48 protein-coding genes (2 of these 48 cut by a window edge) are annotated in these 57,671 nt (G+C 44.2%); 2 read left to right on the top strand and 46 right to left on the bottom strand.

What is annotated here, in order from left to right; genetic code table 11:
- The 14 genes from KQI39_RS03845 to KQI39_RS03780 all read right to left on the bottom strand — a co-directional run.
- A protein-coding gene (locus KQI39_RS03845; RefSeq protein ID WP_118061791.1) for a V-type ATP synthase subunit B crosses the window boundary here: on the bottom strand, positions 1-785 show its 5' portion. It extends 589 nt beyond the left edge of the window; the window shows 785 of its 1,374 coding nt (coding positions 1-785); the start codon lies at positions 783-785; the stop codon falls past the left edge of the window.
- Between the two features lies 1 nt (position 786).
- The gene (locus tag KQI39_RS03840) at positions 787-2,556 is read right to left on the bottom strand and encodes a V-type ATP synthase subunit A (protein ID WP_021977445.1); all 1,770 of its coding nucleotides are present in this window, start codon (positions 2,554-2,556) and stop codon (positions 787-789) included.
- 24 nt (positions 2,557-2,580) lie between these two features.
- Positions 2,581-2,901, bottom strand: a complete 321-nt coding sequence (locus KQI39_RS03835) for a V-type ATP synthase subunit F (RefSeq protein WP_147602678.1) — start codon at positions 2,899-2,901, stop codon at positions 2,581-2,583.
- The gene (locus KQI39_RS03830) at positions 2,894-3,865 is read right to left on the bottom strand and encodes a V0D/AC39 family V-type ATPase subunit (RefSeq protein ID WP_216416663.1); all 972 of its coding nucleotides are present in this window, start codon (positions 3,863-3,865) and stop codon (positions 2,894-2,896) included. The genes KQI39_RS03835 and KQI39_RS03830 overlap by 8 nt, the downstream gene beginning before the upstream one ends.
- Before the next feature lie 30 nt (positions 3,866-3,895).
- Positions 3,896-4,489, bottom strand: coding sequence for a V-type ATP synthase subunit E (locus tag KQI39_RS03825; protein ID WP_021977448.1), 594 nt, complete (start codon positions 4,487-4,489; stop codon positions 3,896-3,898).
- A gap of 20 nt (positions 4,490-4,509) precedes the next feature.
- A complete protein-coding gene (locus KQI39_RS03820; protein WP_015526259.1) occupies positions 4,510-4,980 on the bottom strand; it encodes a V-type ATP synthase subunit K in 471 nt (156 codons plus the stop codon).
- A 4-nt stretch (positions 4,981-4,984) separates the two neighbouring features.
- Complete coding sequence (locus tag KQI39_RS03815) at positions 4,985-6,991, bottom strand: V-type ATP synthase subunit I (RefSeq protein WP_216416660.1); 2,007 nt, start codon at positions 6,989-6,991, stop codon at positions 4,985-4,987.
- Positions 6,992-7,007: 16 nt separating this feature from the next.
- A complete protein-coding gene (locus KQI39_RS03810; RefSeq protein WP_173761974.1) occupies positions 7,008-7,316 on the bottom strand; it encodes a hypothetical protein in 309 nt (102 codons plus the stop codon).
- A gap of 283 nt (positions 7,317-7,599) precedes the next feature.
- The gene (locus KQI39_RS03805; protein WP_216416657.1) at positions 7,600-8,697 is read right to left on the bottom strand and encodes a substrate-binding domain-containing protein; all 1,098 of its coding nucleotides are present in this window, start codon (positions 8,695-8,697) and stop codon (positions 7,600-7,602) included.
- Between the two features lie 140 nt (positions 8,698-8,837).
- Entirely contained in the window at positions 8,838-9,536 is a 699-nt protein-coding gene (locus tag KQI39_RS03800; protein ID WP_216416654.1) for an RluA family pseudouridine synthase, read from the bottom strand.
- Between the two features lie 1,563 nt (positions 9,537-11,099).
- Positions 11,100-11,309 carry a hypothetical protein gene (locus KQI39_RS03795; RefSeq protein ID WP_216416651.1) on the bottom strand — a complete coding sequence of 70 codons (210 nt, stop codon included), beginning with the start codon at positions 11,307-11,309 and terminating at the stop codon, positions 11,100-11,102.
- 115 nt (positions 11,310-11,424) lie between these two features.
- Positions 11,425-12,156, bottom strand: a complete 732-nt coding sequence (locus tag KQI39_RS03790) for a hypothetical protein (RefSeq protein ID WP_216416649.1) — start codon at positions 12,154-12,156, stop codon at positions 11,425-11,427.
- Between the two features lie 12 nt (positions 12,157-12,168).
- Positions 12,169-12,906 carry a hypothetical protein gene (locus KQI39_RS03785; RefSeq protein ID WP_216416645.1) on the bottom strand — a complete coding sequence of 246 codons (738 nt, stop codon included), beginning with the start codon at positions 12,904-12,906 and terminating at the stop codon, positions 12,169-12,171.
- Between the two features lie 159 nt (positions 12,907-13,065).
- Complete coding sequence (locus tag KQI39_RS03780) at positions 13,066-15,324, bottom strand: hydratase (protein WP_216416643.1); 2,259 nt, start codon at positions 15,322-15,324, stop codon at positions 13,066-13,068.
- Between the two features lie 226 nt (positions 15,325-15,550).
- Here KQI39_RS03780 and KQI39_RS03775 point away from each other — a divergent pair, with 226 nt between their 5' ends.
- A complete protein-coding gene (locus tag KQI39_RS03775; protein WP_173762084.1) occupies positions 15,551-15,817 on the top strand; it encodes a hypothetical protein in 267 nt (88 codons plus the stop codon).
- Between the two features lie 4 nt (positions 15,818-15,821).
- Positions 15,822-16,808, top strand: coding sequence for an acyltransferase family protein (locus KQI39_RS03770; protein WP_216416638.1), 987 nt, complete (start codon positions 15,822-15,824; stop codon positions 16,806-16,808).
- A gap of 70 nt (positions 16,809-16,878) precedes the next feature.
- On the opposite strand, the gene KQI39_RS17270 is transcribed toward KQI39_RS03770, so the two are convergent.
- From KQI39_RS17270 to KQI39_RS03610, 32 genes are all read right to left on the bottom strand, one after another.
- The gene (locus tag KQI39_RS17270) at positions 16,879-18,057 is read right to left on the bottom strand and encodes a radical SAM/SPASM domain-containing protein (RefSeq protein ID WP_432364335.1); all 1,179 of its coding nucleotides are present in this window, start codon (positions 18,055-18,057) and stop codon (positions 16,879-16,881) included.
- A complete protein-coding gene (locus tag KQI39_RS03760) occupies positions 18,039-19,256 on the bottom strand; it encodes a hypothetical protein (RefSeq protein ID WP_216416635.1) in 1,218 nt (405 codons plus the stop codon). The genes KQI39_RS17270 and KQI39_RS03760 overlap by 19 nt, the downstream gene beginning before the upstream one ends.
- A gap of 29 nt (positions 19,257-19,285) precedes the next feature.
- Positions 19,286-24,136 carry an RHS repeat-associated core domain-containing protein gene (locus KQI39_RS03755; RefSeq protein ID WP_216416633.1) on the bottom strand — a complete coding sequence of 1,617 codons (4,851 nt, stop codon included), beginning with the start codon at positions 24,134-24,136 and terminating at the stop codon, positions 19,286-19,288.
- 25 nt (positions 24,137-24,161) lie between these two features.
- Complete coding sequence (locus KQI39_RS03750; RefSeq protein WP_330653935.1) at positions 24,162-25,631, bottom strand: flippase; 1,470 nt, start codon at positions 25,629-25,631, stop codon at positions 24,162-24,164.
- Positions 25,632-25,646: 15 nt separating this feature from the next.
- Positions 25,647-26,777 carry a glycosyltransferase family 4 protein gene (locus KQI39_RS03745; RefSeq protein ID WP_148445342.1) on the bottom strand — a complete coding sequence of 377 codons (1,131 nt, stop codon included), beginning with the start codon at positions 26,775-26,777 and terminating at the stop codon, positions 25,647-25,649.
- Between the two features lie 3 nt (positions 26,778-26,780).
- Positions 26,781-27,983, bottom strand: coding sequence for a hypothetical protein (locus tag KQI39_RS03740; protein ID WP_174095946.1), 1,203 nt, complete (start codon positions 27,981-27,983; stop codon positions 26,781-26,783).
- Between the two features lie 27 nt (positions 27,984-28,010).
- Positions 28,011-31,469: a protein kinase domain-containing protein gene (locus tag KQI39_RS03735; RefSeq protein ID WP_216416631.1), complete on the bottom strand. Its 3,459-nt coding sequence runs from the start codon at positions 31,467-31,469 to the stop codon at positions 28,011-28,013.
- A gap of 29 nt (positions 31,470-31,498) precedes the next feature.
- Positions 31,499-33,010 carry a sulfatase-like hydrolase/transferase gene (locus KQI39_RS03730; protein ID WP_174095950.1) on the bottom strand — a complete coding sequence of 504 codons (1,512 nt, stop codon included), beginning with the start codon at positions 33,008-33,010 and terminating at the stop codon, positions 31,499-31,501.
- Positions 33,007-34,218, bottom strand: a complete 1,212-nt coding sequence (locus tag KQI39_RS03725; protein WP_216416628.1) for a hypothetical protein — start codon at positions 34,216-34,218, stop codon at positions 33,007-33,009. The genes KQI39_RS03730 and KQI39_RS03725 overlap by 4 nt, the downstream gene beginning before the upstream one ends.
- On the bottom strand, positions 34,208-35,248 hold the full coding sequence (locus KQI39_RS03720) for a sugar transferase (protein ID WP_174095954.1): 1,041 nt from the start codon (positions 35,246-35,248) through the stop codon (positions 34,208-34,210). The genes KQI39_RS03725 and KQI39_RS03720 overlap by 11 nt, the downstream gene beginning before the upstream one ends.
- On the bottom strand, positions 35,226-36,335 hold the full coding sequence (locus KQI39_RS03715) for a glycosyltransferase family 1 protein (RefSeq protein ID WP_216416625.1): 1,110 nt from the start codon (positions 36,333-36,335) through the stop codon (positions 35,226-35,228). Before KQI39_RS03715 ends, KQI39_RS03720 begins: the two co-directional genes overlap by 23 nt.
- A 13-nt stretch (positions 36,336-36,348) precedes the next feature.
- Positions 36,349-37,383, bottom strand: coding sequence for a glycosyltransferase family 2 protein (locus KQI39_RS03710; protein ID WP_216416622.1), 1,035 nt, complete (start codon positions 37,381-37,383; stop codon positions 36,349-36,351).
- Positions 37,367-38,164, bottom strand: coding sequence for a DUF4422 domain-containing protein (locus KQI39_RS03705; RefSeq protein WP_253293056.1), 798 nt, complete (start codon positions 38,162-38,164; stop codon positions 37,367-37,369). Before KQI39_RS03705 ends, KQI39_RS03710 begins: the two co-directional genes overlap by 17 nt.
- On the bottom strand, positions 38,161-38,898 hold the full coding sequence (locus tag KQI39_RS03700; protein ID WP_216416617.1) for an FHA domain-containing protein: 738 nt from the start codon (positions 38,896-38,898) through the stop codon (positions 38,161-38,163). Before KQI39_RS03700 ends, KQI39_RS03705 begins: the two co-directional genes overlap by 4 nt.
- Before the next feature lie 18 nt (positions 38,899-38,916).
- Entirely contained in the window at positions 38,917-39,804 is an 888-nt protein-coding gene (locus KQI39_RS03695; RefSeq protein ID WP_216416612.1) for a DUF4234 domain-containing protein, read from the bottom strand.
- 13 nt (positions 39,805-39,817) lie between these two features.
- A complete protein-coding gene (locus KQI39_RS03690; protein ID WP_216416609.1) occupies positions 39,818-41,551 on the bottom strand; it encodes an FHA domain-containing protein in 1,734 nt (577 codons plus the stop codon).
- Complete coding sequence (locus KQI39_RS03685) at positions 41,542-42,165, bottom strand: FHA domain-containing protein (protein ID WP_148445376.1); 624 nt, start codon at positions 42,163-42,165, stop codon at positions 41,542-41,544. Before KQI39_RS03685 ends, KQI39_RS03690 begins: the two co-directional genes overlap by 10 nt.
- Before the next feature lie 21 nt (positions 42,166-42,186).
- Positions 42,187-42,936, bottom strand: coding sequence for a PP2C family protein-serine/threonine phosphatase (locus KQI39_RS03680; protein WP_148445379.1), 750 nt, complete (start codon positions 42,934-42,936; stop codon positions 42,187-42,189).
- Positions 42,937-44,175, bottom strand: coding sequence for a hypothetical protein (locus tag KQI39_RS03675; RefSeq protein WP_216416606.1), 1,239 nt, complete (start codon positions 44,173-44,175; stop codon positions 42,937-42,939).
- Positions 44,176-44,177: 2 nt separating this feature from the next.
- Positions 44,178-45,110: a serine/threonine protein kinase gene (locus KQI39_RS03670; protein WP_216416603.1), complete on the bottom strand. Its 933-nt coding sequence runs from the start codon at positions 45,108-45,110 to the stop codon at positions 44,178-44,180.
- 43 nt (positions 45,111-45,153) lie between these two features.
- Positions 45,154-45,945 carry a PP2C family protein-serine/threonine phosphatase gene (locus KQI39_RS03665; protein WP_216416600.1) on the bottom strand — a complete coding sequence of 264 codons (792 nt, stop codon included), beginning with the start codon at positions 45,943-45,945 and terminating at the stop codon, positions 45,154-45,156.
- 37 nt (positions 45,946-45,982) lie between these two features.
- Positions 45,983-47,143, bottom strand: a complete 1,161-nt coding sequence (locus tag KQI39_RS03660) for a serine/threonine protein kinase (RefSeq protein ID WP_215707497.1) — start codon at positions 47,141-47,143, stop codon at positions 45,983-45,985.
- Positions 47,144-47,156: 13 nt separating this feature from the next.
- Complete coding sequence (locus tag KQI39_RS03655) at positions 47,157-47,405, bottom strand: hypothetical protein (RefSeq protein WP_148445394.1); 249 nt, start codon at positions 47,403-47,405, stop codon at positions 47,157-47,159.
- Entirely contained in the window at positions 47,402-52,408 is a 5,007-nt protein-coding gene (locus KQI39_RS03650; protein WP_216416596.1) for an FtsK/SpoIIIE domain-containing protein, read from the bottom strand. The genes KQI39_RS03655 and KQI39_RS03650 overlap by 4 nt, the downstream gene beginning before the upstream one ends.
- A gap of 31 nt (positions 52,409-52,439) precedes the next feature.
- Positions 52,440-52,754: a WXG100 family type VII secretion target gene (locus KQI39_RS03645; RefSeq protein ID WP_148445401.1), complete on the bottom strand. Its 315-nt coding sequence runs from the start codon at positions 52,752-52,754 to the stop codon at positions 52,440-52,442.
- Positions 52,755-52,767: 13 nt separating this feature from the next.
- Positions 52,768-53,067, bottom strand: a complete 300-nt coding sequence (locus KQI39_RS03640; protein ID WP_148445404.1) for a WXG100 family type VII secretion target — start codon at positions 53,065-53,067, stop codon at positions 52,768-52,770.
- A 41-nt stretch (positions 53,068-53,108) separates the two neighbouring features.
- Entirely contained in the window at positions 53,109-53,417 is a 309-nt protein-coding gene (locus KQI39_RS03635) for a hypothetical protein (RefSeq protein WP_148445407.1), read from the bottom strand.
- A 47-nt stretch (positions 53,418-53,464) separates the two neighbouring features.
- Positions 53,465-53,797, bottom strand: coding sequence for a WXG100 family type VII secretion target (locus tag KQI39_RS03630; RefSeq protein WP_148445409.1), 333 nt, complete (start codon positions 53,795-53,797; stop codon positions 53,465-53,467).
- Positions 53,798-53,811: 14 nt separating this feature from the next.
- Positions 53,812-54,114 carry a WXG100 family type VII secretion target gene (locus KQI39_RS03625; protein ID WP_173762067.1) on the bottom strand — a complete coding sequence of 101 codons (303 nt, stop codon included), beginning with the start codon at positions 54,112-54,114 and terminating at the stop codon, positions 53,812-53,814.
- A 14-nt stretch (positions 54,115-54,128) separates the two neighbouring features.
- Positions 54,129-56,429 (bottom strand): ATP-binding cassette domain-containing protein, encoded by a 2,301-nt coding sequence (locus tag KQI39_RS03620; RefSeq protein WP_330653933.1) that lies wholly within the window; start codon positions 56,427-56,429, stop codon positions 54,129-54,131.
- A 19-nt stretch (positions 56,430-56,448) separates the two neighbouring features.
- A complete protein-coding gene (locus KQI39_RS03615) occupies positions 56,449-57,411 on the bottom strand; it encodes an FHA domain-containing protein (protein WP_216416593.1) in 963 nt (320 codons plus the stop codon).
- A gap of 144 nt (positions 57,412-57,555) precedes the next feature.
- Positions 57,556-57,671, bottom strand: the 3' portion of a protein-coding gene (locus KQI39_RS03610) for a MurR/RpiR family transcriptional regulator (protein ID WP_216416590.1). It continues 748 nt past the right edge of the window; the window shows 116 of its 864 coding nt (coding positions 749-864); the start codon falls outside the window, past its right edge; the stop codon is at positions 57,556-57,558.

Below are 57,671 nucleotides of genomic sequence, written 5' to 3'. Positions count from 1 at the left end.
GCAGAAACCTCACGGAGAGCATCCGCATAGTTTGTGATATCTGTAAGGATTACAAGAACGTGCATGTCTTTTTCGAAGGCAAGATACTCTGCTGCTGTCAGTGCCATTCGCGGAGTAGCGATACGCTCAACAGCCGGGTCATTTGCCAGGTTTACAAAAAGAACAGTACGGTCTATAGCCCCAGTTTCCTTAAAGCTCTCTACGAAGAAGTTTGACTCCTCAAAAGTGATACCCATGGCAGCAAATACAACGGCGAATTGCTCGTCTTTTCCGCGAACCTTCGCCTGTCTTGCGATCTGTGCCGCAAGCTGTGCATGCGGAAGACCGGATGCGGAGAAGATCGGAAGTTTCTGTCCACGTACCAGGGTGTTCAGTCCGTCAATGGCGGATACACCGGTCTGGATAAACTCCTCCGGATAACTTCTGGCTGCCGGATTCATCGGCAGACCGTTGATATCTCTTCTCTCTTCCGGAAGGATCTCCGGGCCATCATCAATGGGGCGGCCCAGTCCATCAAAGACACGGCCCAGCATATCGCCGGATACACCAAGCTCCATGCTTCGTCCCAGGAAACGTACTTTACTGTTGGAAAGGTTGATACCTGTGGAACTCTCAAACAACTGTACCAGCGCATTGCTTCCGTCAATCTCCAGAACACGGCATCTTCTTGTTTCGCCATCGGCAAGCTCAATCTCACCCAGCTCGTCAAATGCCACATCTTCAACGCCTCGTACCAGCATCAAAGGGCCGGCAACTTCCTGTATGGTCCTATATTCTTTTGGCATTTTACAGGCCCTCCTTTCCCAGAAGTTCCGCAGTCTCTGCTGCAAGCTGGCGGGTTACCTTCTCATATTCCGCTGCCAGCTGATCTTCTTTTGTATATTTGTAACGGCCGATCTGCTCACGTACCGGCAGTTTTACGATATCATTGATATCTGCACCCTGTTTCAGCGCATCCAGGCCTGCATCATAGAATGCAAGTACCAGGCGCATCATGTTGTGCTGTTTTTCCAGAGATGTATAGGTATCGATCTCATGGAAAGAGTTCTGATGAAGGAAGTCCTCGCGGATGGAACGGGCTGCTTCCATTTTCAGGCGGTCGCCCGGAGAAAGTGCATCCATACCTACCATCTTTACGATCTCTTCCAACTCTGCCTCTTCCTGGAGAAGGGTCATCATTCTCTGACGGAGCTCCATCCAGTCCGGCGCCACATTTTCATCAAACCATCCACCTACACTGTCCAGATACAGGGAATAACTGGTCAGCCAGTTGATTGCCGGGAAGTGACGTTTGTATGCAAGGTTTGCATCCAGTCCCCAGAATACCTTCACGATTCGAAGTGTTGCCTGGGAAACCGGCTCGGAAATATCACCACCAGGAGGAGATACGGCACCGATAGCTGTCAGGGCTCCTTCTCTTCCGTCTTTTCCATTACAGATCACGTGTCCGGCACGCTCATAGAACTGTGCAAGACGGGAACCCAGATACGCCGGGTAACCTTCCTCACCTGGCATCTCCTCCAGTCGTCCGGACATCTCACGGAGAGCCTCGGCCCATCTGGAAGTGGAATCTGCCATCAGTGCTACAGAATAACCCATATCACGGAAATACTCCGCAATAGTAATACCTGTATAAATAGAAGCCTCACGTGCCGCAACCGGCATATCTGAGGTGTTTGCAATCAGAACGGTTCTCTCCATCAGAGACTGTCCGGTTTTCGGGTCTTTCAACTCCGGAAACTCGTTCAGAACGTCTGTCATCTCATTTCCACGCTCACCGCAACCGATATAAACTACGATATCTGCCTCTGCCCATTTTGCAAGCTGATGCTGGATAACGGTCTTGCCGCTTCCGAACGGGCCGGGAACTGCTGCCACACCACCCTTGGCGATTGGGAACATGGTATCAATAACACGCTGGCCTGTTACCAGAGGTTTTGCCGGCGGAAGTTTTTTCTTGTATGGACGGCCACGTCGTACCGGCCAGTGCTGCATCAGTGTCAGTTCTTTATCTCCGTCTGCCGTGGAAAGAACTGCAACGGTCTCATCTACGGTAAACTCACCGGATCTGATCTCTTTCAGAGTACCTTTCATATTGGGTGGTACCATGATCTTCTGTGTAACAACGATGGTCTCCTGAACAGTTCCGAGAACATCGCCGCCTTCCAGCTCATCTCCCACTTTCGCAACCGGGACGAAATTCCATTTTTTGTCCCGCTTCAGTGCAGGTACCTCAACACCTCGTTTCAGGTTGTTGCTGCCTGCTACTTTCATAATGTCATCCAGCGGACGCTGGATTCCATCGTAAATACTTGTGATAAGGCCAGGTCCCAGTTCCACGGAAAGGGGAACTTCCATAGACTCTACCGGTTCTCCCGGGCGAAGTCCTGAAGTCTCCTCATATACCTGTATGGAAGCCTCATCTTCATGCATCTCAATAATCTCACCGATCAGACGCTGGCTGCTTACACGAACCACGTCATACATATTCGCATCTCGCATACCTTTGGCAATTACCAGCGGTCCTGCTACCTTCTTAATGGTCCCTCTGCTCATCTGAACCAATCACCTGCTTTCTTGTCACTCATTGCTGAAAAGAATATCGGAGCCAACTGCCGTCTCCACAGATTTCTTTACATTTTCAATTCCTGCGCCTGTATTTCCGGCAATTCCCGGTATCTGAATGATTGCCGGCATCAGCGCTTCACTGTATTTACTGATCTCAGCGGAAAGCTGGGCTGCCAGCTGTTCCGTAATATAAATAACCGCATATTCACCGGCTGCCAGACGGTTTAGCTTCTCTTTTCCCTCTGTGGGATCCTCCACCGGAAAGGTATCAAGTCCAAGCGCCGCGAACCCGTAAATGCTGTTATAATCACCCAAAACCGCGATCTTATACATACATTTCCCTTGCCCTTTCCCGGATAAACTCTTCCGGAAGGCCGCTGCGCTTTCCGGTGAGAATGATCCGCACCGTCTTGATCTCATTTTCACGGGCAAGCACATAGGCTACCAGCGGTCCCAGTGAAAATGAATTGTACAGCTGAGGGCGGATGGTCTCCATGATCTGGTTATCACACCATCTCTCAAAAGCGGAAGCTGATTCCGCCAGTGCCAGAGCTCCGTCCCCATATTTCGTTTCTGCCAGATAACCCATGATCTGATCCATTCCGCTTACTGCCGCGTGGATCAGTCTCTCCTTATCCAGTGTGTCACATTCTGCCATGGCTTTTTTCATAAAGTCCGAACTTTTTCCTGTTTTGCAGGCACGGACTGCGATCCGGATATCTGCTACTGCTACCGTGGATTCCGCATACTGCCGGACGATCTCTTCTTTTGACCGTTCTCCGGCTTTTTTTATGGCATCCAGTGCTGCCCGGTCTACGATAATATCCGCAAGCTGTCCATCTCTTGTGTGCAAAAAGGTCTCATAGGCTTCTCTCGCCGCTTCCCGCATATCTTCCGGAAAACGGTCATATTCTTTATCCTTCAGGAATTTCACCATATCCTCCCCGTCAATGGCACAGTCGCTGAAAAAAATATTCGGCGTTGTCCCATCCAGGATGCTGGCCTTCACAGCCGCTTTCAGGTTATGGAAAAGATCCTGATAAGAGAGAACGAAAAAAACAGATCGATCCGCTACCAGCGAATCCATGATCTCCCAGATCTTTTCTCTCTCCCTGGAAAGAATGGCGTCCGCACCAGCCGCAGGATCACCATTTCCCCAGCCCTTCTCTGTAAGGATCTGAAGGCACTGCTGCTCATCCTGACATGCCAGAAGCTGCTCGATCGACGCCTGATTCAGAAGTCCGGTCTCCAGAACACGTATCCGCGCCACCGCATAGGCATAATCTTCACCAAACATATTTCACGCCCTCCTTTTTGCGATGGTGTTTTACGCAAACAAAATCTTTCTTACCTGATCCAGAAGTTCATCCCGTTTCTCTGCAAACATGGCATCAATGGAACAGTTTTCCTCAATACCGCCGTATACCAGGATAAAACCTCCGTCTATATTTCTGGCTTCACCGGAAATCTCCAGTGTGCCGCCTTTTTTCTGTGCCAGGCCTTTAATCTCCTCACGGAAATTCGCCGGCATACGTTCCAGATCCTTCTTTGAAAAACAGATCTCTCCTTCTCTTGGAAGCAGATATTTTTCTGCCATACTCTTAAGGATCTCAAAATATTTTCCTTCATCCAGATTCTTCACACGGTCACAGGCATCCGCAATTACCTTTCCGATCAGCTCCTGCTTGGCTGCAAGAACTGCGGTACGTTTCTTCATATCTGCGGCGGAAGCTGTCCGCTCTTCATAGCTTTTCACCTTTGCCCTGGACTGTTCTTCCCTCTGCTGCCGGATCTTATCTGCTTTTTCTCCGGCTTCCCCGAGGATCTCCGCGGCTTTTTTCTCCGCGTCACTGATCATAACGGCTGCAGAAGCATCGGCTTCTTCAAGAATCTGGCTTACCATCTTCTCTAATCCTGTCATGATCTGCCCCTCCTGATGAATCAAACCTGAATTCCGCTGACTGCAAGAATAGAGATCAGAAGAGCCAGAATCGCATATGTCTCAACCATTGCCGGGAAAAGCATAGCTTTACCGAACTGCTCCGGCTTCTTGGCTACGATGCCGATGGAAGCTACGGAAGTTTTTCCCTGATGGATTGCGGAAAGAAGACCTGCAATGGCGATTGGAAGACATGCCACAAAGATCATAAGTCCGGTTTCCAGAGAAATATCGGCAACACCGCCGCCCAGGATTCCGACCTTGGAAAGTGCAAGGAATGCTACCAGCAGTCCGTAAATACCCTGGGTACCAGGAAGAAGCTGAAGAAGCAGAACCTTGGCAAATTTGTCCGGATCTTCTGTTACAACGCCTGCTGCTGCACGGCCGGCTGTACCAACGCCGATAGCGGAACCTATACCTGCAAGAGCTACGGAAATTGCTGCTCCCAATAATGCCCAAACGATACCACTCATAATATTAATCCTCCTTAATATCTACATATTTTGTATTTTCGCGGAAGGGGTGGAACTCTTTTCCTCCGCCCTCAAAGAATTTGCCGAAGAACTCTACGTACTGTAATCGGCAGGTGTGCACGTATGCACCCAGAAGATTGATCAGAAGGTTAAACGTATGACCAATCACAAATACAAGAATAAATACGATCCATCCAAAAATACTGTCTCCCAGCATACTGCCCATCTGGTTCATAACCGACGCAATAACACCGGTGGCAAGTCCCAGGGCCAGAAGTCTGGAATAGGAAAGGATATCACTGACCCATCCTGTGATGTTATAAAGGTCGTAAGCTCCAAGCGCCAGCCGGAGGAACGGATTCTTCTTATCTCTTCCTGACATGAAGAGAATTCCCACTGCTCCGATGATGGCCATCCATTTGCCCACCTGTATCACTGCGGACGGAAGGTTCAAGTCCATCTGAGAAATAGAACGGAACATGCTGCTCGGGATAAAGATGAGGATCAGTCCCATAAGGAGCATGAACCAGAGCACTACATCGCAGAAAAAGTCGAGATATTTTTTGTCACGGATCAGCATGTAGCCCTTAAGTCCCATTCCAAGGAACATATGGATCAGGCCAAACAGCATGGAGAACACCAGGAGTCTCATAGGCTCATTCAACGGTGCAAACCATACCGGCTTCACAGTGACCGGTTTATGCAGATATACTCTTGAGAATACATCGATGAAATCTCCGAAATATCCGCCAAACATTACGCCCCAGAACAAAGTGGACAGTCCACAGTACATGAACAGCCGGATGGATTTCTGCATTCCGCTTTCCATTCTGGGGAATTTCAGAAGCACTCCCAGACAGACCGCAAACACGATCAGCCCGTAGGCCGCATCTGATAACATCAGTCCGAAAAGGAATACATAACAGGCTGTCATAATGGTGGACGGATCGATCTCTCCCTTTCCGGGAAGACCAAACGCTGCCAGAACTCCTTCTCCTACCGCTCCGAATCTGCTGTTCTGAAGGACAACCGGAACATTTTCTCCATCAGCATCTTCTGCTTCAAAAACAATATCGTACTTCTCCGTAAGCCGTTTCTCCATTGCGGGAACCTGTTTCTTCGGAAGATATCCTGTCACAAAAAAAGTGCTCTCTGACTGGCGGAGCTGACCTAAAACTTCATATTTCTGTGCACGGATCCGGAAGTAATCGGATACAAGCTGAAGGGATCTCTTCCTGTCATGAAGATTACGGATCTGCTCACGGATCTGTTCGGATTCTTCCTGGATGCGCACCACTTCATTCTTAAGATTCTCCAGTTCCTGTGCCGGAACCTCTGATACCAGCTGCGCCGGTCTTGCAAATCCCTGCATACGGAGCGCTTCTTCCATCTCCTGTTCCTGTGCCTTCAGACAGACAACCACCAGACTCAGCTTACCGGCATCATTTGAGATTTCCTGGATGTCAAAAGCTTCCAGCTGTGGTGCATCCGACGCCAGCTGACTGTAAACCTGGTCCAGAGTTACATTCCCGTCGATACTTCCCACAAGTACTGCAGTTTTCGCTGTTCCCTGTGAATTCATGGGGATGTCCAGATTCAGCCATGGAGCAAGCGCTGCTTCCTGCTGTTCGATCTTAACTACCGCTGCGCTGTTCTCTGTGAGTTTCTTCCGATATCCCAGGATTTCTCTGGCTGATTTCAGGATCTCTTCCTGATCCCGGATGGCTTCTTCCTCCTGCTTTCTTCCGATCAGAGGCTTTCCTGCCAGGGATGCCAGCATGGATTCCTTCTCCTTCGAAAATTCATCCAGAATCTCGATTGCCTGATCACACAGGGATGCGTTCTTTTCGAAGATCATTCTGGCATTCATGGTATCCATGGTCTTAAGCTCCGGATCCAGTTCCGCCGCATCGATCTCCAATACTCCAAGCGACTGCAGTTCTTCCAATATGGCCTTACGGTTCTTCTTCATAGCGCAGATACTGATTCGCTGCATCTGCAATACTGCCATTTTCGCATTCCCCCTCTCAGAACAAACTGTCCATTACTGCCTGGATGGCCTGCTCATGCTTCGACTCCGCTTTCTTTTTCAAAGCTGCAAGCTCCTCCTCTACCTGTCCAATGACAGTGTTCTCTGTACTGTGTGCACGTTCCTCGGCTGCTTTCATATCAGATGCCGCCTGTTCGCCTGCGGTTGTTTCCGCTTTTCTGATAATCTCCTCCGCCTCTTTTTCAGCTTCGCTGATGATACTCTGTGCACGGACGGATGCGTCTTTTATTTTCTGCTGTGCTTTTGCCTCCGCCTCTTTCACTGCCTTGATCGTTTCCTGGATCATCTGATCACCGCCTCTCTGCATATCCAAATTGTATCACAATTATGTTTTTAAAACAACGATTATTATGCAATTTAACGAAAAATATATTTGTTTTGTGTCAAAAAATCGTCAAATTCGTTATATTTTTACCATTTTTTCGCAAACTTTTTATTTGTTTATTCTGTTCATATTTTTTGTTTTTATTCGCAAAAAATGTTCCACAAAACAAAAAAGCCATCTGCCAGATGAAATCTCTTTTTACGTTTTCATCTGGTAAATGGCTTTTATTTGCAGTTGCTGTCTGTCAGTTATACATATAATTTGCGTAGTCTTCGCTTCCAAGATTCTCTGCATCGATCCACGCCGGGTCAAGCAGAACCTGCTTTTCAATTTTTGTTTCTTTCTTCGGTGCAGTGGACTGAATGGCTGCCCACATGGTCTGATATCCCATTGCATACGGATTCTGGGAAAGAACGCCAAGTTCTTCTCCGTTTTTGATTGCTTCCTGCTGCTTGCTGGTGGCATCCACACCGATCATGGCAACTTTATTTTCACCGTTATCCTTGTTTACTTCCAGAAACATCTCGGAAACATTGGCATTGGTGCAGAAAACTCCGTCCAGTGCCGGATATTTATCGAGAACTTCTTTCATGGCTTCTTTCATATCATCAACCTGATCGGAATAGATGGTTTCTACTACCTTAATATCTGTATAGTTGGCAATATTATCGAGAAATCCCTGTACTCGTTCCTGAGAGCTCTGTGTCTTCTCCTGTGCGGAAAAAACTGCTACATTGCCCATTTTTCCAATGGCACTTCCAAGTTTATAGGCTGCATATTTACCAATCTGTGTATTGTCCGTTCCACGGAAAGCTCTGATCAGCTTCGTGTCACTGACATTGGAATCAAAAGCAACTACCGGAATTCCATTCTCCTTGGCTGCTTCCAGCTGCGCCTGACAGGATTCCATATCTCCGGCCGAAAGGCATAAAACTGATGGGTTCTCAGCGATTACTGCATCAAGAGTATTGATCTGGCTTTCCACATCTTCCTCGTTATCCGGCCCTTCGAAAGTCATTGTGATCTGGTCTTCTTTTTTGAAACCATAAGCTGTGTTTACATCCTTTACCGCAGCTTCCATTCCTTCTTTTACTTTATCCCAGAATTCACCTTTTTTACTTTTGCTGACAACTGCGATCCTGGCGCCTGATTCTATGGAGAGAGTCGTGTCAATCTCCGGGATTGCAGGATTCTTTTCTTCTTCCATTTCCTGTGCTTCAGGGGTTTCCTGGACATCTGCTACAAGCGGTGCAACAAGCTTCTCTACTTCTTCCTTCTGGCAGCCTGTCAGCAGGGTTGCCACAGCCAACAAGGCTGCTGAGGCTACTGCAGCTCTTTTCATTGTAATCTCCTCTTCCTCGCTGGTTACTGTTCTTCACTGTCTGTTCTGTCCGTCCACAGTAACTGATACTTTACAAAAATCTTACATTTGGTTACTCGCTTTTTACATTATACACTTTTTCGTATTTCCGTCCAGAGTTTTTACAGTTTTTTCACAAAATCCAGAAATGCATTTCCCTGAGGTTCTGTCTGGAATTTCATTGACTTTCCTGTTTTTGGATGCCTGAATTCCAGGCTGCAGGAGCAAAGGCCAAGGGATGTTCCTTTTTCACCGGCAGGATTATATTTCCGATCTCCAAGAAGAGGAATTCCTGCCTGAGAAAGCTGTACCCGGATCTGGTGATGACGTCCTGTTTCCAGCTTGATTCTCAGAAGCGTGCGTTTCTTTCCGTTTATTTCTTTTTGGTCAAGGACTTTATAATGAAGGATTGCCTTTTTTGCACCAGGTGTATTTTCCGGTACTGCCTGAGACATGTTTGCTCTTCCGTTCTTTTTCAGATAGCTGATAAGAGTTCCCTCCTGCTCTTTTGGTACTCCTTCGGTTACTGCCAGATAATACTTTCCGGCGCCGCCTGCCATCATCTGTTTGCTTAAGTTTCCGGCTGCTCCCGGAGTTTTTGCAAATACAAGTACACCTTCTACCGGCTGGTCAAGGCGGTGAACCACTGCCAGGTATGGCATTTTTCCGGGTGCTTTCTGCGCCAGGTAATTTTTGAGGGCGCTTTCCAGGTCCATAGTTCCGATTCCTGCTGCCTGTACCGGCATTCCGGATGGTTTTCTGCATACAAGAATTTCTTTATCTTCATATAAAATGTTTTCTTCGATCTGACTGTTCCACATAGATTCTTTTCGTTGCTGTCCTGTGTAATATTCCGCGGGATATTTTTGTGATGCGGTGGAATATGGAATTTCGCAACTTTCTTCCTTTCTCAGAGAAGTATAACCGATGATATTTGGGATAGCAACTGGTAAATCAACGCACAATGAGACGGTCATCACTTTTTTTACTTTAACAGCTTCCAAAAATGATGACCGTCTCAACACTCTTCGTTATTCAATTTTTCTTCCTCTTAGTTTTTGAATAATGTTTTCTGGTTATATGATTTTTTTGTTAATCGAAATCTCTGATTTTATATGGTTATAAAATAATTTCGATTCTCTTTATTCTATTTTTTACACTTTTCTTTTTCTACGTTCTCTCTTCTTTTTTATTTCCTGCTCATAAACGATTGATATATATAAATATATCTTTTCGATTATTTAGAAAGTTCTATAGGATTGAAATCGATTTGTCCGAGGTTCGATTTCTTTTTTTGAAGAATTTCGGTGGTTACACTTTTTTCTGTTTCCTAAACAATTCTGGACTTAACTTCTTAAATTCAAAACCGTTTGTCATCTCTGTACTTTATGATCTGCTGATTCAAATCGACCTATTGGGATTTTCTCCTCTGCAGCCCTTCTAAAGTATCCTGAAAAAAGTTCCTGCCCGTTTCTTCTGTTATTAATATCCTATCAGATATTCTTCTGATGCAAAGCTTCAATCCATATCCTTATGAATCTGATATGCATTTCAAAGTATCGTTCTCATCTTCACTTCTGTTCCTGGAATCTCTTCTTTCCAACGAACCGGTGAGCTGAGGGTTTTACTCTTTCGGGAAATATTTCTTTACATATTTCCTAAAATCTTTGTATCAGGTGTGTGACAGTTGTTCAATATGAGTTACCGATTCTATAATACCTGAAATACCGAATTCCTTATGTTTCTGATTTCTCTCATTTTAACTGATGTTAAAATATAAGTAAGATTTAAGAGGTTCTTATTTATATCTTATGAGAGAAACTGATGTATTTCTTAAGGGATATCATTATGTGATATGTATCAGGTCTTTCTTGCAGGAAATTCGGTTCCTGTCACTCTCATATTGATGGATGTGGTTGTTTATGTTCCCACTGGAATCACCTTTTCCTTTCTTTTTTTCATCCTTTCATGTGCATCTATGCTATGAATTGAATGAATTTCTGATTTTTTTGTTTTTGTTTTTTCTCTTGTTCTTTTTGATGGTCTTATAATAACACTGTTGTTTTGTTTTGTCAATACATTTTTTGTATTTTTATATCAATATTTTCATTTATTATTTGTTTTATATGTTATTATTTTATTATTTGTTTGTATTTTTTATTATTTTCTATTAATTTCATCCGCACCTATAATCAGTTTTCCACCTTGTGTATTGACAAACGCAACTATTATCTTCCTGTATGCATGTGCGACAGCTGTCTTCAACCTGTTTTTTTCGACAAAAATCCCCGGTCAGGAAATTTTGTCTGAATAACATTTCTCCTGATCGGGGATTTGATTATAGATGTTTGAAAAAGCCGAAAACTCCGTCCCTGTTGGTTCCGCTAGTTGCTTGCCCCTACAATTCCTCGATATACCTTGGCATTAGTGTAGACCAGATAGTCTGAAACATCCGTCAGAAGAGTCTTTGTTTTCTGATTCTTCAATGTAGCGGATAGTGTTACCTTGTAGTTGGCATATTTTCCGCCTATATCAACCAGCTCTTTCCCTGTTTTGACTTTATAAGTGATATCTACCAGTATCGGTGTATTCATGATCTCTCTTACCTGAGTCTGTGTAAGTTTAATTCTGAACCTGAATGTCTGTCCATCCTCCTGAATCCCCAGTCCTGTCGAAGTCGTATCAACTTCGGCATTACCGGACTTCACTTCAAAACCAGAAAGATAACCTACGATAGAAACCTGCTGGTATTTCTTTTCGCCGGCTTTGGAATCTGTATTTTCCGTTTTCCGGGCAAATTTCCTGGGAGGGATCGGAAACATAGGTGGGCTGTCCGCTGTCGGAAACTGCGGAAACTACCGCCGAATCCTGTGGAATGGTACGAGTGGTTTCCGCACTGCCTGTGCTTCCCAGTTCATCCAGTTTCCAGATCAGAGATCTGGTTCCCTCATGGGAGGTAATTTTCATTCCCAGTCTCATGGCTGCCAGGGCCTGTGCATCATTTCCAAGTTTCAGTTCCTCCCGGTTGAAGTAAACCTTACACAGAGCATTCAGGCACTGCAGATATACAGTTCCGTGAACAGCATCCTGGTTTACGGCGCTGTCCACATTGGTGTAAAGGGTTGCAATGCCGTTTTTGTTCTGGGCCACCGCCCGGAAAAAATGCTCCAGCTGATCTGTGGAAAGTGGTTTCAGGGATTCCGGATTTCCGGTTAAAACCAGTTCACAGGTCTTGTCAAAAGGTCCGGATTCGCTGGTGGAAATCAGTAGTGTACTGCCGCCCTTGCTTACGGTTCCTGCCATTGGTGTGACGTTGGTGTGCCGCATTCCGGTAAGGTTGAACCAGGCAAAGGTTGTTCCTGTGGCAACAATCAGAAGAAGGAGCAGCCACAGAAAGGCTTTTCCAAGAGATTTTTTTAACTGATTAACTTCTGTATCCAAAACTTCGCCCCCTTACTTTACAACTCCCGCGAATGACACGGAGAGATTCTTCAGGGTCTGGTTTCCCAGATTGTTTGTGCAGTCTTCATCACAGCCTTCCAGCCAGATATAAAGATCGATCTGTACAGGTTCTCCTGCGGAACCGCTGTTTCCGGATATGGTGCATAACTTAAGTGAGCCGTTTTTCAGGACTACTTCTCCTGTGTTCTTGTTGTAATTGCAGTATGCATCGGATGTATACGGTGTAAATGGTACCGTTGTTCCGTCTGCTTTTGTGCAGTCCAGCACATCGCCTTCTTTTCCTTTGGCAGTGTTGTACTCTGCCTTTGGGTTCTTTTTGTCACTGATGGCAAAAATGTATTCGGCGTCTGCGGGCTGGGATCTGCCGATTCTGTGAACTACAAAGCCGCCGCTGATGCGGTTGGTGGATACAGGATTCAGTCTTCCGGTGAAACTGTCCAGCACTGCGGCTGACCCGTAGGTTCCGCTGTAGGAGTTGCTGATCTGCAGATTAACTCCGGCTCCTGCTGCCATACGGACTTTTGTGGTATGACGGCCTGTGTTATATACATACCACGCATACGTTGCGGATACGACTGCAAGAAGGGCAATCAAAAGGGCAACTGTACCTGTGGTGAGTCTGTTTTTCAGATTTTTTTTACTGGAAATCTCTGACTTGTTTTTCTCATCAGGAATAATAATAGGCACCTCCGTTTCTTTTACCTGATATGTATGTGTGTAAATTGACATAATTTTACACTTTTATGTATTATCATACCATATTCATGGGGTTTCATCAATTTTTCACAGGCACAGTTTTTTTAATTTTTATTAATTTTTTTTTGTTGCTTTTTCCGAAAAAGGCCGACGATTTCTGCATCGCCGGCCTTTCGGAAAATATTCTGTATTTTATTTACGATTGTAGTTGATCAGGCAGCCTTTGAGAATGATTTCTCTCTCGTCGTCTGTCAGCTCGCCCAGAGTTACCTCAAACTCTTTCAGGGAATCACCGTCAACGGTGTAGCCCTTGATCACGTCTGCTTTCTCCTCAACTGCTTTGCGGATTCCAGGGAAGAACAGGTAATCACCGTTCTTAAACGGAAGGTCTCCGGCAGGGATCAGGAATGGAAGCATACCCCAGTTGATCAGGTTGGAACGGTATCTCTTGGTTGCATATTCATTGGCAATGTTTGCCCAGCCGCCAAGTACCTTCTGGCAGGATGCTGCCTGCTCTCTGGCAGAACCATCACCTGGTTTTACGGCAAAGATGGTGCTTCCTACGCCAAGATTTGTCTTATCTACATCCGGATAAGTCTTGTTGATAGTCTGGATCACCGGTTTCAGTTCCGGAACAGCCTCTGCCGGACAGTTGTCTGCCTGGATTGCCTTCTGTGCTGCCTGGATCTCTTTTGCACGGCCTACGTAAGCCGGGTCTTTTCTGGAGAGTGTGAACTCTGCAAGTCCAAGCGGGTTGGAACGGTAAGAGGATGTCTCACCGGACGGGATCAGCTCGTCAGTTGTGGTAACCGGATCATGAATCTCGGAAACAACTTTCAGGATCAGGTTGTCTGCAAGTGCAGCCATCTCCGGCCAGTCTTTGATGTTCGGGCCAAACTGGATCTCTACGCTCGGATCTGCTACGCCCTTGCTGTCAAATACACGGTTCTCATAGATGGATTTGTCGAAGTAGTATTTATGCTCGGAATAGCTTCCGTCAAACTCCTCAGCAGAAGTAAGGAATCCTTTGTTTGCTGCTGTAGCTGCAATGGAACGTGCATCCATAAGTGCAACCGAAGAAATCTGGCCATTCTGGATCTTGGAACCTTCACGGTTCGGGAAGTTTCTGGTTGTATGACGGATACTGAACGCATTGTTTGCAGGTGTATCTCCGGCACCGAAGCATGGTCCGCAGAATGCAGTCTTCACAACTGCGCCTGTTCCGATAAGTTCTGCAAGAACACCGTTCTTAGCCAGTTCCATATAAATCGGAGTACTTGCCGGATATACGCTTAATGTAAAGGCATCGTGGCCGATGTTTTTGCCTTTGAGGATGTCTGCTGCTGCACAGATATTCTCGAATCCACCACCAGCACAGCCGGCGATGATTCCCTGCTCCACATAAAGCTGTCCATCGATTACCTTGTCTCTTAATGTGAACGGAATTTTTCCATCCAGGCTGACCTGTGCTCTCTTCTCTACGTCTGCGAGAATGTCATCCAGATTTGCTTTCAGCTCGTCGATGGTATAAGTGTTGCTTGGGTGGAACGGCATTGCGATCATTGGTTTGATCTCGCCAAGGTCGATCTCCACGCAGCCATCATAGTATGCAACATTGCCTGGTTTCAGTTCTTTGTAATCTTCCGGTCTTCCGTGGATTGCATAGAACTCCTCGATCTTGGCATCTGTCTGCCAGATGGAGGAAAGGCAGGTGGTCTCTGTTGTCATAACGTCGATTCCGATACGGAAATCTGCACTTAAGTTGGCAACGCCAGGTCCTACGAACTCCATAACTTTGTTCTTCACATAGCCGTTGGCAAAAACTTCTCCAATAATAGCCAGTGCAACGTCCTGCGGTCCTACACCCGGGCGTGGTGTGCCTTTCAGGTAGATGGCTACAACGCCTGGCATGTTGATATCATAAGTCTGACAGAGAAGCTGTTTAACAAGCTCCGGTCCGCCCTCGCCCATGGCCATGGTTCCAAGTGCTCCGTATCTTGTATGGCTGTCGGAACCGAGGATCATCTTTCCGCCGCCTGCAAGCATCTCTCTTGCAAACTGATGGATAACTGCCTGATGAGGCGGTACATAAACTCCGCCGTACTTCTTGGCACAGGTGAGTCCAAACATATGGTCATCTTCATTGATGGTTCCGCCTACTGCACAGAGAGAGTTATGGCAGTTGGTCAGCACATATGGTACCGGAAATTTCTCAAGTCCTGAAGCTCTTGCGGTCTGGATAATTCCTACAAAAGTGATATCATGGGAAGTCAGTTTGTCAAATTTGATCTGAAGTTTCTCCATGTTATCAGATTTATTGTGAGCCTTGAGAATAGAATATGCGATGGTATTCTTGGCAGCCTCTTCCTTCGCTACAGGCAGGTTCGCCTGGTTCTCAGGAATGATTTCCTGGCCGTTCTGAAGATAAACACCGGTATCGTAAAGTTTCATTTCGGTTCCTCCAATCTGTAATGATTCTTTTTTTCACAATTTCGTTTATTATAGAGGATTTTTACACATTAGTCAATAAAAGCGAAGCGGCCCGGTGCATTGTTTTGTGTACAAAACGGGAATCCGCCCCGAACTTTACTTTCCCTTTGAAATCCGCTATACTGGAGGTCACTTAAAGTAGAATCTTCTGCCGGATGCGGCAGTTTCAATACGGAGGTATTTATTTATGTTTCGTTTATGGGGAAAAATCTGGAAAGACAACCACATGCTCCGGGACACGGTAGTCTGTGACGACAGCGACGATACCAGAACACATAAGATTTTCCATGGTCTTGAAGAGATCTGCTATCAAATGGACCTTGGCAATCCCATCTGGCTGGACGCCACTGTCAAAGACTTTAAGAAACATGACAAGGCACGTTTTTATCAGGATAATTTTATTGAACAGATTGAATTTGATTATCTGGAGATTCAGGTGATCGAGGAGGACTAGGAGAATGCATCTTACACAAAAGCAAAAACATTTCCACTCTCTTGACGGTCTTCGGGCAATCGCAGCTCTGTCCATCGTTGCAATGCATGTTTTATCCAACTCCAATTACAAGATGTCCGGGTTCATAGCCCAGCGCATGATTCCATCTTTTTCGGATTTTGTATTTCTTTTTATGACAATATCCGCTTTTGGAATGTGTTGTGGATATTATGAACGGATTATGCACAATCAGCTTTCTCTGTCACATTTTTATGAAAGACGTTTCCGGAAAATTCTTCCGTTTTTTGGAATTCTGGTGTTGCTGGATCTTATTCTTGAACCTTCTCTGTCTCATCTGTATGAAGCTTTTGCAGATCTGACCCTTCTGTTCGGTTTCCTTCCTGAGGCAGGAAACATTACAGTTATTGGCGTAGGCTGGTTCCTGGGTGTAATTTTTGTATTTTATCTTATTTTTCCTTTTTTCTGTGTTCTTCTTGAAAATAAAAGGAGGGCATGGGGAGCATTTTTTATCAGTCTGGTCTATAATTTTATCTGCGCGGAATACTTTCATGTGGGGAAAACAAACATTCTCTACTGCAGCTGTTTTTTTCTTGCAGGCGGTTTGATCTATCTGTATAAAGACTTTCTGATCAAAATAAACAAATGGTTTGTTCTCGGTGTGGTTTTCGTTTTTATTCTGCTATATTATGTTTCTCACCGGAATATTTATTTCTGTCTTGGTCTTTTTGCTTCCATGGTCATTTATGGAATCATCAGCCATGGGATACTTCTTGAAAACAGAATAACCCGATTTTTCAGTACTATCAGCATGGAAATCTATCTGTCGCATATGGTTATATTCCGCATTGTGGAAAAAACCGGGCTTAATTATCTTGGCGGCAATGGATGGCCACAGTATCTGTTTACTACTCTGACTGTAATTATTCTTACTTCTGTTTTTTCTTTTGTTGCCAGACAGATACTTTCCCGCCTGACAGAACGTCAGGCCTAAATCTGTAAACAGTTTTGCCGTGGCTCTGTATTTAAGAGCCACGGCATTTATTGTAATGGTTTATTCTGGTTTATTCTGTTTTTTTCAGCTGTTCTCTGATATCCGCATCCACAATTTCCTCGCCTGTCCGTTCATTTAACTGTGCACGGGATTCTTTTGAAAGCCCGTCATTGATCGTACAGTTCATGTCACAGGTCGAACATTTATCCAGTTCTTCTTTGGATACCTTTCCATCCCGGTACTCTCTTACAATTTTGTTTTCGTACATGGAATATTTCTTCTTTGTCCAGAATTTCAGCTTGTGGCGGATTACCCACCAGGCCGGAACCCAGATATATTTATGCATGGCCGGTGACACAGATCCGATCATCCAGCAGTCTCTGTCGCAGCAACGGACTTTTTTGCGGACTTCTTCTGCCTGAGCGGAATTCCATAATTCTTCCCAGGTCTGTTCATTGAGATTTCCCATGACCTCTTTATCTTTTGTTCCGTTACATGGCATTACATCTCCATAAGGATCAATGAAAAACGTATCAAAAGACATGTCACAGGGAAGAAGACGCTTCTGCCCGTAAATGTAGTTAATCAGTCCATGATTAAAGTACGCACGGAACCACTTTTTCGGTGAATTGGAATTCAGTAATTCGTTGACAAGTTTTTCGAAATTTTTTGCAACCATAGGTCTGTCGTGGATAATATTTTTTGCTTCCACAAAATAGAAACTGTTGTGAAGGGATGCGGTTGCAAATTCCATTCCCATCTTGTCTGATAAACGGTAAAGCGGTACCAGGTCTTTTGCATTCTTATCCTGTACGGTCATTCCGAATCCGACATCTTTCATTCCCATTTTCCGAAGTTCTTTCAGTGTTTTGTAGCCTCTGTTAAAGCCATCCTTAAGGCCACGGATCTCATTGTTGGTTTCTTCCAGTCCTTCAATGGAAATACGGATTCCGACATCCGGAAATTCCTTACAGAGTTTGATAATACGGTCTGTAAAAAATCCATTGGTGGAGATTACAATACGGTCGGATTTTTTGTAGAGTTCCCGGACAATTTCCGGAAGATCTTCTCTGATGAAAGGCTCCCCGCCTGTAATATTGGTAAAATACATTTCCGGAAGTTTCTTTATGGTTTCAATACTGATTTCTTCCTCCGGTTTGGATGGACATTTATACCGGTTGCACATGGTACATCGTGCATTACATCTGTATGTTACAATAACAGTTCCATTTAATTTTTTTGCCATAATCTTCTACTCCTGCTGTTTTCTGCCTGTTTTCTTCTGTCATAATACTCCCAGATAAAGCCAAACAGATAAAATAAGGTGAAATTCATTCCTGTACGGATTACCAGTGTTTCAAGAAATCCGTAAATAAAAAATATTCCATATACAATTACATAATCCAGACGTCTTCTCTCAAACATCCACCACAAAGTTCCTGCATGTAAAAAGATAAAATACAGAAACAATACGATTCCAAAGCCCAGGAGCAGATACATATAACCGTTGTCCAGCGTATACAGCCCCGCTTTTTCGGCTTCTTTTGGATCAGACTTATAGTACATTAAGGGCTGGCCCCATAAAGAAAATCCATAGTACTGATAGTACTTGACAGCTTCCGCAATACGTGCACCAAAAGTGCCAAACAGTTTTTTAAAAATCTCCCCGTCTTTACAGATGCAGACAAAAACCGTCGTTATTCCCAGAACCCCCAGATACCCGGCCAGGAAAAGATTTCTCACCACTGTTATTTTCCGGTACAGGAACTGTGTTACTCCACGCTTATTATACAGCACAGTGCAGATCAACAGCAGTCCCAGAAGCAGTACTACAGTACTGCAATCTGTAACTGTTTTCACAAAAACCATTGTAATTATGATTCCCAGATAATGGACCAGCCTCAGTCTTCCTTTTCTCAACAGCCAGAACAGTAACACAAGCTGAAGAATTTTTGATGCGGCTGTATTCGGGTGTGAAAATCCCAGACTGTACGAAGCCACCAGATGTCCACTTTTTATCGTTTTACCAAGCGGTACAATGCCGGCTGCACATAAGCTCTCCAATATTATAAAACTGACAAGATGGCTTCCAAACAAACATTCCGTGATTTTTCTTGCCCTTACGTTTTTTCCTGCACATAAAAACCACAATGCCATGGAAAGAAACACATCTGTCGGATTATGTGTATATACCATAAAACCAATAGTTTCTGTTATTGCGATCAAAAATATCATCCGGGGCTCTTCTGCTATATCAAAGATCATTTTCAATACAAGCAATGCTTTGATCATATTAATAAAGGCAATATAATGTTCCCATTTTACCAGTGGAATATATGTTAATATACTTCCCTCTCCGACAAGTGTTGAAATTATAATATATGTGCACAAACATGCAAGATACAGTATTTCTTTCCAGTTAACATCCCGCTGCATTTTACTTTTCATTCTGTTCCTCATTTCCGTGTTTCTGTGGCTTAGCTGCCTTCTGCCGGGCAGGCAGCACTGCCTCTGTTTCCGCTCATGTAGTCTTTGGATTTGACGGTTTCCGCATGAACCGGTACCGGTGCGAAAATACCTGCCAGTATTTCCCTTCCTTTTTCTTTAATGTGATCGGTGATTTTTTTCTTTCCTTTTCCAATAATCTCATCAAAGAATTTCACACCGCCAAAAGCAATGATTCCTTTTCCAATAGTTTTCCATGCCACATTTGCAATCTGAGATCTGGCTGCTTTTGTCATAACCTGTTTCCATACGGCTGCCATGCTTCCTCTTCCTGCTGTGATCTTCGGAATCTTGATGTATTTGGACGCAGAACCAAAGATTGCTCCCGCGGTAGCTCCTCCTGCGGCACTTTTGGCTGTATTGTATGCCAGATTTGCAAAGGAGTAACCGTCTTCCTTACGGTAGCCTTTGGCTCCCGTAGCCATGCTCAGACCATCTCCCACAAAAGTTTCCACGGCTGCTCCTGCCGCTCCTGCTGCCATGGTGTTTCCGCCACTTGCAACAAAAACGGTTCCTGTTGTAAAACCACCGGCTGCTGTTCCCACATAGCTCTGCCAGGAACTTACCGTTGGCTTTCCGTTTGCAATGGAAGTTACCACATCACCGGCCGCTTTTACTGCCACATTGGCAACTGCGCCTACAATTCCTCCGGCCAGCCATGCCACTACCTGACCGGTGGGATCATACATATTCACCGGATCATTGAGGCAGTATGTATACGCATTGAGAGTCAGAGGCACGGTGATGGCTCCGGCCCATGAATCTTTGCTCAAAAATCTTCCAATCGTCGGAGCGTATTCTCTTGCGTTGGCATAGAGAAGTCCGCCGGATGGTTCCTGACGGTAGCCGGTGAATCCCCAGCCTGTGTATCCGTTTCCGGAAATTTCCTGGTTTCCAAAGCTGTCACATCCTGCGTACACAGATTTCTGTCCTTTTTCAACCCTGTATACAGGAGTCATTCTCTCATCATTTACGAAGAATGCGGTTTTTCCAGCTTCCGTTTCCCCCAGAATTCCTTTATCTCTCAAGATATTCCGGTAAGAAGCTCCGCTTCGGATACTGAAAAGGTGATTGTGTTCTTCTGATATATCGTAGATATATTTTTCGCAGACCGGTTCCTGTCCCGGAATTTCTGTGGCTGCGCTGATCCGGTTTCCAAATCCGTCGTTGGCGTAACGTGCTGTCATCTCCGGTGTTTTCAGTGCGGTAAGCCGGTTTCTCACATCAAAAGTAAACTGTCTTACAGGATTTCCATTGACAGCTTCCTCTGTCATGTTTCCTCTCTTGTCGTAGAAAAACTGCGAAGTCACCCCGCCGGTGCAGGAACTGATCAGCTGGTTCAGGGAATTATACTGATATTCCGTATATTTTCCGCCAACTGTGGATGCAGTACGGTTTCCAAATTTGTCATAAGTATATTTTTCTGCTGTCTGGCCATTTTTCAGTACCTGGATCAGCTGACCTGCCGGATCATAATGATAGGAAAACTGTTCTTTTTCTTTTCCTTCTCTTATGAGTTCTGTTCTGCGGCCGGCCCTGTCATATCCACAGGAAATCTTTTCGTCCAGCTGACCGTTTCGTCTGCTGCTGATCTCTGCAAGATTTCCCTGAAGGTCGTACCGGTAGGAAGCAGAAAATCCACCTGGATATTCCAGGTTTTTGATTCTTCCATCCGGATAGTATGAATACTCTACTCCCTCCTGAGAATTTTTGCAACCGGTAATTCGCAGGCCTTCGTCGTAGGTATATGTGGTTTCCATGCCATCCGGATAAATGATTTTCTTCTTTTCTCCACGAAGTCCCCACTCAAATTTCAGGATTTCCTTCTCCGGATTCATGATTTCCTGAATCCGTCCCATAACGTCTGTGTGGATTTCGGTAGTTCCGTTCCAGTCTTTTACGCGGATCGGATTTTTGAATGTATCATACTCATAGGCAATATCTGTTCCATCGGAAAATCTGTATCCACGAACGGTTCCGTCCGGATTATAAGTACAGCTGACACTGGTTCCGTCCGCATCCGTCCTCTTCAGCGCCCTTCCGCATTTGTCATAGACAAAGGTTGTTCTGTTTCCTGCCGGGTCTGTAACACCTGTAATGTTTCCTGCCAGATCTCTCTGGTATACGGTTGTTCTCAGAGCTTTCTGTTCCTGATTCAGGCTGTTGAGAACACCAGCGTCAATTCTTCCATCTTCCGGCTGGAGGATGGCAGTCAGACGGCGGCATCGGTCATAGTGGTACCCGGTCTGGTTCCCAAGGGCATCGGTAACGCATTCCAGAAGTCCTCCCAGGGAATACTGGTATGCGGTCTTTTCTCCTTCTCCGTTGACAACGGAGATTACATTTCCGAGGCCATCGTATTCGTAAGTTTCACAGATTCCGTTTTCCTGTTCTGCACGGATGACGCGGCCCAGCACATCGTAGTTAAAGAACCACTTTGTTGTTTCATTTTCTGTGATCTGTGTGATGTTTTCGTTTATATCATAAAAGAATTCCCGGGATTTTCCATCCATATGAGATTCTTTTTTCAGAAGGCCGCCTGGATAGTATTCTCTCTTTTCCATAATTCCCTGGGCATCTTCGATCTGTTCCAGATTTCCAAGGCAGTCATAGCGGAATTTTTTTTCATATCCGTCTCTGTCCCGGAAGGAAGTCATATTTCCGGAAAGGTCATAGGTATATTCTTCTGCTGTTCCATCGGAATACCGGACTTCTGTCACATTTCCAAGGGCATCGTAGGAAGCCTTTACTTCCATATCCGATGGATCTTTGATATAGTCCGGGCGGTTCAGGACATCGTAGCCCAATGTGTGAACGCCGCCTTCCGGGTCAATTCTCTTTATGAGGTTTCCACAGCTGTCATAGCTTAACTGGTTGACTGCGCCTTCCGGATCTGTAACACGTACCAGGCGGTGAAGAGCATCGTACTCATAGCGGGTAATGCCGCCCTCACCGTCTGTTTTTTCTGTCAGGTTCCACATAACGTCGTACTTCATGCGGGTGCAGCATCCATCCGGATCTGTGACGCAGACCGGTTTGTTCATCTCATTGTATTCAATTTCTGTGACACCACCATTGAAATCCGTGATCTGGATCAGATTTCCGCAGGCATCGTAGCGGAGATGTCTTTCCTCACCCTCTGCATTTCGGATCATGATCAGATTATCGGCGTCATCGTACTGATATCTGGTCACATTTCCGAGAGCATCCCGTTCGGAAATTACCTGGTTTCTGTCGTTGTATCCGTAGACATTTTTTCCACCCATGGTGTTTGTGATGGATTCCAGCTTTCCGCCATTGTCATAGCTCATATAGATTCTGCTATTGTCCGGACGTGTCCATACTACAGGCTGGTCATTTTCATCGTACTCATAGGTTTCCCGGTTTCCAAAGGCATCTTCTGTCCAGATCTGGCGTCCTTTTTCGTCATACTCTGCCTGATGCACCAGCTGACCGTTCATAAAGACGCTTTTCAGCTGGTTTCTGCCTGTGTATTCAATATCCATCTGGTCATCCAGAGGAGAAGTGAAACGGCTCATGTTGCCGTTTTCATCGTAATCGTAATAACTGGTGTTTCCTCTTTTATCGGTAAAAGATGTTCTCTGGTTGTTGTCGTTGTAGGTAAAAGATTCCTCACCATCTGCATAAATGTTCTTTGTGTTGCGGAAAAGATCATCGTGTTCATAGGTAATCCGGTTTCCGTTCTGCTCGGTCATGATGACCTGGTTCTGCTCATCCAGATATTCATATTTTACAATTCCACCGTCCGGGAATCTCTGAAGAATGGTTCTTCCTTTTTCGTCATATTCATTTTTAAGAGCGGTAATTCCTTTGGAATTCACGATTTCTGTAAGATTTCCGTTGCCGTCATAGAGATAGCTGCTTTCTCTTCCCTGGGAATCACACACAGAAGAAAGACGTCCCTTATCACAGTAGATATTCAGACTTCGGCCGGACTGATCCTTTATTTCTTTCAGGCTTCCGGATTCGTCGTAATCAAAGGCTATGTAATCTCCGTTCTTATCTACGGCTTTTCGGAGAAGTCCTTCCGCATAGTTCAGGGAAACCCGGGAACCTTCCGCTGTTTCTTCTTTCTGCAGAATTCCGTTTGTATCAAAATGCCAGGACATGCCTTCATGATCGGTTACACAGTAACCGTCTTCCGTTTCCTGAAGTTCTGCCAGGGTTCCTTTTTCCGGTGTGTAATTTTCTCCTTCCCGGAAAAACTTAAGCTGGGAAGCGTCATCCCGGATCATGGTAATCTGGTCCGCTGCAGTCTTTAAAACAACTTCCCAGTTATGCATCCATCCTCTTCCCAAAATTCCGCCTGCAGGGTTCTGCATATTGTAGAAAATCCGGAAGGAAAGATCCATGTCTGCTTCCACATGCAGAAGTGTTTTTTCGTATACATAATTTCCGTTACAGAGATTGACTGGGTCTTTGCTGTAGGCACTGGAATTATCGAGGCCGTATTTTTCACTTACCGCATCAATCTTATTGCGGATATCTGACAGACTTTTTTCTCCACGATTGCCGGAACCGCTGCCATTTTTGCCCAGAATCCGGTTCTCCGCATTCTGATACAGAGCCGTGATTTCTTCCAGTGCGCTGGAAAGGACCTGAAGCCTCTGTTTTGCAGTTGATACATTCTGAAGATTTCCGTTGAGTTTTCTTTTTATCTCTGCCATTGCAGATGAACGGATCTGCAGATTGTTCATGACATTCCTGACTTCACTTTCAATTTCCGTAACCTCTGACGCCAGCCGTTTTTCCTGATCTGCCGCCTGTTTCATTCCTGAAAATCTTGTTTCAAATTCAGACACGCCTGCACCCCTCCCATTAGTAGCTTTATTTCTTTTTCATAAACTTACGGATAAACATTTTTCCTGTGTTCCAGTATTCACATACGATGGGCTCCTTCAGAACCAGAAGCACAATTCCATATATCAGGAAGAATACAATTCCCCCTGCAAGGAGCATCGGAAATGTTGAAAGACTGCTCAGGCGGATGGCCATGGATGCCACAGATGCCAGGCAGACTGCAGTAACGGATTTCCAGATCTCTGCTCCTCCGAAGAGTTTTCCAAGATCTTTTTTCAGAATACACATCTGATAAGCCAGAACAACCAGTTCCGCAGAGACTGTTCCGATGGCAGCTCCGGAAGCTCCCAGTCTCGGAATCAGAATTGCATTGATAATCAGGTTGATGACTGCTCCTGCAATTTCTGAATACAGGACATATTTTTCTTTTCCCATAGGAATCAGTATCTGTATTCCTGTGATATTGCTGAGTCCGATGAGAAGCAGGGTTGGCATAATGATCTCCATAGGGAGAATCGCCCTTTCAAAAAGTTTTCCGGATACCAGATAGATGGTAGGTTTTGCAAAAATAATAAAGAACATTGCCAGGGAACCACCGGCTATAATCTCGAAAGCAGCTGCCTTTTTTGCCAGTTTCCAGAATTCTTTCCGGTTTCCTTTTTCCCAGTGATAGGATACTCGGGGAAGCAGTACGGTTCCCAGAGAAGTTACCACGCTGACAAGAATATTTTTGATCTTTACAGCAGCATCGTAACAGCCGTTCTCATCTGCGCCTTTGATAAACCCAAGCATTACGCTGTCCATGTTTGTATAAATGGTTGTAGCCACGGACATTCCGAAAAAAACAAAAATCGGTTTCAGATGCTGCCGGAAATGATAGCCTCCTACAGGACGAACCGAGATCATTTTGTGAAGATTGATAAAGTTCATAGCATTGGAACCTACCAACGCAAGGACGGTAAAAAATCCATAAGCCACATAATCATCGCTGTTATGTATAAATACAAAAATGCATACAAACGCAACAAATTTGAAAATAATGGAGCGGACCGTAATATAAGTATACTGTTCCAGTCCTTTATACAGCCACTCCACACCAAGGGTGTTGAAAAAGATCAGAATACCCATGACGAGAAACAACGTCTTTTCCTGCCTGAGCCGTGGGGTAAAAAATATGGCGGCAAAAAAGGCGGCATATGACAGGAAGCAGGTAATCATATTGATAATCAGAACTTCCTGTACTGTACGGCTTAATTTTTCCCGATCATCTCTCACTTTCGCACATACGCGGATTCCATATGTGGGAATACCAAGCTGGGCAAACATGGTAAAATAAGTAATTATCGCATTTGCAAAACTTACCATTCCCATTCCATATGGCTTCAGAATTCTGGACGCATATGGATAAGTGAGAAGCGGAAACAGGATATTGCTTCCTGTAAGGATTACATTCATTATAAAATTGTATGTCACAGATCGATTGTCGGCCTTTTTCACTATTAGTTCCTCTTTTTATCCCTGATATAACTTAATCGTTTCCTGAACGATTTTATCCCAGTTGTATTTGCCACAAATAAAATCTGCGGATTTTGCCTTATAGCCTTCCACCACTTCCGGATGATCACAGAGATCCTGAAGTTTTTCCCGCAGATCCTTTACGCTGCCTTTTCTAAAAGTTACACCACAGTCTTCTATAACTCCGGTACAACCGGAAATATCGGAAGTGAGACAGCAGTTTCCGTAACTCATCGCCTCCATCAGACTTAAAGGCATGCCCTCCAGATCACTGGGCAGAGTATAAAGATATGCATTGCTGTAAAGTTCTTCCAGTGTTTTTCCCTGGACAAAACCTGTGAAAATGATTCTTTTATCACCGGACGCAAATTCTTTCAGTTCTTCCATGAATTTTCCGGTGTCGCTGACACCGCCTGCAATTACAAGCTTTTTGTCCGTATGTACCTTTTTGAAACTTTCAATCAGATAACGCAGTCCTTTTTCCGGTACAATACGGCCCAGAAAAAGAATATAACCATCTTTTTCAAGTCCCCATTTCCTGGAAATAGCATCTGCCTTTCTCTGAACCGGACGATTAACTCCATTTGGAATCAGCCATGTTTTCCGTCCGTACTGTTTCTGAAAATATTTCTGTTCTCCTTTATTCAGAACAATGATTTCATCCGCAAAACGGACTGCACACCGCTCTCCCATATAGATAAATTTCGATGCCAGGCCATTTTTCCATTTTTCACGAGCCCAGTCGATCCCATGAATGGTACAGACTACTCTTTTTCCAAAAAGTTTGGGCAGCCAGCTGAAAAACGCTGGTCCCTCCGCATGGATATGTACCACATCATAATTTCCGAATGCTGTTCGAAGCGCTGCGAAAAAAGATGCTGTCAGCGCCGCAAAGCCCTTTTTCTCTATGGTAAAAACGTAACGGATATCGATTCCTTTATACTCATGTACTGCTTTTTTATCGAACTGTGCACCACTGACATGATGTCCTCTTCTGTTAAAACAGGTTACATGATAGCCCTTCTGAACCAGGCGTGTACCCAGTTCCTCCACAACGATCTCAACGCCGCCTTCCCTGGAAGGAATTCTCTTATGTCCAAATATGGCAATATTATGCACTTCTCTCATTGCTCAGTTTTTCCTCCATAAATGCGTTTGATTTTTATCAGATATCATCATTCCCGTCAGTGCCATCAGCCAGAAGGGATGATATGCGATTTCCATCAGATGCTGCTCCATCACACAGCACAGAAAAACTACCATCAGGATAAACATCCTTCCCGGCATCTGTGCTTTCATCAGCCGGAACATAATCCATACGGATAAAACTGTAAGCATAGCCAGAACCAGTATTCCGTACTGCAAAAGTATATTAATGTACGAGGAATCCAGGAAAAAATATTCCACACCGTCTTTCAGGTGAAGGGCTCCTCCATTTCCATTCATGACCACTTCCTGACCAAGAAGGGGGATGGAATAACGTTCAAATCCCTCATGTCCCTGTGACAGCCGCGTATTCAGGATTCTGTTCAGAAGTCTCATCCAGCCGTAATCCTGATTGTAAAGCAGTGCCAGAAGTATAGAGCCCACCGCACAAACCGGCATACAGAAAACACCTGCTCTCTGTATTTTCCTGTTTTCCTTCAGAATTTCTTTTTTCTTCAACAGGAAGAAAAGCGCCAAAATCCAGAGCCCCAGAGCGCTTGTCCTTGCTCCGCAGAAATACAGACAGAACACACCAAGACAGGCCGTAAAGATAATATCTCTGTACCGGATATTTCGAACCTTCAGCCACAGATAACAGGCTGCTGAAAAAAACACATGTGCTGAAAAATCTGTTGGATAAATACTTCCAAAAGATATTCTTGTGATACCGCCACGTTCTTTCTGGACATAAATAAGATTTTCGATTTTTCCGGTCAGTGCCGCAGCCATTGTGACCAGCAGGCATCCTGTGGATACCCACAGGAATACCCGGATCACTTTGTCTGAATCCACATCCCTGGCTCCAATAATCAGAACAGCCAGTTCCAGTACATATCTTCTCATATAGTGATGCCAGCAAAGAATCAGTATTCCGGCCGCAATTCCCGCAATCAGGATTTCATATAATTTCCAGGGCCGGCCGCAGGAAATCTTTGCAAATACGACCAGAACCCCAAAAATAAATACCAGATGCAGCTGTGTATCTGTCCATCCATAAGAAAACATGGTCGTATCCTTAAATGCCATTACTGTAATCATCACAAAGAAAAGCAGATACAGATTTTCGAAAATATTCTGTTTTTTTTCATCCGCTTTGCGGTATATACTCATTACTGTGTTCTGAATCATGATACTCCCAATATTGTAATTTCACCATTAATTATTCTGTGGTACCAGATCAATGGAATTGTATTTCAGGCTGTCATAGCAGTCTATCCAGGTGTAGTTTACCGGCTGATGTGTGGTTTTATCATATACCAGAATATGTAAGCCACGCTGCTCATTGGTCATTTCCTGACCATCCATGACAATCTGTGCAAGAGAATCTTCCAGTCCATTTCCTTCACTGATCACATTAAAGGAATGTCCGTCATAGCTGAAGTCATTCAGTGAAATCTTCATATCGGAAAATTCGTCATTGCTTCCGTTTGTGAAGCTTAATTCTCCCAGATCATTTGCAAACAGGCCAACATAACTCTTCTGGAAGGAATCGTCTCCGTCAAATGCAGCAGTTACGCCAATCTGGCTCATTGCGTTCTGAATATCTGTATCCATGTTGCTGGTTCCCTCATCACCTACAGCCATGATAACCATATAGTTATCTTTATTTACCGCAAGGTTGTTAAAATATTCGATAATGTGCTGTTTTCTTTCTTCCTTCTTGTCCGTATATTTAAGGGAAATCCATTCTTTTCCATGGTTCTTGGAAAGTGGCGGATTATCATTTCCCTGATTGTTCCATGCATCGTACCAGATACGGTCTACAATACAGTCGTTTTCCTCATCATAAACAACAATATTCAGGCCCGCTTCGTTTGATGCATAATTTACAGTTCCACTGGAAATTTCCGCTACCGGTGAAGCGTCATCTGCATCGTCCTTTCTTCCGTTGCTCTTCAGGTGGAAAGTTCTTCCATTTAATGCTGTATAATCAGCTTCCAGTGCCACACCGTCCTCAGAGGATTTGCTCTGCTCCAGGACCAATTCGGAAGTACCGTCTGTGTGCGTTTTTACCACTGCAATGTATCCGTTTCTAAATGCCTCCGGCGCACCGAGAATATCGCTGTGAATTCCCAGTTTGTTCAGCTCACCAGCGATATTATCAATCTCTTTGCCGTCATCTTTAACGGAAAACATTACTGTATAACCGGAATTTGACAGCACATTCAGATAATCACGGATAGAACTTCCATCCGCAGCATCACGGAAATATTTTGCAGTTTCCAGTGTGGCTTCTTTCTGTGCCAGCTCTTCTGGAGTTACAAAAGTAGTCATAAATCCTGTAATACCCTGCAGTTCTTCGGAATTATCCGTGTAGTCTGTCGGATTGAGCATAAAGTCTCTCTCCTCATCATTGGTCGGATTTTCACAGAAGAAGGCAATATTCTGTTCTTTTACTCTGTCTTCATTTCTAAGATATACATTACTCCAATAACTGTTGGTGCCAAAGCATACCGCTTTGATATTATACTCTTTCCAGTAATCCAGAGACTGCTGCATGGTCATGCCATCATTATCCGCTCTGAACATGATTTTCAGATAATCCTCAGCCTTATTAATATTATTCCATTCTTCAAAAGCTGCCGGAGTGTCCACAACAGCGATCGTCTTCTGTATAAGGCCTGCCTCATTAAGCATATCGTATAACGTCTGTTTGTCCATATCTTCTGAAACTTCTACCAAAAGCTGTAAATCTTCTTTGCTTTTGATATATTCCGCAATATTCTGGAAATCTATGCCATAGCTCTCACTGTATTCCACAAAACGTACACCCTGATTATAAAGTTCATCCAGCCTGGAATTTACCGCATCTTTATTATTATCGATACCACCAATTTTCATAATCTGTCTGACATCTGTCTGAGCGTCATTTCTCCAACAATTATCAATCCAGGAATTATCAATTAATCTTCCATATACGTTCTTTTCTACATCGTTACTCTTAGCTGAAGTCTCATATCCTTCTTTTGTTTTCGGACAAATTTGTACTGTTATCTTTGTTTCTTTATTAATCTTTTCAATAAGGTTTTCATCAACCTGTACATTCAAAACACCATCTTCAACTTTTCCATCTTTCAGAGCGGTTCCATTTACATAAACAATGGCATTATCCGGAAGATCCTCACCTTTGATTCCAAGTGTAAACGCTTCTTTCAGACGAATAGCATCACTGGTAATGCTTCTGCCATTCTTCACAAGCTCTGTAACCTGCGGAACCTTGATTTCGGAATCATATAACTCTATATCCGCTTTTTCGGAAGAGGAAGAGAAAAGTCCCATGAAATGTGATTTTGCATAGAAGGAAAGATCTCCTGTTCCTTCAACGGAGAACGCAACTTTCAGCTCTTTATCCGATTTCTCAATGATTTTCAGGTCTTCGACTTTCTGATTATCCAAATACAGGCTGTCCACTGCGGAAAGATTACTTCCTTTGATTACCAGCGGGTCTTCTTCCGTAAATACGGTGTTTCCGTCCAGCTGTTCCGGGATGCTTCTTACATCCAGAGATGGCTGTTTGCTTTTTGCTCCGGCAAAACCGATTCCTGCAACTGCACCTACTACCACAACTGCTGCCGCCACACCAATGACTACTTTTTTATTTCCGAAACCGGGTTTCGGTACTGTTCCTATACCTCCACCGGTACTAAGAAGCTCTCTTCTGAACTCTTCCATGGAGCGGTATCTGTCCTGGCCTTTTACGGCAAGTCCTTTCAGAAGAACCGCTTCCTGTTTCTTTGGCATGGATACCCCAAGCTCTGAAGGTTTTTTGAGGGTATCTTTCTCCACACGCTGGATGGATTCCTCCGGAACCTGGCCTGTGATGCAGAAATAGATGGTTGCTGCCATCGCATAGACATCGGTCCATACGCCCTGGTTTCCGTCTGTATGATACTGCTCAATAGGTGTATATCCCTTCTTTGCAATAACCATGTTACTGAGGCCTGTGTTTGCCTGAATTTTTGCACCACCAAAATCCAGAAGCTTCAGGGAACCGTCTCCGAGAACCATGATATTATCCGGACTGATATCTCTGTGGAGAATTCCATGCTCATGGAGATTCTGAAGAGATGACATAACAGAATTCAGTTTGGAAGTCACTTCATTGACGTTCAGTTTTCCGCCCTGTGCTTTTACATATTCCTTAAGGTTGATTCCATCCAGATATTCCAGTACCATGTAAACGGTATCATTCTCATAGAAGAAATCATACACTTTTACAATTCCGGTAAGATCATCCAGATGTGCGATAATCTTTGCTTCTCTTTCGAACTTTTCACGATTCAGACGGTAGTACTGCTCCTGAGAGTCTCCCGCACTGGTGCTGACAGAGATGGAAGTAGAGGTACTGTTATCTCTGTACATATATCCCTGTACAAAAAATTCCTTGATTGCCACAACACGTTCCAGCATCATGTCCATGGCGATATAAGTAATTCCAAATCCACCTTTTCCCAGAACTTTTCCTACAAGATATCTTCCATTCAGCACTGTATACGGTGTCAGAACATATGGAGGCATCACATAGGTACTCTGATCAAAATGGCAGTGAGGGCATATATTCTGCTCCGGTTCTTTCTCTTTCATACAGTTAATACATAATCTTGAAAAATCCATGATATATTTCTCCTTCCCTTTCACCGGTATTATTCATCCTCTTTTTCCAGATCTTCCATAAACCGGGATTTTTTCCTCAGTTCTTCCCCGACTGTATCCAGGCCGAAACGTTCCACCAGAGTCTGCTCATAGGAAAACACATTGGTTCCCAGTCCCAGACGGTTTCCGTCAATCTCAGCTCCCAGTGCAGCCAGTGTTGTTGGAAAATAATCCAGTAATGTATATTCCCTTTTTTCTTTCTGCTGCGGTTCCACAGCAGAATTGATAAATGATGTATATACTCTCCGTTCATAATCATCGGAAACCGGGTCGCAGAAGTCCGAATCCATGGTTGTATGATCTCCGGTGAGAACGATGGTAGTATCTTTATAAAAATCCTGCTTTTTAATCCAGTCCACAAATTCACTGATCTGTCTGCTGGAACAGGAAATTACATTCGCATATTGGTTGTCTCCCCACTGGTCTTCACACTGTTCACAGACATAGCCGTCCTCAAAATGTGTGTCAACCGTAAGAATGGTTATATTAAACGGCTGGTCGCTTTTTGACAGCTCCAGCATTTTCTCTTTTGCAAAGGCAAAGGAACGTCTGTCCTCAAATCCCCACCAGACCTTATAGTCTTCCGGGATCAGTTTTCGTTCTTTTGCACTATTATAATCGATAATGTCAAAATTTCCATGCTGTTCAAAAAAATGGTCTTTTCCTGCAAAAGCAGCTTCTGATCCAAGGATAAATACCTGCTGGTATCCCTGCTCCTCCAGAATATCTCCCAGAGCTACCGTATTGGAAAAGAATCCTTCCCTTGTGTCCATTTCATTGGCATCAATACTTGTCTTTAACGGAATTCCGCAGCTCTGTCCAAAAATGGCACCCATGGTAAAACCGGTTCCCGGAACGACATAGCCGCCGTTGAGTTTTTTGTCAGTGCCTGAAAAATCTTCATTTTCCTGTGCAAGTGTAGTAAGTTCCGGAATATAATCATCCTCGAAACCACCGCCGTTCTTTTTGTCCGTATAAGTGGTTTCCATAGATTCCATGTAGATATATACGAGATTTCTTTTTTTCTCCGGAAATTTAATGTCTACCTTGGAAGGATCCACATAAAATCCATCGATCAGCTCGGAGTACTGCCCCTGTTCATCCAGGTAAGATCCAAAATCTATGCTGTTCCAGAAATTTACCGCAGAAAAAGCGGTCGTTCCTGTGGACGTAGCCAGGATAATTCCGCTGATACTCCAGAAGAGGCGTTTTTTCTTCAGAATACCGGTAATTATCAGTAACACTGCCGCTACAATCGCAATTACAACTGCCGGAACCGCACAGTTTTTTATGAATTCGTCAATCATTGCCTGATTTGTGCCCTCAAGAGGCGCCCGAAGGTGAAAAACCAGCTCATCGGCAGTAAGATGGTTCCATGTCTTCAGCGCCCACTTTGCGGAACAGGTGGCCAGCACTGCCACAAACGCCAGAACCGTAAGCAGTAAAACCACAAAACATTTCAAAATCTTCAAAAATACTCTGTTTTTTTTATCTTCTTTCATCTTTTTCCGTTTCTCTTTTCCAAAAATGTCCCTCTGATAAACGGTGCTGCCGCAAACAGAAACGGGTTTACATAAATATCTGTCAATCGTGGTTCTACAAAACAGTACATCAGTACGCAGAGAACCAGTATGATTCTTCCATCCTGATACTGAATTCTGACTGCCCTGCTCATAACAATCAGAATGACAAATACCAGAATAAATATCAGAATGCCATAATTCATAAGAATTCTGGCGTAGGAATTGTCTACAAAATTATAGCTCTCCAGCAGGCTGTCCGTATTGTCTGATCCACCAAATCCGACCCACTGGATATTTTTTCCAAATAAATGAACTCCGTAATTGCGGAAACCGGCTGTCATGTACTGAATCCTCTTGGTGAGAAGCCGATCCAGCAGCTGTCCCAGACCGGTCCGGGATATGGCGCACATTCCCGCCATGACAAGCGTCATCAGAATGCCAAATCCATCCACAAGAAATCCCCAGACCCTGCCTGCAAAAATTTCTTTTTTTCCCGTTTTTTTTCGGACCAGACCGAAAATATAAACGCCGGCTGTCATTACCGCAATCATCAGAAATCCAAATCTGGAATCTGTCAGCTTAAAAAGAATCAGATTGAGGACTTCAATCAACAGCATATCCAGCAGCGAGAGTTCCATCTTCATAACCCAGCAGTAAAGTACCACGATAAAAAACAGATCGGACATCATGGTACTTGGATAGTTGAATCCAAGGGCATGGCGGATAGGAATATCCTGTCTCTTAAACATAAGATCTTCGATGACTCCATAAGCACACAGGCCTCCGGTCAGCATCACTGTCACGGAAAGCATGGTCAGAACTGCTTTTACGATATCATCCAGATCTATGCTTCCTGATGCCATTATAAATATGACACAGGCCAGAAACGACCGGTCTCCGCAAACAAGGGCACTGATGCCGGCCACTGCCAGTATCAGGAAACACCAGAGACTTCTTCTGATATCTGTAAGATACGGATGGAACCATTTTCCATCTTTAAACGCAATATGTTCATCTGCAATCAAAACAATTCCGAAATAAAAAGCGATATAACGCAGATAAACAAACAGCTCATTCCAGTATGAAGTTTCCACCAGCAGGGTTGTCTGCAGGATCGTCGGAACGCAGTACAGGAAAAGTCCTGTATAAAATAATTGGGATTTTAATTTCGTTCTGTTATTGTTCATTGCTTTCTATCTCATCTGTTATCTTTTTCAGGGAACTTCCTTCTCTTAGATGCTCTCCTGTTTTCTTTACATTCTGAAGCATCTCCTTGTATTCCTCTTCTGTCATCCGGTTTATCAGTTCCGGAATCTCTTCCAGGCTTTTTACTGTAAGGCCCAGTTTCTGTTCCCGTATCCATGGTGCAATGGCAGCCTGTTCCCATACGATCACAGGCATTCCACTGGCCAGATACAGGGATGCTTTGTGGGGATTGTTGAATTTCAGGTATCCTCCAAATGCGCCCTGGCATTCATGGACACTTCCTCCGTCCCAGACAAGTCCCCAGCCTTCCTTCATCACAGACGGAAGCTGCTCCGGTGTATACTGTCCTTCGTAAATCACCTGGGGATTCTTTTCGGTTTCCTGATAGTTTGGACCATACAGATGATATTCCAGATTTCCCTGCACCTGTTTCAGGTCCTTCAGAAATCCGCATTTTTCTGCTTTCAGGTTTCCGGCAATGGCGATTTCATAACGGTTTCTTTCTGATGCAGGCTGAAATCCCGGAATTCGGTAATCAAACAGCCCCAGGATATGGATTTTTTGGAAACTGTAACCTTTTTCCAGAAGATACTGCTTCATCTTCTCGTTATGGACAATCACTTCGTCGGCAAGCTCCAGGAACTCTTTTTCGGAAGCAAAAGTAAGACCTCTGAGACTTTCCAGATCGTGTATCAGAAGAATAATCCTGGTATTCTTCTTTTTCATTTTCCGGACAAAGGGTACTGCCAGCTGACTGACTTTCGGATACATGGCCAGGGGATACTGTATGATAATCCGGTTGTTGCTGTCGGCTACCTTGCTGACATGGTTCCAGTCAGACAAAGTCAGAACTGACATTTTTAACTTGTCCAGCGTTCCCTTTTCTTCACTGTGATGCACACAGACCGGCGTATAACCACAGTTTTCCAGAATCTCTGCCACATCGTTGCGGGCTTTGGAACCGGCATGGTTTTCACGGCTGTTTTTCTCAATTACACAGAAGTTTTTCAATTTTCTTTACCTCCGTATGAATATCGTATCCACCCTTTATAAAATTCTGCCGGATCACTGTTTTTTCTTCTCTTTTTGATGTTTCTGCCATCTGAAACAGTGTATCCGTCCATTCTTCCACAGGCGCATCCAGGGAAATCCTTTTGCAGTTTCCATTTAATATGCAGCTCTCCGGTACTGCCTGTTTTGAAGTTAGCATAGACAAACCATTGGCCTGTGCCTCCAGAGCTGCAATGGGTGCGCCCTCAAACCTGGATGGAAATACAAAAAGGTCAAAGGCACTGAGCCACTGACAGATGTCCTGCTGCACGCCTGCCCAGTATATCTTTTTTTCGATTCCAAGTTCTGACGCAAGTTTTTTCAGTTTTTCCTCATCCTCTCCCTGTCCTACGAGAACAAGGCGGGCATCCGTTTTTTTCTTTCCCACACTGGCAAAAATCTTCAGAAGAAATTCCTGATTTTTCTGGAAATGGAGTCTTCCCACATTTCCCATGATATAGCTGTCCGCAAATCCCAGCTGCTCTCTTAACTGCTGCCGTTTTTTCGGATCAAACTGCATTCTTTCTGTAGAGATGGCATTGTGAATAATCTGCACCTGATCTTTCAGGGAATCCCTGTAAAACCAGTGGGACGCAACTTCTGAGCATGCCCAGTAATCGGTAGCATATTTCTGGATTACAAGGCGGTTCAGATGGTGAAGAACTCCACGAAGCCGGGAATCCATGTTTTTTGAATTGTGGCTGTGGATAATCCGCTTCGGGATTCCGTATTTTCTGGCATATTTCAGATAGTCAATGTTTGCAAGACTGCTTACATTGACCCATATGCATTCATACTCTTTTCCATGCCTGCTGAAAAATGTCTGAATCTCCTGTTTGTATTTCCCGTAATTTTTGCTTCTGGCAGTAAAGTGGATCATCTTACAGCCCCGCTGGATCAGTTTGTCCTCATAAGCCACTTTTTCGTAGGAATTACATAAAAAATCAAATTGAAATTCCGCCGGATTCATTTCCGATATGTAGTTGTACAGAAAACTTTCCACCCCTCCGGGGTTTTCTGTCATTCCAAATACCAGTATTTTATGCATAATTTCTGTCCCCTTATTTCCTACGCTGTCTGTGTCTTACCCTGGCGATCAGCTGCACCATCCTGTATAAATGAAACTGAATGCAGATCAGGGTTACTTTTCTTGTCATTGAAAAATTTTCAGGATGTACATTTTTCAGCGAATTTCGAAACATTTCTTTTTTCAGCAGTATGCGAAAATTCTCTATCTGCTTCTTTCCGGTTACCGGATTCTCCGGATGAAAAGAATAATTTACGGCAATCAGAAGAAGATGATACAGAACACAGCTGTCATATTCATCCTGAAGCCTTGCCATAACCTTTTCTTTTTCCAGGTCCATGCGAATTTTTTTCATTCCGTCTATGTAGCGTCCGGCATAATCCTCACGGAAACTGTGCACTGCAGAGTCGGAATTATAGCAGTAATAATAGCTGTTATATGGCACATTCCAGATTCTCGGATTCTTCAGTGCCACTCTTAACATAAATTCCGCATCTTCCGCTGCTGACAGTTCTATGTCAAAACGGACTCCTGTTTCCTGAAGCCATTCTCTCCGGTACAGCTTGGCCCATACAAAGCCTGCTCCTGACTGAGGTTTCAGAATATCCTTCTGGAAACAGACCGGATTCATGGCTTCCATTTCTTTTTTGTAATAATGGCGGCTGCATTCCTCTCCCTGTATCATGGAGTAATCCATAACTGCCAGATCTATTTCTTCTTTTTTCAGCAGGGGACAGACTTTCCTAAAAGCATCTGCACAGATGTAATCATCTGCATCCATGAAAAAAATCCACGTTCCGCCGGCATGGTCAATTCCGTAATTTCTTGCGGCGGAAACTCCCTCGTGCTGTTTTTCATAAAAAGAGATTTTAAATTCCGCTTCCCCGGCAAACGCCTGGATTGCCGGGTTTGAACAGACTTCCTGATCTGGTCCGTCTGCTACCAGAATTACTTCTTTTCGAAGATCCTGAATCTCCTGCACACTTTTCAGGCAGCGAAGCAGAAGTTCTTCCGAAACCTGATATACCGGAATGATAATACTGAGATCTGTGTCAGAAACTTGAGTCATATTTTTCTCCCAAAAACTTAGCCTTCAGAAATGCTTTTCCCTTGTGGAACCAGTTTACTTTTTCCATGTACAGAACCGGTACTTCACAGTAATGAATGTGATTTTTTTCGATCCATACATCCAGAAGAAGTTCGCCCACACGGCCGATCAGTCTTGCCTGATACGGATTATAGGTAGCAGGATCAATCTGTTCCTCCAGTTCCAGAAGCAGTGGAAACAGCCACTGACAGTATTCATCACAGATTTCTCTTTTTGCGATGAACATGTTATACATGTGCGCGCTTCTTCTTTTCATTACTTTATCAAAGACTGGCACATAGGATTTTTCTTTTTCCAGTAAAATATTTCTCATACACTCCAGATGCTCCGCATAATGGGTATGAGAATAATGGGTATATAACGTTTCAATTACATAATATCTTTTACGTGGAAGTATAATATCATGCTTTTGCAGGAGCCGAATCACTTCCGGCTCCTGCAAAATATAATTCATACGGTTTCCGCCGTGGCACTTCTTAAGTGACCGAAAGTACCTGCGGTAGTGTACCATTCCTACGTATTCTGAATCCGTATTTTTCCAGAGCCAGTACAATCCTGTCAGTTCACAGAAAAACGGATTTTTGTCTGAAATATTATCTCCTGTATCATCGCCCACATACTCCGAGAGCTTCTGCGTGTGTCGGCTTTTTCCTACATGTAAAGGAAAATATCCTGCCTGTGTCGGCATCTGGAATTTTTTGTGAGTTGCCACAGCAATTTTCAGTTTATTCTTTTCTTTCATTTCTCCCATCCATATTTAGAGTCACAGAATGGCACAAATACTAATTTTGTTTTTCCAACGGATATCTCATCCCTGTCTTTTAATTCTGCACTCGTTAAAACTACGTTGTCGTTTACATAAAACAGTTCATGTGATTCACCTGGCTGAGCAAAGAACTTTCTTTCTTTTGGTTCATATGTAATGATAGCATGTTTGGTACGGGACACACTGTCATCTCCCTTAAGGCAGATATCCATATCGGAAGCACGGCCCACAAAGTTCTTACCTGCATACAGGCAGAAACTGTGTCCGTAGTTGGTTCCCTCCACACATACAAGCCAGCCTACTACCGGTTTCGGATTTCTTACGTTTCCTGAGAATGACGGATTGGTTGTAACGTTGTCTCCTGCCGGAATATCTGTCTCCGGAAATCCTCCGAAATACGGCACTGTCTTGCCTTCATCGTAGGCTTCCTGAGCAGCGGTACGCTGATTCAGCGGTGCGGTTGGTGTCACTGTAGGTGATGTGTATCTCATTGGCTGACGCTCGGAAATATGATCAATAGGCATTGTCCTGTCATCATTTCCATTTCCGCCGTAGCCATATCCTGATCCCTGTGCAGGAATAAAGGAATCGGTCACTCTGTCTGTATCATTGAAAGAATTGCTGGTTACACTCTGGCAGTACGGACAGCTTGTGTACTGTTCTGCATCATAATAATGTCCATTCGGGCATTGTGTTAATTTTGCTCCCATTTTTTAGTCCCTCCTTTTTCAGCCTAAAATCATTTCGTTGCTTCCCTGACCAAGAGTAAGTTTTGTTCCTTTCGGAAGTCTCTGGGTCACGCCTTTTTCCAGTTTCTGTGAATCGTTTACGATTACTCCGAATGTTGAATAATCGGTTACATAATAAGCACTTGTACTTCCCTGATACTCATATTTAATGGAGCAGTGTTTCCGGCTGATATCCTGTTCTGTGAGAATGATCTGGCAGTACTGACTGCTTCTTCCGATTATGATCTCCTGCTGTGAGCGGATATCAACTTCATTGCCGCTGAAATTTCCTTTTGTGAAACGAAGCGTTCCCACCGGGCTGAGGCCGGTTGTCGGGATCTCGTCATTTACTTTTACTCCGATTTTTACTGTATCTTTATTTTTATCATCAAGTTCTTTTTTCCAGGAATCATCTTTCATATAACCAGGATCAATGGAGTCAATATTAATATTTACATTTACATTCACTCCGCCTGCACTGTTGTTATATGCCTTACAGATTCTGTTTGTATTGCTGATCAGCAGATAAAGTGCAACGTAAGGTCCGATACCGAACAGAAGGACACCAACCAGTATCCATAAAAGATAAGTACTTCCCTTTTCATCAATCTGCAGACCATATTTCTCACCGACATGTTTAATGCGGTTACCCTGCTTATAATACCAGAAAAATGTATAAATACCAAGTGTAATAATGCTCAACAAAATAACAATAATATAATTTGGAGATGTAAATTCGTCCTCATCCTGCACCGGATTGCAGGCTGTATTGATATCATTGTTCATTTTATACAAAAATACAAGCTGATAAATTCCAAGTGTCAGTATACCGAACAGCAGATATTTCCACATCCGGCGCTGATCATTTAATCTGTTTTCGTAGTTCATACTCTTTTCCTCCTCAGTCCCACTCAATCCTGAATTTCAGGTTTCCTGCTTTTATCTCATCACCGGAATGCAGCGGATACTTCTTCTCCACCGGCATTCCGTTAACTTTTGTTCCGTTTCTGCTCTGCAGATCGTGGATAAAAATTTTTCCGTTGTCGTATTCCAGTACAAAGTGCTGTTTCGACATCATGGGGTCATCACAGTAAATATCGCATCCGGATGCCCTGCCGATAATGGCGCTTCCCCGGAGCTGGTATTCCATTCTCTTCGGTGTATCTTTTCCGTTGCTGATCCAGATGATTATATTTTTTCCTGGTATCTGATCCATGCGGATGTGTTTTCGTTCTTCTACCTCATCTGCCTGCACTACCTGATCTTCGATGATCAGCACATTTTTCTTCTTTTTGATATTTTTCAGAACAACCAGGACTACCACAATAAGGATCACAAAGATCAGTGTCAGTACCAGCGGCCACCATTTCAGGATCAGATCCATAACGGATGTTTTTGGCTTTGGCCAGTCTGTTGACAATGTTACTTTTGTCTGTGCAAGAGGATTTTTTTCATTGGACTGGTCCGTGATATTTTTAAGCTGGATTTCGTAATCCGCTTCATAAAGATCCTCATCAAACAGAAGGGTCACTTCTGTTTTGGCGTTTTCTCCGGCTACTACCTGTTTTACAGGAACGGCTTCCCCGTCTCTTGTCACCGTGTAGTTACCTGCATCTTTTGCATTTTCCACCGGTTTGGTAAAGGTGATGGAAATGCTGTCCGCCTTTTCGCTTGTTACGGATTTGATTTCCGGTGCGGTTTCATCTTTCTGGCCTCTGCTTACCAGAACAGAACAGGTATCTGACATATTCCCTGCACTTAAAAACTTAAGCACAAAATCTTCTTTTTTGTTGCTTACCCGGTTGCTGGAAGCCTGGAATCTGGCACGGTAACTGTTCATTACCGCATCCCGTACTGTATGGAGGCCATCCAGAGCTGTTCCGCCATCTGCGACGGTCCATGGCACACCTCCGGTATTTCTGGCCATAGCTGCAAATTTGCTTCTGTAATTCTGGGTCTCTGCTTCTGTATCCCCTTCGTTATTTTCCACTGCCATGGTATAAACAGGAATTCCCCGGGATTTCAGCGTGTTTTCTGTGCTTTCTGCATTTCTTGTATCATCGGCACAGTCTTTTCCATCGGAAATCACGGTGATGATTCTTCTCTTTTCGGAACTGTCTCCCACTTTCCAGATCATATCTGCCGCAGTGTTAATCGCATCAAATAATACCGTATTGGCATTGTCATTCTGTAATCCGTTAATAACTGCCGCAGCACTCTGCTGGTCCTCGGTTCCGCCCAGAACCTGTGTAACCTCATTTCCGAAGGTAAGAAGAATCAGGCTGTCATTTTCCCTTAACTCTGAACGGAACTGTGTAAGGGCTGTTTTGATGTCTGCAAAACGTTCTCCTGTTATGGAACCGGAAATATCCAGCAGAACATAATATTCAACCGCTTCTCCTGTTTTCGAAAAATTTTCCACATCTTTCAGCGTCAGCTTTTCGCCGCCAAGATATGCCTCCAGTTTGTTGTCTCCCTGGGAACTTCTGTAGTATGCCGTCACATCCGGCATGTTGATGTATAGCTGCTCGATTCTGTAATCGTCTCCTGCACCAAACACAGGAATTACACTCAGCAAAATACACCAGATCACTGCCAGAACGGCTGTCATTCTTCTTTTCTTTTTCACTCCCACTGATGCCCCTCTCTGCAAAATGGTATAAACTCAAATTTGCTTTTTCCTATTGTAATCACATCTCCCAGCTTCAGAACTTCGTTCTGTTTTACGAGATGATCATTCAGATATGTAAGGCCGACGCCTCCGTCCACAAGAAAGAATTTGTTGGACTTGTTATCGTATACAACAGCGCAGTGCTTTTTCCGCGAGATCATCATATCCTGCGGCAGATAAATATCCATATCCACATCTCTGCCTGCCCAGTTCATTCCATGGGTGATCCGGTAATCTCTGCCCCTCTCCGGGCCTTCCACACATACCAGCCAGCCGGTAACACAGGATACCCCTTTTGGTCCGGTATAAAACGCCATGGTCACCTGATCATCGGTTGCAGAAACTCCTGCGGAGATTCCACTTCCTGCGTGCCCCAGAAAAACATCCTGGTCGCCTCCCACAGGCATTGCCATAGTTACCGCTTCATTGATATTGTCATTCTGAACCCGGAATACAGGAGTTGCCTGGATTTTCTGCTGCAGCTGGGAAGTTTCCTGGCTCTTTTTTTTGCAGTATGGACAGCTGTCGTATTTTGACAGATCATAAAAATGTCCATTCTCACATTTTATCAGTTCCATATTTTCCCTTCCTCTGCTATTTTACTCAATATATACACAGATTGCGGAACAGTTGTCCATGTCCGCATCTCCTGCATGGGTCTTTACTGCTTCTGTCATATTTTCCAGCCATGTTTCCACATCCGGGCTCTGTGCAAGAATCTCTTCCATCTCCGCATCTTCTATGTTTTCCCAGAATCCGTCGCTGCAGAGAAGAAATGCGTCTCCGCTTCGGATACGGATCTGCTCCGATGCCTCGCAGGGATTTCCGTCCCATGGATAACCAATGGTATGAAGCAGGCTGCTCCGGTCCGGATGATGACGGATTTCTGATTCTTTGATCTGTCCGATATTTACCAGCATCTGTGGTACACTGTGGTCTTTTGTATGTGCCTCAAAACGGTTTTTCCGGAAAAAATACAGCCTGGAATCCCCTACATGGGCCCACTGTGCGGTTTTTCCTTCAATGTCCAGCACAACCATGGTGGTGGCCATTCCTTTTTCCGGGTTCTCTTTTTTTTCTGTGACAGATTCCTGGGCTGTTTCAAAAAGTTCTTTCAGAAATGTTTCTCCGGAACCTGTACTTTCCCGCCCTGTATCTTCTGCACTGTCCACAGCTGTCTGGGATGCAAGTTTCCCGTCTCCGCAGCCGCCCAGACCATCTGCCAGTATAAAAAGTTTTCTTCGGTCTGTATCCAGTATTTTCAGGCTGTCCTCATTATAAGGCCTTGTACCGTCAAAACTGACGCTGGCATATGTTATTCTGTGAGTTTTTTTTAAGAAATCAAACATTTATTCCTCTTTTCCACTGTCCTCCATCAGTGTTTCATATGTGATGGAAGAAATTTCTGATTCATCTGCATCTTTTTTATTGTAAAGAACGCTTAAAAGGTAGCCTTTTTCTGTTTTTGCGTTGTATATGCCAACTGTGGTGATTTCCTTATCTTCTCCCACTGATCCGGATAGCCAGATCCGGGTTATGTTATCGTTTTTCTCTGTTTTTTCCTGAATGGCGGAAAGGATATTCGCATCGTCCTGTTCTACGTCAAGCCGATCAAATAACTTTTCATTTCCTTCTGTCAGCTGTTTTTCAAGATATGCCTCACAGTCTGCAAGAGTGAGGGTATTTGCAAGAGTCAGGGTATCAGCAGGCTCTTCTTTTATTATTTTTTCCTCCGCCTGCAGCTGCTCTGCTATGTACTTGCTAACCTCGTCCACACCATTTTTTATATCTGTGTCATAGTCATCTTTATTGTCTTTATCACGGATGACATATCCATAGTCGTCCTCTGCTTCTTCTCTCTGATCTTTTTTGTCTTCGCTCTCTCCGATACGAAGAAGCAGTTCCCTGCTGGATTTGTTGTCATTGTCATTATAGTTATCCGATTCACTGTTTCTGTCAAGGGCTCCCTGAACGATCTTTGCAAGATCCGTTTCTTTCTCGTCGTTTTCCCGGATATATACTTTATCGGATATCCGTTTATATACGTCTCCTACAATAAAGAGTTTTGCATATTCCGGAAGATTGTCCACACCTTCTATTTTACCGGATTCACTGGAACTGTAACTGCTGCCGTCATAGCCACCAATACCTGTGATCTGCACAACGGTATTTTCCGGAATTTTATTTTTCAGATTGTTTTCAAGTTTCTGAAATTCCTCTGCCTGATCCGAAGTTTCTGTCACTTTCGGTGTCGGAGTCGCAATTGCTTCCGTTACTGTTGGTGTCACGGTTTTCGGTGCCGGTGTTTCTTCTGATTTCTGTTCATTTTTCTCTTTCTTATCTGCTGATGCAGTTTGGTTTTCTTCTTTTCCATTATCTGCATCTGCAGTTACTGCATTTTCTTCCGTTTTTGTATCCTGGTTTCTCAGATTCAGATACTGAAATCCCAGCACACCTGTAGATCCGGCAAAAATAACGGCTGCCGCAAGACTGATATGAAAAGCTGTCTGGTATTTTTTCAGCTTTCGGTCTCTCCCTCTGGAGTTCTGGATATTTCGAAAAGAGTTCTGTTTCTCATTTCTGTCCACGTTTAATCCCTCCCCTGTTTCCTGCCGCCGGCTGTTTTCAGATATTCCGCAAGGCTGACTGGCCGGCTTTTTGAATCTGGATTGGCAAGAATATTAATTTCTCTTTCCATCTCCGCATTTCCGGTTTTCAGAGGTTTTTTTCTCCGCTGTGGCCGGTTGCTGTATGGAATTGCTTTTCCTGTATACAATTCATATTCCAGGATTCCCAGTGAATACAGATCTGCATTCATCCGGACTTCCTTTCCTGAAAGCACCTCCGGTGCTATATAATCTTCTTCATAACGGATCACTCTCCCACCGGTTGCCTGATACATTTTGTATTTGGCTTCTCCAAAATCCAGAAGACGAATTCCTGTCTCATCAATATAAATATTATCCGGCGAAAGATTATAATGCCCGATTCCTCTTGCATGTATTGCTGTTATTGTATTGAAAATTTCATCCAGTACATTTTTTTCGGAAATTCCCATCTGTTCAAACCCCATATTCATCAGGTCACGAAGAGAAATTCCTGTAAGATATTCCATCACTGTGTAAATGGTATTGTTTTCTTTTATTACTCTGTAGACATTTACAATCTGTTTAATGTCCTGATTATAATGAAGCTTCAGTGCTTCACTTTCAAAATCCAGTTTCCCTGCTTCAAAAAGATTTTTTTCCCTGCCGGACCGGCAGACTACTTCATTTCCAGCTCTTCTGGCAAACCGTCCAGGGAAATATTCCCGGATGGCCACGCATCTGCGAAGCACTCCATCCCATGCCAGATATACAAAAGAATAATCGGAACAGCTTAATGGACGGCCAATCACAAATCTTCCCTGCAAAACAGTTTCCGGTTTCAGGATATCTTCCGGCAGCTTCTGTGCTCCGTTCATTTCTTCTTCTGAAAATCCGCACCTGGGACATCTGCTGTTCTGTTCATTGTATTCACTCATACAATTCATGCATCTTTTCACTCTGTTTCCTCCAATCAGCTGTTCAGTTATTTCCAGATCCCAGGCTGTATCTGACTGCAATTACTGTCGTGTTGTCCTGTTTACACTCTCCAAGACGCTGTGCCTCTTTGCACAGACGTTCGGCAGCAATCGACATGTTTCTACCGCTTTCCTCAACAATCGCCTGGATCTGAACTGCTGTGAGGCTTTTGTAGAGACCGTCGCTGGCAAGAATTACGATGTCTCCCTGATTCATAAGTATTGTCTGGCTTCCGGAATCCACAAGGGGAAGTCCTCCAATGCCAAGAAAACTGATCAGCGCTTCTCCACGTCCGTTCATGCTTTCTTTTTTTGCTTCCTCCACCGTGATTTTCCCGGAATTCAGAAGCTGTTCCAGCCTGAGATTGTAGTTGTGCATCCTGGTTACCGTGTGGATTCCCTGTGTATCCAGATAATAGATTACGCTGTCCCCTGCACTTGCCCAGTACATGCGGTTATTTTTTATAAGAACGCCTACAACTGTGGAACCACTGTGAAGAATGTTTCCCGCCTCATCGGTAAGGCCTGCCACCGCTTCATCCGCTTCCACAAAAGAACGCTTCAACCATTCCGAATACTGTGCTTCATCTGTCACAAAACTGTCCGCAAAATTTTTGAAAATTACATCTACTGCTTTCCGGCTGGCCCGTTCTCCACCGGACATGCCACCCATACCGTCACATACTACAGCCAGAACTGTATCATCCCCTTTCCATGCGTACTGCATGGTATCCTGCTGGGATTTTCTGTCTCCTATGATTGTATAACACCCTACCTGAATCTGCTCTTTTTTCATATTGTCTACCTGCTTTATCCATAACTTTCTGAAGCATTCAGAGGAAGAATCCTATCAGCATCAGTATTACAAATATTATCGTACAAACCATTGCAATCTTCTGCACGGTCTTATTTTTCTGCCGGATTTTATTCTCCTCAGATTCTTCTTCCTGATCTCTGGGAATCAGATGTTTGGAAGATTCTACCGTTGTCTTGTCTATGGTATCCGGATTTGCCGCTTTTATCGCCTCATAAAAAGATCTCATATCCATATACCGATCTTCTGTCCGCAGTGCCAGTCCTTTCAGAATGACTTTTTCTGTGGCACTGTTCAGATCCGGGCAAAAATGTCCTGGTTTTTCCAGATGATCCTCCTCCAGTCTGGACAGAGATTCCTGTGGAACTTTTCCGGTAACACATCTGTAAAATGTGGCTGCCATCGCATAGACATCCATCCAGGGGCCTATCTTATAGCTCTGCTGGTACTGTTCCGGCGGAGCATATCCTTTTTTTACGGCAATCATCCTGCTGGGTCCGTTTACCTGCTCCTGGAAGGAATATTTGGCTCCTCCCAGATCCATGATCTTCATCCAGCCGCTTTTCAGATAGCGGATATTGTCAGGGGCAATATCTCTATGATATACCCCTGACTCATTCATATCAATCAGTGATTTCATCACCGGCCGCAGAAACTGAAAGGTCTCATGAAAAGAAATTCTGTTGTTATGTTCTTTTAAATACTGGGAAAGATCCTGTCCCTCCAGATATTCCATCACAATGTAGGCGGTATTGTTTTCTTCAAAATAGTTCAGAAAGTTTACAACGCCTCTTTTCTCCTTAAGATTATGAAGCAGCTGCGCTTCATGAAGAAATTTATCCTTACAGATATGGTAATATCTCATGGATTCCTGGCTGCTTTCGATCAGAACGGTTTTTCCCTTCTGTCTGTTCAGCAGTCCCTGTACAAAAAGTTCTTTGATTGCAACACGCTGGCCGGAGATAAGATCCAGGGCAAGATATGTAATACCAAAACCACCTTCTCCAAGGCATTTTCCAATCAGATATCTTCCCTGCAGGATCGTAAAAGCCGGAAGCTGATGGGGATTATTTACATATGTGCCTCTTTCATATCCGCAGGAAGGGCAATACCTTGTTGTCTCATCCATTGTATGCATGCAGTTTACACAGATGTTGTTCACATCTATAACGTTGCCCATCGTTTCTCCCCTCCTATACCAGAAGCAGCTGTCCGCCGTTGGTAATTCCATAATCTCTCAGACATCTTTCCGGGGAAAGAATCTGTTTGCTTCTCACGTCGCAGAGACATAATTCACTGACATTTCCTCCCATTTTACTGGATTCTTTCTGGCAGATTATGGTTGCCATCTCTTCTATTACCATTGCAATTCCCAGACCTTCATCGATTTCCATATCGTAGGTCTTTTCATATACCGGTACATATACATCTACAATTATCATTTTTCTGCATCTGCTTTCCCAGCAAGTGGAATAATCAGCCGTGTAGAAGTAAGTTCCCCATCTACAGACGGCAGCATTGCCACTCCTGTTTTCTGAACCTTATTCTGTTCCTTATATGAAATGTAATCAAAATTGAGAATGTTCTGTGCACCTACATTTCCGCCGAGATGCAGACCTTCTTTCTTTTTGACCAGGTTATTGTATATTGCGTTTCCTTTGACTTTCGTAATCTCATCCGGCGTATACGCGGAGATAAAGTAAATTCCCAGGCCTGCACCTTTTTCTGTGATGTTTTCCAGGAATCCTGCCATAAGCGGCACGTCTTTTTCCGGATACATAATATGGTTGATAAATTCCGGAAGATTACTGATCATCATGCAGGAAAGACCCATGGATGCCATCTCCTGATAGATCTCAAGATCGCTCTTTCCGGCTGCTTCCATCTCTTTTTTGCGTCCGTTTTTCTCAATGATCTCCGTCTGCCATTCCATGAACGCATCGTACATTTTTCTGTCTGTATCAATGAATACGGCATTGTTTTCTGCTGCGGCCTCTTTGAGTTTTCCTGAAAAATCTGCCACATACATCTTCATTCCTGTCTGTGCTCCCATCTTCATGAGAATCTTAAGGAGATTTTTCTTTCCTGTCTTCGCACGGCCGGAAATAAGATAGCTGAAGATCCTGTGAAGATCCAGAGCATACGGATTGGCATTATCCGCATCGTATCCGATGGGAAGAAGGTGTCCGCTCTGAAGCTGCTCTTTTACTGCATCCAGTTCGATAAATTCATCAAGGACCGGCTCATCCGGGATTACAGGAACCTGTTTTGCTTTTTTGCCATGCCATGCTGCATTCAGGCGCAGACATTCTTTTTCGATTTTTTCGATACGTGAATAATCGTCTTCGGCTTTCACTGCAAGTGCTGTCTGATATTCCAGAACAACATCGCCCTGTTTTACAAGTCCACGTCCCTTTACGCCTGTTTCCGGAAGAACCTCAATCTGCATGGTGTGAAGAAGATCCATATACTGGAATTTGTCTCCCATTTCAAGGCAGATGACATTTTTGATGTTTCTTCCTACATTGTTTGAGATCTCGGTAAGCCCGAATCCTGCTGCGGAAATAACAAGGTAGATTCCGCAGGCTGCTCCGTCTCTGGAAAGGTGTACCATCTGTTCCTCATAAATATTTCCGGTCTTTTCCCTGAAACTGGAATACTGGTCAATAAATACAAAGACTGCCGGTACTTTCACGCCCATAGCCTGAACATACTGCTCGTAGTTACCACCTTTGAAGAGTTTTTTCCGTTCTTCCATAAGTTCTGTGAGCATATTGAAAAATCTGGAGATTTTTTCGGTATCATGCTCGTACATCACGCCGCCCACATGTGCGGATTTTTCGAATCCACGCATGGCATTGCTGGAGAAGTCGATGCAGTAAAGGTTCACATATTCCGGAGAATATCTGTGAATCAGGGAATACGCCAGTGACTGCAGGAAAACACTCTTTCCGGTTCCTACGGAACCAATTACAATCAGATGGCCCATCGCTGCAAAATCAATTTCCAGAGTACGCTGTGCCTGATTAACCGGGTCATCGCAGAGACCGATCGGCGCTTTTAAGTTCCACTTCTTCCATGTCGGCCAGGAACCTGCGTTAAATGTAGTCTCGCAGTATCCGGAAAGCTCTTCCAGATAGAGATTTTCCGGAAGGACAGGCAGCCACAGAAGGAATTCATGGTCATATCCACGCTCTTTTGCAACTTTTCCAAGATATTCCACAACAGCATCCAGCTGGGTTTTCTGTTTTGTTTCCGGTATCTTGACGGAATGTGCACTTTCTTCCTGAATGATATAATCTACTTTTGCACCAGTGCTTCTGTCGTTTGCCATGCAGCAAAGTCTTACGATATTTTCCATTCGCTGGAGGCCATTTTCACCGGAGGATACATTGACGTTGTTCTTTATGAGATTATCGGTTACTTTCTCCGCACACTGTCTTAAGAGTACCGGGTTGTTCAGAAGGTGTTCCGGAGTATTGCCATCTGCAATTACCTGTTCCGCTGCCTCTACGAGTTTTTTCAGCCACATTGCCTTGGCTTTTTCCTGTCTGTGCATCTTCATACGGTTTCCGACGATGGCAGTTCTGCCGTGAATGGTCATCATACGGACGGTTTCATTTCCGTTGTCTCCTCCGTCCTCATCGTATGGAGCACCACTGTAACCGGACTGGAACAGCTCATAAAGCTCATCATTTCCTACCTGCAGGTATCCACGGCCTGCCTGGGTGATGTAAGCTGCATCCGGTTTGTGAAGCATGTCGTTACTGTCCTGCTTGTCCTGTACGCGCAGACACAGACGGAATTTGGAGTTACTCCAGATATTGTCATCTACTGTACCGCTTGGTTTCTGTGTGGCAAGAATCAGATGTACACCAAGGCTTCGTCCTACCTGGGCAACACTGATCAGCTCTCTCATGAAGTCAGGCTCTTCTCTCTTAAGTTCCGCAAACTCATCGATGATGATAAACAGATGCGGTACCGGAGTCTGTGCTTCATTGGATTTGATCAGTTTGGTGTAGGCGTTGATATTGTTTACACCATAATCGTTAAAAATCTGCTGTCTTCTGCGGTTTTCACTCTTTATGGATACCATTGCACGGTGGATCTGGTTTCCGGAAAGGTTGGAGATCTGTCCCATCATATGTGGCAGGCCTGAGAACAGATTGGCCATTCCACCACCTTTGTAGTCAATGATAAAGAATCCGATATCATCCGGGCTGTAATTGATTGCCAGGGATAGCATGTAACTCTGCAGGGTTTCACTTTTACCGGAACCTGTTGTTCCGGCGATCAGGCCATGAGGTCCGTGATATTTTTCATGAACATCCAGATAGCAGAGGTTTCCGCCTGCTTTTTTTCCGAGAAGACCGCGGATGGAATCGTAGGTACGGTTTTTTGCCCATCTGGTGGCAACGTCCAGCTCTTCCAGTTTACTGATTCCCATCATATCAAAGAATGTTACAGAGGACGGAATTTCTCCACCGTTCTGCATCTCTTCCACTTCAATGTCGGACAGTTTCCGGGCAAAGCTTTCAACCGATGCGTTGGTAATATTGTCAAAGCAGACACTGATCCGCTCCTGCTCTTCTCCACGTACGGAATATACTCCTGTAAATTTGCCACCGTCATGTTCATTGGCAATAATGTATTCACAGCTGTTTGGAAGATCTTCAAATTTTTCTGCCAGAATAATGGTGATCAGGCCCAGCTGCGGGTCTTTGTCGAAGACGTATTTACTGATCAGCTCATTGTTCAGCATGGAAATATCACTGACAACCAGAACGTATAATGGCAGGGGAGCTTTTTCTTCCCCGTAGGCTTTTTCTTCTTTTCTTTCACGGAGAAGCTGAGTCAGTTCATAGTAAACGTCTGCAACTTCTTCCGGCTCATCTGCCACAAAACGGAATTTCCGGTCTGTGGACCAGGTATGCGGGAACCACCGGAATGAACGGAAACACTCCTGCTCCGCTCCCAGGTTTTTGTTGTATGTAAGTACCATTTTTACATCTGTATAGCTGTTGGCAGCCGCAATCTGTGTCAGGAGAACACGGATTACTTCATAGGCTCCCTGCTTTTTGGAGCCGCCAAGAACACCTATCAGAGAATGAGAAAGAAGATCTACACAGATCGGGACATCCTGCATTTTTTCGAACTTCTTCCGGATCTCTTCCGGTCTGTCCGCAAGGGCATCTTTGTAAAGCATAAAGCGCTCCGGCGGAATATTTACCGGTGATGGAAATGGCAGGGCACCGATTCCCAGTCGATGGTACATAAAATCGGCATGTGTCACATTTCGGTTCCAGAGTGTGGAATTGTTATCCCGGAGGGCACAGATCATGTCTGCGGAAGGATACCGGTCATTTAAGATCTGGATATCTTTTTCGTACTGTTCTTCAATTTTCTTTTCGATATCTGTAAGGTATTCCGCATAGGCTTCTGTTCTGTGCGCTTCTGTTTCCACGCGGACTTTTGCATCGTATTTCAGACGCACGCCGCCCCATACAGCTCCAAGTACCGCAGAACCAAATGCGGTAATAAGTCCTGTATACATAAAGACAGAAGAATTACTTCCGCTTCCTACAATAGACAGCACACAGCCCAGTGTCATGGGGATCGCCATGGTAAGGGCCGGGCCTACTGTGAGATACCAGGGAGCTCTTCTGGAATTGTCTTTTCCGGGAGGCCCCTCGATAACATAGGGTTCCACGTCGATAACTTTCAGATTTCGTGGAATTCGGTTGAAATATTTCTTTTTCTTTTCGGAAACAGGGTCCGGAGCTGCTGCTATTACAGCATCCATAATGTCTCCGCTTTCCAGTGGGACAATTACATCTTCTTTAATGTGGAAAGATCCGCCCGGTTTTTCAAGTGCAAGGAAATTTCCCAGAAATACCATCTTCAGTCCAATGATGTTGATGGTATCTCCATACTGCAGCACATGCATCTGTTTGATCCGGTTATGGTTGACATAAACACCGTTTCTGCTCATGTCCCTTAAAATATAGTTCATATGGTTCATTTCAATGGATGCATGGATGCCCGAAACCAGTCCCATGGAATCGTAGCAGATGTGGTTATCCTTGTTTTTTCCGATGTAGATTTTTCCTTCCGGTGGCAAAAGATATTTCTTGTATACAGTAAAACCGCCTGTTTTTTCCTGTATCATAACTGCAAAATTTAATGTATTAAACAGTTCAAGATTCAGTGCCTCTCCATTGTGCAGACCTTTTCGGATATAGCTCTTTCCGTTCTTTACGATTCGATAATTTTCACCCTGGACAAAACGCCATTCTCCGTCCACAATTTCCATTCTGACCAGAACATCATCGGAAAGTGAAAATATTTTCTGCTGAAGTACAATTGTATAATCGGCATTATCAATTGCAGGAAGTATAAAATCCTGATATATTTCCTTGCTGTATATTGTCAGTACATAGCTCATATCTTTCGCCACCTCATGTATTATCTGCCTGTCAAATAATATTATTTTTTAACGCAGATGCTTCCTGCTGTGCCTGCTGCTCTGCACGGTCGTACTCGTCAGCCATTGTATTTAAGTCTGTAACATGTTCCTGGATCATTTTGTTGATCTTGGAAATGTCTGCTTCCAGGCCTGCAAATTTACTCTGATAAGCGCTTGCTGCCTCACCGGACCATACAGCTCCTGTAATTCCTGAAATCAGGGACAGCATCTGTGATGTCAGGTTCTGGATTTCGCTTCCGTAGCTGCTGAACTGGCTTGATGCACTTCTTAATTCCTGTGTTGATACTTTGATTGTTCCATCCATGTTATTTTCCTCCTTATACAGTTCTTGTTGTTCCCACGCTTACGTTCTTGGACTCAGCCTGCTCATACTGGGAAACGATGGTGAGAAGTCTTGAATAGTATTCATCTACTGCTGCCTTAAACTGATTCATTTTTCCGGCATCTGTGTTGAACGCATTCTCAAATGCCTCTTTTGCCTGGCCTTCCCACATTCCGCTCAGGGATTTTTCGGATGCCATTAATTCTTCAACTTTTTTTGCAAAGTTGTTGTTTAATGTGCTGAGCTCTTCTGCTTTCTGTTTAAGTGTGCTTGCTGTTACCTGAAATTCTGCCATAAAATTTCCTCCTTTTTTCGGTCAGAGCATAACCGTTTTATTTATACATTTCGTTTAAGAGCCAGTTCCAGTGCGGCCATCTCAGCATTATAAGTTACCTGTGCGATGTTTCTGATTGCCGTCGCTGTATTTTTCAGCTCCCTGCTCACATTAAGAATATCTTTCTGGACTTTTTCTGCTTTACGCAGATAATTTCCCGCGTTTTCCCCTTTCCAGTTTCCGGAAATGGTACTCATCGCATCTTCCATACTTCCAGATGCGATCCTCTCCAGCCTGGCAGCGGCATTGTCCAGTTCTTTTGCCTGGCCTTTGGCCTTTGCGAAATTCATCTCTATGGTATAACGACTCATACATCCCCCTCCTGTTCAAACAGCTATTATATCAAGCGGATATCTGGTTAAAGTATGTTGTTTTTCAGGCCTCCGGATTCATTCTGGTTGGCCTGCTCTACGGTTGAATAGTTTCCGGATATCGTCAGCAGCTTATCCGGATATCCCTTCAGCTCCTGAAGAATTTTCTGCATTGCTTCCTGCTGCTTCTGATAAAGGTTTCTGGCACGGTCCGCAGCTTCCCCTTCCCAATATCCTGACATCTGGTTTACTTTCTGTGAAATTTCATTCAGACGGTTTTCCATGGTGGAAATTGCGCTTTTTGCGTTTTCCGCTCTTTCTATCAGCGCTTCTGTCTGAACTTTTATATGGGCATCTGAACCCACTCCATATCCAGCCATAAATTCTCCTCCTCTCAGACGCGTATGGAACTGATCCTGCTTTCGACCTGCTGCTCACAGTTCTGGTATTCATTCTGTGCCGCCACAAGTGCGGAAATGTATTCCCCAAGCAGTCTCAGCGTTTCCTGCATACTTTCCTGATCGGAATTGAACACACTGACCAGTGCGTCATGAGCCATTCCCTCCCAGCTACCATTCAGTGCATGAATGGCATTCACAAGCTCGTCCAGACTGTTCTGGGCTGCTTTCTGAAGATTTTCCATATCCGCAAATTCTCTGGACATGGTACTTATATTTGCTCTGATTCTGTCCCCCATAACTTTTCTCCTTCCTACCGTCCGTCTTTTGACAGGCTTCTCAAAAGTACGGTACATAAAATCATACACACAATTGTCATTCCGCCCATAATCAGCCAGTTCTGCGTCAGATGCGCTCCTGTTGATTTGAAAATTTCCTGAAATTTGTGTTCTGCCGTCGGAATCTGCTGCTGGATTTTCATGGTAAGATCATTCAGCCGTGCAATACTTCCAAGGCTTTCCACGGACCATTTGCTGATGGTCACATAGGAAATTTTTTCACCTGCACCTTTCAGTTCAAAAAGAATTCCCGAAAACAGCAGCTGTATAATCAGCACAAACGGCGCCAGCGTCATGGCCTTATCTCCGCTCTTTGCAAGAGAAGAAATCACAAATCCCAGTGCCATGGCAGCTTCGATTGTCAGCCACACTGTAATAAAGGTTTCCACAAATGACCCGGAAAAAAGAATTCCCTTATCTGCCGCTCCTACGGTAAGGGTAAAGATTCCGGTAATCAGAAGCGCCTGTACCAGGCCAAGGATCGTCTGTACCGCAAACTTGGATAATACATACCAGTGCAGTTTCAGATCTCCCATGTATTCTCTTTTCAGAATGACTCTTTCTTTACAGATTTCCTGTATGGAATTGAAAAGTCCGATCCAGATTCCCGCACAGCTTAAGGAAAACAGGATGGATTTCGTGTCTTCATAAATATCAAAAACCTTGTCATTGGCAACCACTGACAACAGCAGTGCGATCAAAATCGGCTGCAAAAACAGAATCGCCAGTCTCGGAAGATCATTTTTCAGAAGTTCCATATAACGAAGGGTAAGGATCGGAAGCTGCCGGATCTGTACGGATTTTTTCTTTTTCCGTATCTCGTCGCCGCCTTTTTCCTGGATGTATTCTTCATTCTGGGATACCTGTCTGTATTTCTGCGCCCATGCCACAGGCTCCTCTGTGATCATATTGTAGATGTCTACCAGATTCTGCGTATTGAAGAAACGTTTGGCTTCTTCCGTAGTTCCGCAGAAGCAGAGCCTTCCGCCCTGTCCCATAAAAATAACCTTGTCGCAGAGTTCCAGGCTCTGTGTGGTGTGGGTAACCATGACGATTGTTTTTCCCTGTGTTTTGGAAAGGCGGCTTAAGGTAATCATCAGTTTCTGTTCTGTTCCCGGATCCAGGCCGGATGTAGGCTCGTCCAGGAAAAATACACTCGGATCAGCAAGCAGTTCCACGGCTATGCTGGCACGTTTTTTCTGTCCGCCGGAAAGTTTCCGGATCAGGGTGTTCTGATGCTGGATGAGTTCCACCATTCCCAGTACCTGATCGATTCTTTTGTTTTTTTCTGCTTTTGAGGTGTCGGAGGGCATTTTCAGGTCAGCGGTATAAGACAACATCCTACGCAGCGTCAGGTTTTCAAAAATAATGTCCTCCTGGGGAACGTAGCCGATAATGCTCTTCCACTCATTGAAATGGGGTTTGAGCTCCACTCCATTATATTTGATATTTCCTGCAAATTTTTTGTCAAAACCACTGATTGCGTTCATCAGTGTTGTTTTTCCTGCACCGGAACCTCCGATAATTGCCACAAAATCATTGCTTCCGATGTGGCAGCTTACCTGATCCAGTATTTTTTTGTTATTTTTTCCAACGTATTTGTTTACATCGGTGACATCAATATGGGTACCCTGTCTGGATGTCTTGTAGAATACATTTCCATCAGTGTACAGCAATGTACTGTTCAAGATGGTAATAACGTCTTTCTCATGGAGTACTGCTTTTCCGTTTACAACTTTTCCGTTGAGAAAAATTCCGTTGGAACTGTTATCCACAAGTACTGCCCTTTTTCCCTCTTTTATAATACAGGCATGTTTTCTTGATATGCAGGGATGGTTTAAGATGATGTCATTTCCGTCCCCACGTCCAATGGAAAGCCTGCCGGAAAGCAGAGGTGCTTTTCGCCATACGCCCTTTTCTGATACGTTTGTATACAGAATTACGATAGATTTGTCCGGCGTGCTCTGTCTGGACTGGACTCTTAAGATACTTCCGCTTTTCAGCTCATGGTATGTTGTATTTCCATGAAGATACTTCTGATATCCGTCTGTTTCCACAATGGTTCCATTGGTACTGTTCAGATCTGCAAACAGCACCCTGGGGCCCATAAATTTCAGTTTTCCATGTACATGAGAAATAATATTCGAACGAATGACGATATCACACTGTACGGGATCTGATCCCAGTATCAGACGGTCTTTTCCAAAAGATTCCAGAGGAACTTCCTGAATTTTTCCAAAATTATCAATGATAATGAGATATTTTTTCTGTTCCACACTTTTCTCCTTCTGTATCTCAGAGAAGCTGCAGAAGATTATCCCGGTCTCCCACGGCAATCCAGCTTCCTCTTTCCACGGTGCACATCACACCTTTCTGAAGAGGAACTGCTTCTCCATCTACATCATTATTTCTGAAAATACAGGTTGCCGTACTGGAAATGTCAACAATCCCGTAGTCATTACTTTCACTGTTAAACCGGATCATACAGTGCACGTTATCCACTCCCGGTTCCGTCATAATCAGCGCACATCTGCGTACATCTCTTCCTACCAGGATTTCGGATTCTCCCATTTCGATCTCCATGTTCTTCATGTTTCCAAACATACATCGAAGAACCGGTTTCTGTTCTTCCTCATCCACGGTATCCTCCTCTTTCTGCTCCCGTAGCATCCGCACAACAGAAACAACAACAATTCCCGCAAACAGGGCCACGCAGATCCAGAACCCGGCACAGAAGGACTCTGCCACTGCCGTCCTGACTGTCTTTTCTATGTCCACATCCAGCACCTGTTTCAGAAGTCCGGAAACCTTGTATTCCGCTGTTACTGCTGCTATGCTGTGTGGAATAATCAGCAGGTAGTCCACAAACAGGCTTACAATTCCCAGAAGCGCAGATACTGCTGATACAACTTCCGAGGATGTTTTGTCAGAAAATCCAAAAACTGCCGAAATGATCGCAAAAACATAAGGGAGAAACAGAAATACTGCAAGTTTCCAGAATACTCCACCCCTGTCGATTCCCAGTTCTCCAAGAATATCCTGTGCACTGGATGTATGGGAGATCAGTTCACTTGGGGAAATTTTCAGATACTCTTCTGATATTCCCGCAAACTCCAGTATTTTGTCCAGAATCGGGATTTTTCCTGCCAGATTGATGTTTACATAATCAAAAAAAGCTGTAGCAATAATACATACACTTAAAACAGCGATTATTATACCCCAGCTTTTTTTCTGAATCTTTTGATTGTTCTCTTTCATACTTCCCGCGTCCTTACTTATATACAGATATTATGTAAAGATTATATCATCTGCATATCATAAAATCCAGACTTTTAAAGGCTACAATTCCCTGCCGTTTCTGCCGGAAAGTATGTCAATAATGCTTTTTCTATGATGTTTCTGTCAAAAATTCCCGATCTGTGACGTATATTCGTCAATGCGTTCCAGAAGCTCCTGATTGGAGTAATTTGTCTCCCTGCAGATATATGCACAGAGCATTTCTGCGGCAAACATTCCTG

It is taken from the genome of Blautia sp. MSJ-36, assembly GCF_018917985.1.
Taxonomy (GTDB): domain Bacteria; phylum Bacillota; class Clostridia; order Lachnospirales; family Lachnospiraceae; genus Blautia_A.
This window is presented reverse-complemented; position numbering and strand designations above follow the sequence as displayed.

Coding starts and splice junctions, on each gene's coding strand:
- KQI39_RS03840 (WP_021977445.1), bottom strand. CDS start 2,556: ATGAGCAGAGGGACCATTAAGAAGGTAGCAGGACCGCTGGTAATTGCC.
- KQI39_RS03835 (WP_147602678.1), bottom strand. CDS start 2,901: ATGTATAAGATCGCGGTTTTGGGTGATTATAACAGCATTTACGGGTTC.
- KQI39_RS03830 (WP_216416663.1), bottom strand. CDS start 3,865: ATGTTTGGTGAAGATTATGCCTATGCGGTGGCGCGGATACGTGTTCTG.
- KQI39_RS03825 (WP_021977448.1), bottom strand. CDS start 4,489: ATGACAGGATTAGAGAAGATGGTAAGCCAGATTCTTGAAGAAGCCGAT.
- KQI39_RS03820 (WP_015526259.1), bottom strand. CDS start 4,980: ATGAGTGGTATCGTTTGGGCATTATTGGGAGCAGCAATTTCCGTAGCT.
- KQI39_RS03815 (WP_216416660.1), bottom strand. CDS start 6,991: ATGGCAGTATTGCAGATGCAGCGAATCAGTATCTGCGCTATGAAGAAG.
- KQI39_RS03810 (WP_173761974.1), bottom strand. CDS start 7,316: ATGATCCAGGAAACGATCAAGGCAGTGAAAGAGGCGGAGGCAAAAGCA.
- KQI39_RS03805 (WP_216416657.1), bottom strand. CDS start 8,697: ATGAAAAGAGCTGCAGTAGCCTCAGCAGCCTTGTTGGCTGTGGCAACC.
- KQI39_RS03800 (WP_216416654.1), bottom strand. CDS start 9,536: ATGTGGAACAGTCAGATCGAAGAAAACATTTTATATGAAGATAAAGAA.
- KQI39_RS03795 (WP_216416651.1), bottom strand. CDS start 11,309: ATGAATACACCGATACTGGTAGATATCACTTATAAAGTCAAAACAGGG.
- KQI39_RS03785 (WP_216416645.1), bottom strand. CDS start 12,906: ATGTCAATTTACACACATACATATCAGGTAAAAGAAACGGAGGTGCCT.
- KQI39_RS03780 (WP_216416643.1), bottom strand. CDS start 15,324: ATGAAACTTTACGATACCGGTGTTTATCTTCAGAACGGCCAGGAAATC.
- KQI39_RS03775 (WP_173762084.1), top strand. CDS start 15,551: ATGTTTCGTTTATGGGGAAAAATCTGGAAAGACAACCACATGCTCCGG.
- KQI39_RS03770 (WP_216416638.1), top strand. CDS start 15,822: ATGCATCTTACACAAAAGCAAAAACATTTCCACTCTCTTGACGGTCTT.
- KQI39_RS03760 (WP_216416635.1), bottom strand. CDS start 19,256: ATGAAAAGTAAAATGCAGCGGGATGTTAACTGGAAAGAAATACTGTAT.
- KQI39_RS03745 (WP_148445342.1), bottom strand. CDS start 26,777: ATGAGAGAAGTGCATAATATTGCCATATTTGGACATAAGAGAATTCCT.
- KQI39_RS03740 (WP_174095946.1), bottom strand. CDS start 27,983: ATGATTCAGAACACAGTAATGAGTATATACCGCAAAGCGGATGAAAAA.
- KQI39_RS03735 (WP_216416631.1), bottom strand. CDS start 31,469: ATGGATTTTTCAAGATTATGTATTAACTGTATGAAAGAGAAAGAACCG.
- KQI39_RS03730 (WP_174095950.1), bottom strand. CDS start 33,010: ATGAAAGAAGATAAAAAAAACAGAGTATTTTTGAAGATTTTGAAATGT.
- KQI39_RS03725 (WP_216416628.1), bottom strand. CDS start 34,218: ATGAACAATAACAGAACGAAATTAAAATCCCAATTATTTTATACAGGA.
- KQI39_RS03715 (WP_216416625.1), bottom strand. CDS start 36,335: ATGCATAAAATACTGGTATTTGGAATGACAGAAAACCCCGGAGGGGTG.
- KQI39_RS03710 (WP_216416622.1), bottom strand. CDS start 37,383: ATGACTCAAGTTTCTGACACAGATCTCAGTATTATCATTCCGGTATAT.
- KQI39_RS03705 (WP_253293056.1), bottom strand. CDS start 38,164: ATGAAAGAAAAGAATAAACTGAAAATTGCTGTGGCAACTCACAAAAAA.
- KQI39_RS03700 (WP_216416617.1), bottom strand. CDS start 38,898: ATGGGAGCAAAATTAACACAATGCCCGAATGGACATTATTATGATGCA.
- KQI39_RS03695 (WP_216416612.1), bottom strand. CDS start 39,804: ATGAACTACGAAAACAGATTAAATGATCAGCGCCGGATGTGGAAATAT.
- KQI39_RS03685 (WP_148445376.1), bottom strand. CDS start 42,165: ATGGAACTGATAAAATGTGAGAATGGACATTTTTATGATCTGTCAAAA.
- KQI39_RS03680 (WP_148445379.1), bottom strand. CDS start 42,936: ATGTTTGATTTCTTAAAAAAAACTCACAGAATAACATATGCCAGCGTC.
- KQI39_RS03670 (WP_216416603.1), bottom strand. CDS start 45,110: ATGAGTGAATACAATGAACAGAACAGCAGATGTCCCAGGTGCGGATTT.
- KQI39_RS03665 (WP_216416600.1), bottom strand. CDS start 45,945: ATGAAAAAAGAGCAGATTCAGGTAGGGTGTTATACAATCATAGGAGAC.
- KQI39_RS03660 (WP_215707497.1), bottom strand. CDS start 47,143: ATGGGCAACGTTATAGATGTGAACAACATCTGTGTAAACTGCATGCAT.
- KQI39_RS03655 (WP_148445394.1), bottom strand. CDS start 47,405: ATGATAATTGTAGATGTATATGTACCGGTATATGAAAAGACCTACGAT.
- KQI39_RS03650 (WP_216416596.1), bottom strand. CDS start 52,408: ATGAGCTATGTACTGACAATATACAGCAAGGAAATATATCAGGATTTT.
- KQI39_RS03645 (WP_148445401.1), bottom strand. CDS start 52,754: ATGGATGGAACAATCAAAGTATCAACACAGGAATTAAGAAGTGCATCA.
- KQI39_RS03640 (WP_148445404.1), bottom strand. CDS start 53,067: ATGGCAGAATTTCAGGTAACAGCAAGCACACTTAAACAGAAAGCAGAA.
- KQI39_RS03635 (WP_148445407.1), bottom strand. CDS start 53,417: ATGAGTCGTTATACCATAGAGATGAATTTCGCAAAGGCCAAAGGCCAG.
- KQI39_RS03630 (WP_148445409.1), bottom strand. CDS start 53,797: ATGGCTGGATATGGAGTGGGTTCAGATGCCCATATAAAAGTTCAGACA.
- KQI39_RS03625 (WP_173762067.1), bottom strand. CDS start 54,114: ATGGGGGACAGAATCAGAGCAAATATAAGTACCATGTCCAGAGAATTT.
- KQI39_RS03615 (WP_216416593.1), bottom strand. CDS start 57,411: ATGAAAGAGAACAATCAAAAGATTCAGAAAAAAAGCTGGGGTATAATA.